The following is a 56,628-nucleotide window of genomic DNA, read 5'->3' on the forward strand; positions in this document are numbered from 1 at the left end:
CCGCCGGGTCGCCAGTTCGACCAGCTCGTCGATCAGGTGGGTCAGTTCACGGGCTTCGCCGTCGACGTCGTCGAGCAGCCGGGCCCGGTCGCCGGGGGCGAGCTCGGCGAAGCGGCGCAGGACGCTGGCGTTGGTGCGCAGGCTGGTCAGCGGCGTGCGTAGCTCGTGCGCGGCGTCCTGGACGAGGCGTTCCTGGTCGGCGCGGGCGTCGGCGAGGCGGCCGAGCATCCGGTCGAACGACGTCGCGAGCCGGCCGACCTCGTCGCGGCCGCCGCTCGGGACCGCGACGTCGGCGAGGCGGCCGTCGCTGACCTGCTCGGTGGCCTGGGTCAGCCGGACCAGCCGGCGGGTGATCTGCCGGGCGAGCAGCCAGCCGGCGAGCGCCGCCGCGACGAGGACGAGGGCGCTGACGCCGGTGATGCGGGTGGCCAGCTCGCTGAGCACGTGCCGGGACTCGTCGACGTCGATACCGAGCTGGAGCGCCCCGCGGCCGCCGCCGAGGGCCACGGTGATGACCCGGTAGTCGTCCGGCGGGACGGTGAAGTCCTGGTAGCGGCGGTCGCCGAAGGTGCCGGTCGCGGCCAGCGCCCGGTCTTCGTCGTCGACGTCGAGCCGGACGGGACGGCCGCCGACGGGCCGGACGGCGCCGTCCGGGGCGATCGCCTGAGCCACCATCGGCTGGGCTTCGTCGTGGTCGTCGTCATCGGGACCGCGGGTGACCGGGCTGGGCGCGAGGACCTGCGTCGCCCCGGCCGCCACCTCGGCCGACGTCGTCAGCAGGGAGCGGTCGAGTTCGGCGCTGATGCGCTGCGAGGCGGCCTGGTAGCTGAAGACGCCGACCAGGATGGCCGCCGCGGCCCCGACCCCGGCGAAGGCGATCGCGAGCTTGCTGCGCAGGTTCATGCCGGGCGCACCGAGTAACCGACACCGCGCACGGTGTGGATCAGTTCGGTCGCGCCGGCCAGCTCGAGTTTGCGGCGCAGGTAGCCGATGTAGACGGCGAGGTTCTTGGACTCGGAGCCGAATTCGTAGCCCCAGATCCGCTGGTAGATCGTGGTGCGGTCGAGGACGATCCCGGCGTTGCGCACCAGCAGTTCCAGCAGGTCGAACTCGGTCTTGGACAGGGTGATCTCGGTACTGCGCCACCAGACGCGCCGTGCGGCCGGGTCGACGGCGAGTTCGCCGAGGCGCAGCGTCCGCAGGGGTGCGGCCCCCGCGTCGGCGGAGGTGCGGCGCAGAAGGGCGCGCAGGCGGGCGAGGAGTTCGTCGAGTTCGAAGGGCTTGGGCAGGTAGTCGTCGGCGCCGGCGTCGAGCCCGGCGACCCGGTCGGCGGTTTCGACGCGGGCGGTGAGCATGAGGATCGGTGTCTGGTCGCCTTCGGCGCGTAGGACGCGGCAGACGCCGAGGCCGTCGACGCCGGGCATCATGACGTCGAGGATCAGCACGTCGAAGTCGTCTTTCCGGGCTGTGGCCAGCGCGGAGACGCCGTCCGTCACCTCGGTGACGTGGTAGCCCTCGAGGTCGAGGGCGCGCACGAGGGACTCCCGGATGGCGCGGTCGTCGTCGGCGAGCAGGACACGGTGCGGCATGGCGCCATCATGCCTGTGCGTGACGACCACGGCGTGCCAGGTTCCTGAGGTGCAGCACGATCGTCAGGATCACCAGGGGGACGTGGATGGCCGGCAGGTTCCTGGCGAGCCAGGGCGGTAGGTAGATGTCGGTGACCGAGCCGTGGTCGTCGCCCAGCGACTCGGCGACGTCGGTCAGGGGGCAGCGCAGCCCGTTGGCGACGAAGACCGTGCATTCGGTGACGACCACGGCTCCGGCGATCGCGGCGCGCCGGTCGCTGCGCTTCGCGAATCCCGCGTACAGCAGGTAGGCCACGCACGACTCGACGGACAGCCAGACGAGGGTGTGGACGACCTTGATCGCGATGAGTGCTCCGCTGGTCCGTGCGGGGCCGGTACGCCTCGGGTGTTCCCGGTTCCAGGTTGCCGGCATCGTTTCCCCTCGCCCGTGGTCGTCGTCGAGCGTGCGTGTCAGTGGCCGAGGGATTCGGCCTCGTGGAGGACATCGCGGACGCCCAGCGAGTCGTCGAGGACGAGCACGTCGGCTCGGTCGCCGGGGCGTAGGAGACCGATGCCGCGGTCGGGCACGAGCCCGGCGGGGGTCAGGGTCGCCGCGTTGACGGCGGTTTCCCAGCCAATCCCGGCGGCGCAGGCGGTGCGGACGGCTTCGATGAGGGTGATCGTCGTGCCCGCCAGGGTGCCGTCGCCGCGGCGGGCGACACCGCCGGTCACCGTGAACTCGACCGAGCCCATCCGGTAGGTCCCGTCCGGGCGCCCACCGGCGGCCAGGTCGTCGGTGACGAGGACGACCCGGCCACGTGCCGCCCGGAAGGCGAGCCGGATCGCCTCGGGCGAGAGGTGACTGGAATCGGCGATCACCCCGACCGCGACGTCGTCGCGGGTCAGTGCCGCGCCCACGATTCCCGGGTCGCGGTGGGTGAACGGCCGCATCGCGTCGAAGAGGTGGGTGACCAGCCGGGCGCCGCGGTCGAACGCGGCGTCCGCCTCGGCGGCCGTCGCGTCGCTGTGCCCGCAGGAGACGCGGACGCCGCTTCGCACCAGGAACACGACCAGCTCCAGCGCCCCGGGCAGCTCCGGCGCGAGCGTCACCTGAGTGACCGGTCCGGAAGCCAGGAGCCGGGTGGTCAACTCGATATCCGGCTTTCGCAGTAGTTCCACGGGGTGGGTTCCGGCGCGCTCGGGTGAGAGGAACGGCCCCTCCAGGTGGACGCCCAGGATCCGTGCGCCGCCCGGACACGACCGGGCCAGGTCCGCCGTCGCGATCGCGGCGACGGTCTGGTCCGGTTCACTCGTGATCAAGGTGGGCTGGTAGGCCACCACACCGGTGCGGGCGAGTGCGGCACCGGCGTGGCGGTAGGCGTCGACGTCCGCGGTGAGGAAGTCGACGCCGGCGAACCCGTTGACCTGCATGTCGATCAGGCCGGGCACAGCCAGCCCGGTTCCGGTGGCCGCGACCCCGATCGCGCTCACCCGCCCGGTTTCCCGGTCCACCTCGACGTCGCCCTTCCGGTACTCGCCACCGACCAGCGCACCCGCGACACCCAACCGCATGACATGTCCCCTTTCGAGAGTGTTCAGGTCGCGGTGCTGTGCGCGCGGTGGCCGGTCCAGACGAAGTCCATCCGGTTGCGGACGTCCACGACGCCGGCGACCGCGCGGGTCATGCGTTCCGCGGTCGCCACGTCGGCCTCGTACTCGAGCCGGCCGGTCAGCAGGACCACGCCGTGCTCGACGCTCGCGCGCACGTTGTTCCGGTCGGCGTGCAGGGCTTCGTCGAACACGGTGCGGTCGACGTCGGACCGCAGGTCGTCGTCGGTGCGCAGGAAGCTTCGGAGCACGTCGCGCCGAGCGATGACGCCGACCAGCTTTTCGTCCTGCAGCACGAACAACCGGCGGACGCCGCTCTGCGTGAGCAGCCGGGCGACCGCCGGCAAGGTGGCGGCGGGCGAGGTGATGTCGGATGCCGTGGACATCAGTGTCGCCGCGGTCTGACCGGCGGCCTTGCGCCAGTCCTCTTTGGTCAGATGACCGGCGAAGTGCGGGCAGCCGGCACCGGGTACGTCGTCTTCGTGTGCTTGACGGCAGAGCAGGTCCGCCTCGGTCACCACGCCGATCACGGCGCCGTCCGGGGTCACCACCGGCACGGCGCTGACGCCGTGGGTGACGATCACCTGGACGAGGTCCTTGAACGGCAGTTCCGGCGCGACGGTGATCACCTCGCGGGTCATCACGTCGCCGACCGTTGTCATGGCTTGCACGGTGTTCTCCTATGGTGTCGCGGTGTCCTTTGTGGATGAAACGGGTCGTGCTCAGCGGAGCCAGGGGGTGCGGCGGACGAGGTCGAGCCTTGCCCAGCGGCGGCCGAGGCCCCAGGTGTCACCCGCGGCGAAGGCGGCCAAGACGATGAGCACGACGAGGTACACGAGGTGGTAGTCGATCAGCGGGTTGGTCGACGACGTGGCCGTCCCGGCCGAGGTGGACTGGGCGAGCGGCCATTCGGCGATCCACATGAGCGCGAGCAGGACGGTGCCCGCGACGGCGGCCGGGCGCAGGGCCACGCCGAGCAGGACGGCGATGCCGAGGCCGAGCAGGGCCAGCATGAACAGCCAGTCGGCCCAGCCGGCGCCGGCCCAGCCGCGCAGCATCGACTGCATCGGGCCGACCTGGACGTGGCCGAGGAATCCCTTGGTCGGGGAGCCGCCGCTGATCCAGGCCTGCGCCGAGCTCGTGGAGTAGCCCAGCCCGAACAGCTTGTCGAGGAAGGCCCAGAGGAACGTCAGGCCCATCACGATGCGCAGGACGGCCAGTGCCGAGCCGCGGGCGGCGGAGCCCGGCTGGGGCCGCTCGGCTGTCCGCGCTGTCTGGCTGGGGATGAAGGGGGTGGTCAGGGACGGGCCGCGGTCCTGGACGGACATCGTGGGCTCCTTTTCGGTTGTGACCGGAGCATGGGCCGTCGGCCGGGCCGGGCACTGGTGCCGAAATCCCCGGATCTCGGTGACTTTGGTGCACAGCCCGGCCGGTCGCGCGCCGGAAAGCAGGGAAGAAAGTCACCGGGAGACGCGGTGGAATCCTCTAGTGCTCAGCTTTCCCGGAGGAACAGGCTCGGGTTCCACCAGTTCGCGACACTCGAGGAGTTCCTCTCATGGCCGACAACACAACCAGGCAGCAGATCATCGTCGGCGTGGACGGATCGGCTTCGGCGCTGCAAGCCGCGCGCTGGGCGGGAGACGAGGCCGCGCGCCGGCATCTGCCGGTGCGGGTCGTGCACGCCGTGTCGATGCCCGCGCTGTCCTACGGCGCCGGTGTCCGCCCACCGGACGGATTCTCCGAGGTACTGGAAACGCAGGGCCGCAAGTGGCTCGCCGACGCCGAGGCCGTCATCCGGTCGGCCCATCCCGACCTGGAGATCCACGCCGACCTGGCGACGGGCAGCCCGGTGACCGAACTGCTCGAGGCCTCGGCCGACGCGCACCTGGTCGCGCTCGGCTCCCGGGGGCTGGGCGGGTTCAGCGGCATGCTGACCGGCTCCACGGTGGTGGCGATGGTCGCACGAGGCCGGTGCCCGATCGTGGTGGTCCGCGGCGGCGGCCGTGAGAACGGCCCGGTGGTGCTCGGCATGGACGGCTCCCCGGCGAACGAGCCCGCGATCGCGGCGGCCTTCGACGAGGCGTCGTCGCGAGGAGCGGACCTGGTCGCCGTGCACAGCTGGCTGTCGGTCTCCGCGGGCACCGCGCACACCCTCGGCCAGCAGCTGCTCGACGACTTCGACGCCCTCGAAGCGAACGAACGCGAACTCCTGGCGGAACGGCTCGCCGGCTGGCAGGAGAAGTACCCGGACGTCACGGTTCGGCGCGTCGTCGCGCGGGACCACCCGGTGCGCTGCCTGCTCGACCACTCCGCCGACGCCCAGCTGCTCGTGGTCGGGAGCCGAGGTCTCGGTGGCTTCTCCGGCATGCTGACGGGGTCGACGAGCCAGGCGCTGATCCACCACGCCACCTGCCCGCTTCTGGTCGTCCAGTCACCTACGCCGTGAGCTGAGCGGACCTCGGCCGCCGCTCACCGCGTCGCCGCCGGAACCAGGGGTTCCGGCCGGCCGGCACGGTGGCGGCGGCCGGGGCGCCAGAGGAACTTGTCGAGCTCGGCGACCAGGAACGTGGTGACGGCGAGGCCGAGCACCAGCAGCCAGCCGCCGACGGTCAGCGGCGCGGTGTGGAACAGCTCGTTCATCAGCGGGAGGTAGAGGATCGACGCCTGCAGCGCGATCATGACGGCGACGCCGCCGAGCACCCAGGGGTTCCAGCCCGTCGGCCGGAACCGGTCGAGGGACCGGCAGCTGAACAGGTACGCGATCTGCGCGAACACGAACACGGTGATCGTGACCGACCGCGCGTCGGTGACGGACGCGCCGGCGCCCAGCTGCCAGGTGAACACCGCGAACGAACCCGCGACGAGGATGATCGACACGAGCGAGATCCGCCGGAGCAGGTCGGTGGTCATCAGCGCCTGCCCCGGTGGGCGGGGCCGGCGAGCCATGATGCCCGTTTCCTTCGGTTCGAAGGCCAGCGAGAGGCCGAGGAAGACCGCGGTGGTCATGTTGATCCACAGCACCTGGACCGGGAGCATCGGCAGCTGGGCGCCGAGCACGATCGCGACCAGGATGACCAGTCCTTCGGCGATGTTGGTCGGCAGCGTCCAGGCCATGAACTTGCGGATGTTGTCGAACACGGCCCGGCCTTCTTCGACGGCGGCCTCGATGGTCGCGAAGTCGTCGTTCGCCAGCACCATGTCGGCGGCTTCCTTCGCGACCTCGGTTCCGCTGCGCCCCATCGCGATCCCGATGTCGGCCTTGCGCAGCGCGGGCGCGTCGTTGACCCCGTCGCCGGTCATCGCGACCACGTTGCCGCGCTCCTGCAGCAGGGTGACCAGCCGCAGTTTCTGTTCCGGGGAAACGCGGGCGAACACGTCCACGCCGGCGAGGGCGTCGTCCGGTGTCCCGGCGATTTCCGCGCCGGTGAGCACCGCCGGCTCCCCGTCGGCCAGCGCGAAGGTCCGGGCGATCGCCCGGGCGGTTTCGCCGTGGTCGCCGGTGATCATCTTGACCGTGATCCCGGCTCCGCGGCACGCCGCCACGGCGGCCACCGCGGCCGGGCGCGGCGGGTCGTGCATGGCCTGGAAACCGACGAGGGTCAGCCCTTCCGGCGACGCCGCGCCGGGAAAGGCGTCGACGCGCGCGGGGGTGAACGTCGCGAAGGCCAGTACCCGCAAACCTCGGCGGGCGAGGGTTTCCGCGGTCTCGCGTTGCGCGCTCGTCGCCAGCGGCTCGGCGATCCCGTCTTCCCGCAGCTGATCGTGGCACAGTGCGAGGACTGTTTCGGGAGCCCCCTTCAGATATCCGGTCAACCGGCCGTCGGCAGTTCGGTGCACCGTCGCCATGAGGTTCCGCCCGGACTCGAAGGGCAGCACGTCGACGCGCGGCCGGGCGGACCGCTCGGCACCGACGTCCAGCCCGGCTTCCCGCGCCGCGGTGAGCAGGGCGGTTTCGGTCGGATCGCCGATGGCCGCGGCGGTGCCGTCGGCCGGTTGCGCCTCGTTGCACAGCACCCCGGTGAGCAGGCACTCCCGCAACACCGGTGGGAGCGGGTCGCCGCCGGCCCACTCGTGGGTGCGGCCGCCGGCGACCACGGTGGTCACGGTCATCCGGTTGGTGGTGAGGGTGCCGGTCTTGTCGGTGCAGATGACGGTGGTGCCGCCCAGCGTCTCCACCGAAGGCAGCCGCCGGACGATCGCGCCGCGCCGGGCCATCCGGACGACGCCGATCGCCAGCACGATGGACACCGCGGCCGGCAGGCCTTCCGGGATCGCGCCGACCGCCATCGTCACCGCCGCGGTGAACATCTCCCCGGCTCGGTAGCCCCGCAGCAGCCCGATGACGAACAGGAGGACCGCCAGCGCCACGATGCCGGCCGAGAGCCGGCGGCTGAACCCGGACAGCTTGCGCGTCAACGGCGTGGTCGGCACGCCGGTGGCGGTCATCAGCTGGTTGATCAGCCCCAGCTCGGTGGCCGCACCGATCGCCACGACGACGGCCGTGCCCTCGCCCCGCGTGACCACGGTGCCCGCGTGCGCGATGTTCCGCCGATCGGCGAGCGCGGTGGCTTCGGGCCGCGCGCCGGGCGTCTTCGTGACGGGCGCGGCCTCGCCGGTCAGCGCGGATTCGTCGATCTGCAGCTCGTGTGCCGACAGCAGCAGGTAGTCGGCCGCGACCTTGTCCCCGGGCGCGGAGGTGGACGAGATCTCCGGCGGCCAGCTGTTCGGCTCGTATCCGGATGGGGACACCATCGCGCACCACCCGGACTTCGGTGGTCACCATGCCGGCCAGCGCGGCGAGGGCGTGCTCGGCCCGCGATTCCTGGAGGAGTCCGACGACCGCGTTGAGCAGCACGACGGCGAAGATCACGCTCGAGTCGACGAACTGGCCGAGACTCAGGGTCACGCCGGCCGAGACGAGCAGGACGTAGACGAGCGGATCGTTGAACTGGCGGAAGAACCGGCCGAGCGCGCTGGTGGCCCGGCCGGTCGGGAGCACGTTCAGTCCGTTGTGGACATTCCGGGCGACGGCCTCGGCTTCGGTCAGGCCGGTTCGTCCGTCCGTCCCGAGGAGGGCGACCGTCTCGGCCGCCTCGAGCGCGTAGGCCGGTGTCCGGAGACTGGTGTCGGTCACTGCTCACCCGGACGGACCGGAGCCGGCACTCGCATGATCGTGTCCCATCGACGGCGTGGCGGACAATTCATCCCGATTGTCCGGGGCGCCGGGTTGCCGGGCACAGGGCCGAACTGCTCCGCAGCCGAGGACCGAAGACCTCGCGTTCCTCCTCCCACGCAGGAAAGGACCGGGAGACCCGCTCCCGAGGGACCAAGGACTCTTCAGGAAGCAGGGTGTGCGGTCGCAGAGTTCGGTTATGACACTCGCCGAACGCCGGGGTACCCGGACCGGCACGTCGCACGGGCCGGTCCTGCTCCACCCCGCCCGCGCGGCCTACCTCTGCTCCGGTGCGCTCGCCGTCGTGGCCACGACGGTCGCCGTGCTGAGCTTGACGTTGCCTTCGCTGCTGTCGGGCGTCGAGGCCGCCAAAGGGAGCCTGCGGGGCACGGCGTTGGTCATGGTCTGCGTCGCCGTCCCGGTGCTCGTCGTCGCGATGTCGCTGACCGCGCGGGGGTCCGCGCGCGGGCTCGTGGTCTGGCTCGGAGCGGCGGCCTACCTGCTCTACCAAGCGGTGCTCTTCTGCTTCGCGACCCCGCTGAACACCCTGTTCCTCCTCTACGTCGCTTACCTCGGGCTGGCTCTGTGGAGCCTGGTCACCGTGCTTCACGCCGCGGATCTGCCGGCGTTCGGCGCGCGGCTGGCGCCGTCGATGGCGGTGCGGTGGATCACGGGGTTCGCGCTCGTCCTGGTCTTGCTGAACGCCGGCGCGTGGCTCGTCCGGATCGTTCCCGCGGTCTTCAGCCGGAACCCGGCGTCCCTGCTCGAGGGCACAGGGCTGCTGACGAACCCCGTCTTCGTCCAGGACCTGGCGGTCTGGCTGCCGCTCCTAGCCGCGGCCGCGCTCGCCGGCCGTCGTCGTGCGAGCTGGGGCTTGCTGGTCACCGGCGCGATGCTGGCGATGTTCGTGCTGGAGGGGATCGGGGTCGCCACGGACCAGTGGTTCGGTTCGCGCGCCGATCCCGCGTCCGGAATCGCCTCGAGTTCGATGGTGCCCGTGTTCGCCGCGGTCGCGCTGATCGTCGCGGTGCCACTGGCCTGCTATCTGCGCAACGTCGACCGGGATCCGCACGCTGCCGAAGGAGACGACCGTGACGCGTCATCCTCACGATGACTCGGTGACGCCGAGGAACGCCCGGCTGTGGATGGCCGGCGCGTTCGGCGTGTTCGTCCTCGCGGCGGTCGCCGCGCGGAAGTGGCAGCTGCGCTGGGGCGCCGACCCTCGCGAAGTCACCGCGGACCTGGCCGGGGACGAGCTCATCACCGAGCCCGATCTCGTGGCGACCCGCGCCATCACGATCTCCGCACCCGCGTCGGAAGTGTGGCCGTGGCTCGCCCAGCTGGGCCAGGCGCGTGGCGGCTTCTACAGCTACGACGCCTGGGAAAACCTGGTGGGCTGCGATATCCACAGCGCCGACCGCGTCGTCGCGGAATGGCAGCACGTCGAGGTGGGCAACGAGGTGAAGCTCCATCCGGACGTCTCGATGGCCGTGGCCGGCCTCGACGAAGGCCGGGCCTTGGTGCTGCGCGGTGCTGTGCCAATGGGGAACGCGGCCGCACCCTACGACTGCACCTGGGCCTTCGTCCTGCGTGACCGGCCGGACGGGTCGACGCGGCTGGTGATGCGCGAACGGTACGGCTACACCCGTCGCTGGGCGGGCTTGCTGATCGAGCCGGTCGAGGCGGTCAGCTTCGTGATGAGCCGGAAGATGCTCATGGGGGTCCGGGACCGCGCCGAAGCCGGGCGCGCTCAGCACCGAACGACGAGAACAGGAGGCCGGCATGCGGGCACATGACGACGAGAGCTGGCGACGGAGCACCCTGATCACCCATCACATGGATCACCCGCCTCAGGTCAAGGCGCTCGTCGACGAGCTGTACGAGACGCTGGCCGCGTCTGGGCGCGGCGGTTACGAGGCCATGATCACGGGGGAGTACGCCGAGCCCGGCGAACAGGTCACCTACAGCCAGTGCGGTGGCGGCGTCCTCGCCACGATCGCCATGCCCGAGCGCGGGCGAAGGACGTTGCGCTTGACTCGTCTGGTCTACGGCGGCTGCACCACCCACGAGATCCGGCAGGACCTGGTGGCTCGTGGCTTGGGCTCGCTGGCCATCACCTGGGTGTACCCACCGGACGCGGTCATCGACGCCGAAGACCCCTCGTAACCGCCGGGTGCGGCGTCATCCGCCTGCGGTGAGGTAGCGCTGGGGGTCCCCGCCCGCGCGGGCACCACTGGCCGGCCAGCGGGCGAAGCCGTCGCGATTGCGAGCCTGGAGCTCGTCGAGGTACTCCTCGCGCCGTTGCACCACGCCGCGCCGCACGGTCTCGCTGTCGGCCTTCTGCAGTTGCCAGGCACAGCTCCGTGGTGGACATGCTCGCCGCAGCCGGCTGCAGTGCCGGTGTCGAGACGGGCCACGGGACCGTTCGAACGGCCGCCAGCCGGGTGACGGACGTGCGCTGAACGCGCGGGGACTTCGGTCCCTTGATCGAGGGCTCATGGTTCTTGCCGCAAGCGATGAACGGGGCTCACTGTGGCGACGTGGCGGAGAAGAAGCCACCGTTGACGCCCCGGCGCCCGGGCCGGATCGCGGTGCGGAATTGACCGGAGAAGCGGGGATCGTGTTCGGCTTCGCGGCCGCGCTGCTCGCGGCGGTCTTCGACGGCGTCGCAACGGTCCTGCAGGCGACCGCGGCGCAGCACACCGGGTCCTCGCTGCCGGTGCGGGCCGCGCTCTACGGCGCCGGGCTGCTCGTCGACGTTCTCGGCTGGGGACTCGCCGTCTTCGCGCTGCGGTTCTTGCCGGTGTTCGCCGTCCAGTCGATCGTCGCCGGGCAGACCGCGATCGCCGTCCTGCTGGCTCACGTGGTGCTGCGGTCGGCACTGCACGCAGTCGATCTGCTGTCCGTCGCCGCGGCCGGGATCGGACTCGGCCTGCTGGCCGCGGGCGCGGCCGGTACCACCGGCTGGACCGCACCGCAGCCGGTGGTTCTCGCCGTTCTGCTGGTTCTGTTCGTCGTGCTGCTGGTCGCCGGGTTGTCCGCCGTCCGGCGCGGGACGGTCGCTCGCTCGGTCGTCGCCGGATGCGCTTATGGGGGCTCTGTCCTCGCGGTCCGTGCGCTGCTGCTGCAGCCGGGTGCCACCTCGAGCATCGACGCGCTCCTGGCTCATCCGCTCACCTACGTGACGATCGGGTTCGCCGCCCTCGGCATCCCGCTGTACGCCGCGGCACTGCGCCGGAGCACCCCGACCGTGCCCAGCGCGATCGTCACCATGACCGAGGTCGTGCTCCCCGGATCGCTGGCCATGATCCTGCTCGGCGACCGGATCCGGCCCGGCTGGTGGTGGGTGTCCGGCATCGGCCTGATCGTCGCCGCACTCGGGGTGACCGCCCTGGTCGTCCGGGACGCCCACGCCGGTGGGGACACCCGGCAACCCGGTCGTCACAGTCGCGTTCCCTTACCTGGAGGAACGGCGTAGGTTGAGGACGTGGCCGGTCCACCGGCCCACCGGTCCCCACAGTGCTGGTGACGTCGGTCCGGACCCTGCTGACGCCAGATCATCAACGGGATGCGAGCAGGACATGACCGAGATTCCGCGCGCCGGTCCGCAGAACGGTCAGCGGCTCGACGACTTCGGCCCGCTGGCGTTGCCGTTCCCGGATCTGCCGCGGCTGGAGCTGGAGAAGCTCCTCGGCGATGTCGCGGCTCGCGCGCAGGACGTGCTCGCCACCCAGGGGAGGCTGCGCGCGTTGCTGCGCGCCCACGCCATGGTGGCCGGCGATCTGAGCTTGCAGGTCGTGCTGCAGCACATCGTGACCGCGGCCAGGGACCTGGTGAACTCCCGCTACGCGGCGCTGGGCGTGCTCGGTGAGCACGGGCTGCTCGACGAGTTCGTCCACACCGGGATGGACGCCGACCTGATCGAACGCATCGGTGATCTGCCCCGGGGCCGGGGGATCCTCGGCCTGCTGACCCACCGGCCGACGCCGATCCGGTTGACCGATCTGAACAGCCATCCCGATGCGGCGGGATTCCCGCCGAACCACCCGCCGATGGACAGCTTCCTTGGCGTGCCGGTCCGGATCCGCGATCGGATCTTCGGCAACCTCTACCTCACCGGCAGCATGAACGGGGAGTTCAGCGAAGAGGACGAGCAGCTGGCCGTCGCGCTGGCGGCCACCGCTGGCGTCGCGATCGACAACGCGCGGCGCTTCGACGAATCCGAGCGACGGCGCCGGTGGCTGACCGCCTCCACCGAAATCACCCAGCGGCTGTTCGCCGGTGCCGACGACCACCCGCTCGAGCTGGTCCTGCGTCATGCCCAGCAAGGCGCGTCCGCCGACTTCGCGACGCTCGCCCTGCTCACGGACACCGGACGGCTGGAGGTCACCGCGGCCCTCGGCGTGCTGGCCGAGCACGTGCTCGGCATGACGGTGGACCTGGAAGGCAGCCTCGCCGGACAGGTCGTGCGCTCCGGTTTGCCCAGCCTGACCGACGACTACGCCGCCGCGGGCTTCGCCGAACTTCCCGTGCCGATCGGGTCCGTCGTCGTGGTCCCGCTGGTCGCCGGCGACCGGGCCATCGGCGCGCTGAGCGTGGGGCGGCTGGCCGGGCAGCGGCGGTTCACCCAGGCGGACATGGGTCATCTCGCCGGGTTCGCCAGCCACGCCGGGGTCGCGATCGAGCTCGGCCGGGCCCGTGCCGACCAGCAGGCGCTGCGCATCCTCGACGAGCACGACCGGATCGGATCGTCGCTGCACGAGCACGTGACCGGAAAGCTGTTCGCCGTAGCCACCGGCCTGCAGGGCCTGGCCAGCGCGAGCACCCGTCCCGAGGTGCGTGACCGCCTCAAGTCCTACATCGCCGTCCTCGACGACACGATCGGTCGCATCCAGTCGACCGTTTACAACCTGGATCCCCGCCCGCAGGCGATCCCGAATCTGCGTGAACGCCTCCTGACCGTGCTGGACACGGCGGCTCCGGCGCTCGGGTTCGCCGTGCAGACCAGCTTCACCGGGAACCTGGCGCCGTCGGTCCCGGCCGATATCGCCGATGACGCGGTGGCGACCGTCGAGAACGCCCTGTCCGTGATCACCCGGCAGGAGTGCGCCACCACCGTCGAGATCCAGATCAGCATGTTGCCGGACCTGCTCACCGTCGAGGTCATCGACAACGGCGCGGCGATGACGTCCCCCGGCGGCGGGGCCGCACCCGCGCCGAGCCGGCGTCAGGCCGGCGTCGGTGCCGTCGCGCACAGCACGAGCACGGACGGCAGCACCCACCTGACCTGGACCGCTTCTCTGATGCCCCGCGTTTGACCAGGTGGATCCCGTCGCCGCCGGAGTGGCCGAGGTCCTCGTCAACGGTCGCCGACCCACAAGCGGCCCGCGCCGGTCCGGCGGCAAGATCGTCTGGGCCGTGCTCGCCACCGGTCGGCGCCATCCGTGATTGGGCCGAAGGCGGTACACGGCCGTTCGGCCGGGATAGCGTCGGCCCATGATCGACACTCGACGACCTGGTGGTCCGCCTCCCGGCGGGACGGCGATCACCGCGCTGGTACTCGCCCTGGTGTGTGTTCTGTGGACGGTGTGGGGGATCGGGCAGAACCTGTACCTGCTCGTCGCCGTGCCCGACCGCACGTTCGACTGGGCACTGGTCGTGTACGCGATGTTCTGCGCCATCGAATTGGCCGTGCTGGGGCTGGGTGCCGGGTTGCTGGTGGCGCGCCGGGGTGCGGGGCGGTGGCTGGTCCTGGTCGGCGGGGTGCTGATCGCCGTCCAGGCGGCGGTCAGCGTGCTGATCTTCTTCATGCTCAACGGCGGCTTCGACTGGGACGCGCGGGGTGCGGTCACTTTTCTCGTTTTCGGGCCGGTGATGGTGGTCCCGGCGGTGGCCGCCGCGGTGTTCGCGGCGCTGCCGGGCACGGGCCGGTGGTGCGCGAGCCGTTCCCTCCCGGTCACGGCGCCGCCGCAGCGGGTGTGGTGACCCGCGGGTCGTGTCGCGATGGTGACAACGATCGCCGAACCGGCGTCAGCCGGTCTTGTGAGTCCTTTCCCGATCGGGCCGGCGGTGCGACGGTCCTGCTGAGGCGGGTGGAAGACGTCCCTGTCGCTCAGGCGCACCGCTTCGCGCGTGTTGTTTCCGACGCGCACCGGCTGCCCGGAAAGCTGGTGCTCACCGCGTCACTCCAGGACTCCGCACCGCGGTGAAGTCGGTGCTCGACGACCTCACGCCGGTCGAGCGCATCCAGCGGCCGGCACACCGTGTCGCCGGCGGCGTCGGCCGGACGCGACGCCGTCGTCAAAGCCCTGGATACCGCCAAGGGCAACAAGTCCGTGGCCGCGGCACTGCTCGGTATCGGCCGCACGACGCGGTACCGGCGGCTGCGGGAGTTCGGGCTCGACGACGACGAAAGCTCACTCTGAGCCGCGCAGCGCCAGCAGCTCGTCCAAGACCGCTCGCAACGCGGGACTGCGGTCGTCGCGCCGCCAGGCCGCTCGCAAGTCGACGTTCTGAGGTGGGGCGTCGAGCGGGACGAACACGACGTGCGGATCGGTGACGTTGCGGGCCACGGAGGCCAGGGTGAGATGGCAGCCGACCTGGGCGCTCACGAGAGCGAGCGCGGTCTGGGTGTCCGGCGCGACCTGCACCACGTTCGCGACGAAACCCGCGGCGTGGGCCAGGCGCCGCAGCCGGTCGGGCAGGACGGCGCCTTCGTGGGGTGGCAGCGACACGAAGCCGTCCCCGGCCAGCTGGTCGAGCTTCAGCTTGCGGGCCCCGGCGAGCGCGTGGGTGTCGGGGACGGCGAGTGCGAGCTCGTCGGCCATGACGATCTCGGCGGCCACCTCGCCGGGGATGACGTCCCAGCGGCCGAGCGCGATGTCGGTGTCGCCCTGGGCGAGCTTCTTCATGGCCGGCTGAGCGAAGTTCTGGCTCGACAGCTCCAGCTGGATGCCCGGCCGCCTCGCTCGCACCGCGCGGGCGAGCCGGGCGACCAGCGAGTGGGTCGAGACGCCGGCGAACGCGATCCGGACCAGCCCGGCCTCGCCGTCGCCCGCCGATCGCACGGTGTCTTCGGCGCGGCGCAACGCCTCGAGGACTTCCTTGGCCGGGGCGATGAGGGCCTGGCCGCCGACGGTCAGGCGCACCGACCGGGTGTTGCGCTCGAACAGCTGGGTCCCCAGCTCGTGTTCCAGCTGCTTGATGGTGCGGCTCAGCGGCGGCTGGGCGAGGTGCAGCCGCTTGGCGGCCCGGCCGAAGTGCAGTTCTTCGGCGACCGCGAGGAACGCGCGGATCTGCTGGACGTCCATAATTATCAGAATAGTATCACTGGCTGCTGGATTAGGTATTGGACAGAACCTAATCGGCGTTCGATAGTGAGGGTCATGTACACCGGCAACCCCGAGGTCCCCGACGACGTCTTCGCGGACGTCCTGGCCCAGATCAACGACTTCGTGCGCACCCGCGTCATGCCTCGCGAGCTGGAGATCATGACCACGGACGCCATCCCCGCCGACCTGCGCGCGCAGGCCGCCGAGATGGGGTTGTTCGGGTACGCGATCCCCCAGGACTGGGGCGGGCTCGGCCTCGACCTCGTCCAGGACGTCGAGGTCGCCATGGCCCTGGGCTACACGTCGCTGTCGCTGCGGTCGATGTTCGGCACGAACAACGGCATCGCCGGGCAGGTCCTGGTCGGCTTCGGCACCGAGGAACAGCGGTCCCGGTGGCTGCCCGGCATCGCCTCCGGTGAGGTCGTCGCGTCGTTCGCGCTCACCGAACCGGGTGCCGGTTCCAACCCGGCGGGCCTGCGGACCAGCGCGAAACCGGACGGCGAGGGCTGGGTCATCGACGGCGGCAAGCAGTTCATCACCAACGCCACCGAGGCCGGGTTGTTCGTGGTGTTCGCCCGCACCCGGCCCGCGTCGGAATCCGGCACCGGCATCGCGGTGTTCCTCGTCCCGGCGGACGCGCCGGGCATCACGGTCGGCGCCAAGGACGCCAAGATGGGCCAGGAAGGCTCCCGCACCGCCGACGTCACCTTCTCCCAGGTCCGCGTCGGGCCGGAGGCGCTGGTCGGCGGCGACGGCGAAGTCGGCTACAAGGCCGCGATGACGTCGCTGGCCCGCGGCCGGATCCACATGGCAGGGCTGGCTGTGGGCGCGGCGCAGCGGGCGCTGGACGAGTCGGTCTCCTACGCCGCCACGGCAACGCAGGGCGGCACGCCGATCGGGGATTTCCAGCTGGTGCAGGCGATGCTCGCCGACCAGCAGACCGGCGTGCTCGCCGGGCGTGCGCTGGCCCGCGAGGCCGCGCGGCTGTACGTGACGGGGGAGGACCGGCGGATCGCGCCGTCGGCGGCGAAGCTGTTCTGCACGGAGATGGCCGGCAAGGCCGCCGACCTCGCGGTCCAGGTCCACGGTGGGTCCGGTTACATCCGCGAGGTCCCGGTCGAGCGCATCTACCGCGACGTCCGCCTGATGCGGCTTTACGAAGGCACCAGCGAGATCCAGCGCCTGATCATCGGTGGCGGGCTCGTGCGGGCCGAAAAGAAGAAGCAGTCGTGACGCGCCCGCTCGAGGGGGTCACCGTCGTCGCCGTCGAGCAGGCCGTCGCCGCGCCCCTGGCCACCCGCAACCTCGCCGACCTCGGCGCCCGGGTGATCAAGGTCGAGCGCGTCGAGGGTGGCGACTTCGCCCGCGGCTATGACCACGTCGTGCACGGCACGGGTGCGCACTTCGTCTGGCTCAACCGCGGCAAGGAATCTCTGGCTGTCGACCTCAAGACCGCCGAGGGCCGCGATGTCGTGCGCCGGCTGATCGCTCGCGCGGACGTCTTCCTGCAGAACCTCGCGCCCGGCGCTGCCGACCGCCTCGGTCTCGGCAACCTCCGCGCCGAGCACCCGGAGCTGGTGGAGGTGAACCTGTCCGGGTTCGGTGCGGGCGGGCCGATGGAACAGCGCAAGGCCTACGACATGCTGATCCAAGCCGAGGCCGGGCTGATCGCCATCACCGGCAGTGCCGAAGCGCCGGCGAAGACCGGCATCCCGACGGCCGATATCGCGTCCGGCATGTACTGCGCGCAGGCGATCCTGGCGGCGCTGCTGCGGCGCTGGCGGACCGGTGAGGGCGCGACGATCGAGGTCTCGATGCTGGAAGCCACGGTCGAGTGGATGGGCTACGCGCTCTACACGCAGATGTACGCCGGGACCCAGCCCGCGCGGATGGGGCTGAGCCACAGCTCGATCGCCCCGTACGACGCGTTCCCGACCCGCGACGGGCAGCTGCTGATCGGCGTCCAGAACGACACGGGCTGGCGCACGCTCGTTACCTCCGTGCTCGAAGCACCCGCTCTCGCCGACGATCCGCGGTTCACCACCAACGTGGCCCGGGTTGCCCATCGCGCGGAGTGCGACGCCGAGGTCGCGGCCCGCACGTCCCGCTGGTCCAACGCCGAACTCGACGCCCGCCTCGCCGCGGCCGGTGTCCCCGCGGCCCAGCTGAAGGAGGTCGACCAGGTCGTCGACCACCCCCAGCTGCGGGCCCGGGACCGCTGGCGCACGGTCGGCACCGAGCACGCCCAGGTCGACGCGCTCTTGCCGCCGGCGACGTTCGCCGACGTCGAAGCTGTCATGGGTGACGTCCCCGCCCTCGGCCGGCACACCCGGGCCCTGCTCGTCGAGTCCGGAGTGGACGCCGACGACTTCCTCCGTCGCGGCATCGCCAGGGAGAGCGCGTGAAGACGGAGATGCCCGGGACCGTCGGGGTGATCGGTGGCGGCCGCATGGGCGCCGGGATCGCCCAGGTCTTCACCGCGGCGGGCGCGGAAGTCGCCGTGGTCGAGACCGGCGATGGGGCAGCAGCCCGGGCCCGGATCGCCGACGGCCTGGCCAAAGCGGCCGGACCTCAAGATCGACGTCCTGACCAACCAGCTCGCTGTCCGGTTCCGGCGTCGAAGCTGGTCGAGGTCGTCACCACCCCGGAGACGGCGCCCGAGGTCGTCGAGCAGGTCCGCGGCTGGGTCCGTGCCGCAAAACCGGCCAGGGCTTCCACCGCTGGGCCTGACCCCAGGCCATCGTGAGACAGCGCCGGCGCCGGGATCGTCCGGTCAGTCGGTGGTGACGTCGAGCCGGGGGTTGTGCCGCCGGGTGGCGACCACGCAGACGGCGGCCATGGCCGCGGCGGCGAGACCGAGCACGCCGATGGCCGGGCGCAGACCGCCGGCGCCGGCGCCGATCGCGGCGATCAGCAGCGGGCACAGGAACTCGCCGATGAACAGCGCGGCGGTCCACACGCCGGTACCCCGGCCGCGCTGCTCGAAGTCCAGCCCGTTGACCGCCCAGGTCAGCAGCGTGGGCAGGAGCATGCCGGTGCCGAACCCGGCGACGGCGGCACCGGCGGAGATCACCGGGATCGAACCGGTCGCGAACACGAGAGCGAAGCCGATCGCCGACAGCCCGAACTCCACCGGAAGCAGCGCTCGCGGTGTCCGGTGGGACAGCCGGGCGAACACGACGCACCCGGCGGCGGTGGCCACGGACATCAGGGCGCTGATGCCGCCGATCGCCGCCGTCGAGCCGAGTCCGGCTTCGGTGAGCACAAAGGACAGTTCCACGATCAGGGTGTAGAACACGATGCCGCCGATGAAGGTGACCAGGCACGGCGTCAGCAAGGCACGCCACGGCAGCGGCGCCAGACGCCGGCCCGCGGTGGCCTTCCCGTCCGGCTGCCAGATGAGTTTCGCGGTCAGCGGGACGAGCACGACCGCGACCGCGTACACCCAGAACGGCGTCCGCCAGCTGTGCGCGCCCAGCGCACCGCCCAAGGCCAGGAACACCGTCGCGGACAACGACGCGACGAGCGTCTGCAGGCTCAGGTAGCGGCTGCGGCGCGCCCCGGACCAGTAGTCACCGATCAGCGTCGTGGCACAGGTCATGATCGCCGCTTCGCACACGCCGACCAGGACGCGGCTGGCCAGGATGGCCGGCAGGGAAGGCAGATACAGTGGCGCGGTGCCGGTGATCGCGTAGCACACCAAGGCGATCAGCAGCAGCCGCTTGCGGTCGACCTTGTCGACGATCAGGCCCGCGAACGGCGCGGTGAGCCCGATCAGCAGCGCGGGAACCGTGAGCACCACCGGCGCGAGGACCTCGGCGCCGGGCACTCCGGCGAAAGCGTCCTGCAGCTGGGGCAGCACCGGCGCGATGAGCACGGCGCCGAGTACCGACAAACAGCTGGCGGACAACAGGATCAGCAGCTGAGCCGGTCCCGGCCGGCGGCCACCCGTCGAGGCCGTGGCCGGGCGGGAACTCGCGAGTTGATCGGACATGGCGCCTCCGGCCTGCGGGCGGCCGGTCTCCGCTGATCGGCAACGCTTGCGCAAAGTGTCGGGAACGCGGCGCCGGAGCGGAAATCACTTCTCCCGAAGGCCGGTATCAGCCGGGGTGATGCCGATCATCGCCGCGACGGCCCGCTGGACCACGTCGCGCAGGTACCGGTGCTCGGGGTCGTCGTCGTACATCGGGTGCCACCACATCGCCTCCACGAGCGGGGTCGCGTCGAAGGGACACGGCAGGGCCCGTACGCCGAGCTCGGCCGGGATCCCGTCCGCGAGCCGGCGTTGCACCAGCGCCACGCGACCGGAGCCCGCGACGAGTCCGGGAACGGTCAGGAACGTCTCGGTGACCACCTGGATGTGCGGCTCGATCCCGAGCATGCGCATCTGCCGCGCGGCCGGCGTCGACGCCGTCGGCCCGTGGTAGGTCACGACCCACGGCATGGTCTCCAGCTGCCGGACGGTCAGGGCGTCCCCGACGGCGGTGTTGCCCGCGGCCACCAGGCACACCCATTCGTCGCGGTAGAGGTCCTGGTGCGGCAGGTCGTCGACGAACCCGTGCGGGATCACCAGCAGGTCGGTGTGGACCAGCTCCTGAGCTGCCGCGTCGACCATCCGAGGTGTGTTGGCGGGGAACCGCAGCCGGGTGCCCGGGGCCTCGTCGGCGAGGCGGCCCGCGATGCCGGGGCCGAGCATGGCCACCCCGTAGTCGCTCATGAGCATCGAGAACTCGCGCGCCGAGGAGGCCGGGTCGAAGTCGGGCTCCGCGGCGAACACCCGCTCGGCTCCGGAGAGGGCCACGCGCACGCGTTCCTTGAGCTGCACGGCCAGCGGGGTGAGCCGGTACTGGTTCCCCGACCGGGTGAGCAGGTCGTCGTGGAAGTGCCGGCGCAGCCGGGCCAGCTGGGCCGACACCGCGGGCTGGCCGAGGCCCATTCGCGCCGCCGCGCGCGTCACGCTGCGCTCCTGCAGCAGCGCATCGAGGGCCACCAGCAGGTTCAGGTCCAGCCGAGCCAGGTTCACAGCGAGTCACGGTATCAACGCTGTCGATACTCTGCATCACCGATCTGCTCTTCCCTGATATCCCGTCCGGCCCGACAGTGAGGGGGTGGACCGAATCGATCCCGAAGGCGCGATCGCAGCAGCCGCCCGGCGCTGCTCCAACTGGGGCCGCTGGGGCGACGACGACGTACTGGGCACGCTGAACTTCCTCGACGACGCCAAGCGCCGGGAAGGCGCCGCGCTCGTCCGGCGCGGGGCCGGCTTCTCGCTGGCGCAGCGCTTCGACGCGGAAGGCCCGCAGAAGGGCTGGCGACGCCGCACCAACCCGATCCACACGATGCTCGACACCGGCCTCGACGCCGAGCGCGGGCAGGGTTTCCCGCACGGGCTCGGCGGCGCCGACGACGTCGTCTTCATGCCCCTGCAGGCCTCGACGCAGTGGGACGGCCTCGGCCACATCTTCGACCACGGCATCGCCTGGAACGGCCGGCGCGCCGGAGACGTCGTGACCAGCGAAGGCGACCAGGTCACCGGAATCGAGACCGTGGCCGGTCGGATCGCCGGCCGCGGCGTGCTTCTCGACGTCGGCCGGGTGATCGGCGACGACGGCGAACTGCCCGACGGGTTCGCGATCACCGTCGACCACCTCGAGGCCACGATCGCCGCCCACGGCGACACCGCGCGCGTCGGCCGCGGTGACCTCCTGCTGGTGCGGACCGGCCGGCTCGCCCGCGCCCGCCGCGAAGGCTGGGGCGACTACGCGGGCGGCCCGGCCCCGGGCCTGTCGTTCACCACGGCGGACTGGCTGCACCGCAGCGAAATCGCCGCCATCGCCACCGACACTTGGGGCTTCGAAGTCCGGCCCAACGAGTTCGACGACGCCTTCCAGCCGTTGCACCAGGTCGCCATTCCGCACCTCGGGCTGTTCCTCGGTGAGATGTGGGACCTCGACGCCCTCGCGGCCGACTGCGCCGCCGACGGGACGTACGAGTTCTGGCTGACCGCCGACCCGCTGCCCGTGACCGGCGCCGTCGGCGCCCCGGTCGCCCCGATCGCCGTCAAGTGAGGACCGCCATGCCCGCCGTCACCACCGTCCTCGTCGTCGGCAGCGGTCTCGCCGGCACGGCCACCGCGATCCACCTCGCCAAGGCCGGAGTCGCCGTCGACCTCGTCGAAGCCGAGCCCGGCGTCGCCGCCATCGGCTCCGGGATCACCTTGCAGGGCAACGCCTTGCGCGAGCTGCGCGCCCTCGGCGTCTGGGAGGAGGTCCGGGCGAAGGGGTACGGGTTCGACAGCCTGGGGCTGCGTGCGCCCGATCCCGCCGGAACCCTCCTGGTCGAGCTGCCGGACGCCCGCACCGGCGGCCCGGACCTGCCCGCCGCCCTGGGCATGCCGCGTCCCGACCTCGCCCGGATCCTGCACGACCGCGCGGCCGCGACCGGCGCGAAGATCCGGTTCGGGCTCACCGTCGCCGCACTGGCTCAGCAGGCCGATCACGTCGAAGTCGCCTTCTCCGACGGCACCGCTGCCCGCTACGACCTGGTCGTCGGCGCCGACGGGATCCGCTCGGCGATCCGGCGGATGCTCGGCATCGACCTGACGACCCGTGCGACCGGCATGGGTATCTGGCGCGCCTTCGGCCCTCGGCCGGCGTCGGTGACCCGCACGGACCTCTTCTACGGAGGTCCCTGCTACATCGCGGGGTACTGCCCGACCGGGGAGAACTCGCTCTACGCCTACGTCGTCGAGGACGCGCGGGACCGCAGTTCCCTGACCCCGCACCAGCGGCTCGCGACCATGCGCGAACTCGCCTCGGCCTACCACGGGCCGTGGGACGACATCCTCGCCACGCTGGACGATCCCTCCCACGTCAACTACACCTGGTTCGAGACCCACGTGCTGCCCGCGCCGTGGCACCGCGGCCGCGTGGTGCTGATCGGCGACGCCGTCCACGCCTGCCCGCCGACCCTGGCCCAGGGCGGCGCTCAGGCGCTCGAGGACGCGACCGTCCTCAGTGAACTCCTGCTCGGCGCCGAAACCCTCGACGACAGGGTGTGGAGTGCTTTCACCGAACGGCGCGTCGCCCGGGCGACGGCCGTCGTCGAGGCGTCGAACCAGCTCGGCCAGTGGCTCCTCGACCGCGAACCGGGCGACGTCCCCGGCCTGATGGGCGCCGTCGCCGCCCTCGTCGCCCAGCCCGCCTGACCCTTCCGGAGGAACGCCATGACCGACGGCCTGATCACCCACCTGCGGCACGTCGACCTCGCCGTGCCCGACCTCGCCCGCCAGCAGGACTTCTACACCGGCGCGTGGGGGCTGACCACCGAGCACACCGACACCGGGATCGCCTTCCTCGCCGCGGAAGGCTCGCCCGAGCAATACATCGTGCGGCTGCGCCAGGCAACGGACAAGCGCATCGACCTGATCGCGTTCGGCGTGGCCACCGCGGCCGACGTCGACACCCTGGCCGCCCGCCTGGCGACCGCCGGCGTCACGCTGGTCCACGAACCCCGCACCCTGCGGACTCCCGGCGGGGGATACGGGTTCCGGTTCTTCGACAACGAAGGCCGCACCATCGAGATCAGCGCCGACGTCGCGGTCCGCGCCCACCGGAAGATCGAAGCGGGCGAGGCGATCCCGGTCCGGCTGTCCCACGCGGTGATCAACTCCGCCGACCCCGAAGGCACCCGGCGGTTCTACGAGCGGCACCTCGGGTTCAAGCTGTCCGACACCCTGACGCACCCGCGGATGGGCGGGATGATGTGGTTCCTGCGCATCAACGCCTGGCACCACAGCCTGGCCATCGCCCGCGGCCCGCACCCGTCACTGCACCACGCGTCCTTCGAGATGCGCGGGATCGACGAGTACATGCGGGGGACCGGGCGGCTGTTGCGGGCCGGCGTCGAGAAGATCTGGGGCCCCGGACGGCACCTGGCCGGCAACAACACCTTCAGCTACTTCCTCGACCCGCACGGCAACACCGTCGAGTACACCACGGAGCTGGAGCTGATCGACGAGGACGCCTGGCACCCGCACCTCTACGACTTCACCCGGCCCGAGGTGTCCGACCAGTGGGGCACGGCCAACGCGATGAACGAGTTCGTCGCCGCCCGCTCCTTCAACGACCCCGACAAGGGCCTGTTCGTGGCCCCGCCGGTCTGATGCGCCTCGCCACCTACGAGTACGGCGGAACCGTGCACACGGGCGTGGTCTCGGGCGCCGGCGTCCACGCGTTCGCGGCCGGGGTCACCTTTCTCGACCTGGTCCGCCGAGGCCTGCCCGCCGCCCTCGAAGCCGGGGCGGCCGCGCTCGGCGGGCCGGCCGTGGCCCTGGCCGAGGTGCGGCTGCTACCGCCGCTCGAGCCACCGAGCGTCCGCGACTTCGTCGCCTTCGAAGAGCACGTCGAGGGCATGGTCGCGCCGGGGTCCGTGCCGCCGGAGTGGTACGAGGCGCCGACGTTCTACTTCACCAACCCCGCCGCCCTGGTCGGCGCGCACGACGACGTGCCGGTCCCGCCGGGCTCGCGGTCGTTCGACTTCGAGCTGGAGGTCGCCGCCGTGCTGGGGCCGGACGCGATCTTCGGCTACACGATCATGAACGACTGGTCGGCCCGCGACCTGCAACGCCGCGAGATGCGGGTCAACCTCGGCCCGGCCAAGGGCAAGGACTCCGCCACCACGCTGGGGCCGTGGCTCGTGACCGCCGACGAACTGGAGCCGTACCGGGACGCGGACGGCTTCCTCGCGCTGGGCATGCGCGTCACGGTCAACGGCGTCGAAGTGGGCCAGGACCTGCTGTCCAACATGGGCTGGCCGTTCGAGGAACTCGTCGCCTACGCCGGTCGCGGCACCCGGGTGCGGGCCGGGGACGTCCTGGGCTCGGGCACGTGCGGCAACGGCGGCTGCCTGGCCGAGCTGTGGGGCCGGCGCGGCGAACAGCAGCCACCGCCGCTGAAGCCCGGCGACGTCGTCGAGATGACCGTCGAAGGCATCGGGACCATCCGCAACACCGTCGTGCCCGGGCTGGTGCTGCCGCCGGTGCGTCCGGCGCGGCGACGGCCCCGGAACCGGCTCCACCCCGAAAGGATCTGACCTTGTTCGAGTACTTCCCCGGAAACTACGTCTGGAACCTCGGCGTGGTCGCCGCGCTCAACTCCGGCGGTCTGATCGACGAGATCGACCGCGCTTGCCGCCCGATCCGCGAGGCCGCCGCGCGGGGCTCCGACGCCGGCACCCCGGATTTCCTGCGCGCCTGGACCGCTTTGACCGACCAGCTCGTCGCCCAGGCCGAAGCAGCGGAGAAAGCCGGGCACGAGCGCACCGCCGGTCAGCTGTACTTCCGCGCCACCAACTATCTGTGCCAGGCCGAGCGCATGCTCGCGCACTCGAACCCCGACCGGCTGCCCACCTATCGCCGTGTCCTGGCCCTGGCGCGGAAGGCGTTCGACCTGCGCGACCCGCGCGTGTCCCGGGTGGCGATCCCGTACGAGGGGACGACCCTGCCCGCCTACTTCAGCGCGGCACCGGCCACGAGCGACGGTCCGGCGCCGGTGGTGATCCTGGTCAACGGGCTGGACTCGACCAAGGAGCACATGTACGGGTCGGCGCACTGGGAGGAGCTGGCCGCCCGCGGCATCTCGTGCCTCATGCTCGACCAGCCCGGCACCGGCGAAGCGTTGCGGCTACAGGGAATCACGGCCCGGATCGACAGCGAGGTGTGGGCCGGCGCCGCCGTGGACTGGCTCGAACAGCGCGACGACGTCGACCCGGCGCGGATCGGGATCGTCGGCTGGTCGCTCGGCGGCTACTTCGCCCCCAGGGCCGCGGCCTTCGAGAAGCGGTTCGCGCTGTGCGTCGCGTGGGGCGCCAACCACAACTGGGGCGCGGTGCAGCGCCGCCGCCTCGAACGTGAGGGCGAGCGTCCGGTACCGCACTACTGGGAGCACGTGCTGTGGGTGTGGGGCCACGACGACCTCGACACGTTCATCACCTTCGCCGACGACGTCCACCTCGACGGTGTCGTCGAGAAGATCACCGTGCCGTTCCTCATCGCCCACGGCGAGAAGGACCGCCAGATCCCCCTCGAGTACGCCCACCGCTCCTACTCGCAGGCGGTCAACTCACCACGGCGCGAACTGCGCGTGTTCACCCCGGAAGAGGGCGCGACCGAGCACATCGGACTCGACCACCTCCCGCACGTGAGTGCCTATGTCGCCGACTGGGTGGCCGACACTTTCGCCACGATCCGCAGGTGAAGTTGGCGCCGTGATACCCACCAGAACGGTGGTACTGAAACACGAGTACCGGACGTCGTCCTGAAGTGACCTCGGTAGTGTTGCGAAGCCGGTGCCGTAGGCGCCTGAATTCGCGCCGGTTCAGCCGCGGCGGTGTGCGCGTTGCGCCGGTTCCACAGTGGATTCTTGGTACCTCGTGATCGTGGCGCTGATCCGCCAGGAGTTCCGGAGCTACTGGCGCACGCAGCCTTTCGTCGCCGCCGGCCTCGGATTCCGGCCGTACCGGTAGAGCGGGTTCCGTAGGTCGTGGCCAGCGAGACGCTCGCATCGATCTTCACCCGGCTGTCCGCCCGCCCCGCGTCCGTGCCGCACTCGCCGCCGCGGTAGGTCACGACGAGCGCGTCCGCCGAGACGGGTCGCGCTGCGGTGAGCGTCGTTGTCTCCCGGCGACGAGGAGGCTTGCGCCATCACTATTCAGTGATACTATCTACCGGTAGTCAGCATCACTGAGTAGGTGAAGGGTGGCCCATGGGCAAGCAGGTGACGGAGATGCTCAAGGGAACGCTGGAGGGCATCGTTCTCGCGATCCTGTTCGGGCGGTCCGCCTACGGCTACGAGATCACCGCGTGGCTGCGGGACCAGGGCTTCACCGACATCGCCGAGGGCACCGTCTACGCCCTGCTCGTGCGGATCGAGCAGCGCGGGTTCGTCGACGTCGAAAAGGTCCCGTCCGAGAAGGGGCCGCCGCGCAAGGTGTATTCGCTCAACGATCGGGGACGGGAACACCTCGACGAGTTCTGGAGGACGTGGAGCTTCCTCTCGGAACGGCTGGAACAGCTTCGCAAGGGAGGAAATCGACCGTGAAGATTTCGGATATCACCACCAAGGTGATCGGCGACAAGCGCAGGTGGCGGGCGTACAAGGCGCGCACCCGGCAGCTTCCCGCGAACTACCGCGCGGCGGTCGAGGCGCTGGAACGGTACTTGATGTTCTTCGGCGGAGCGGACGGTGACACCGCGGCGTCGATGTTCGAGGACCTGATCGACCTGTTCGAGCAGGCCGCGGCGGACGGAACGCCCATCCGTGAGATCGTCGGAGCGGATCCCGTGGACTTCGTCGATGCCTTCATCCAGAACTACACGAAGGGCGGCTGGGTCACCCGTGAACGCGAACGGCTGACCAACGGCATCGAACGCGCCGAAGGACTGGACGAGGAGAAACGCTCGTGACGGCGCCGACGGCAGCCGCGCCCGAGATCCGCGTGCAGGGCCTGGAGAAGGCGTACAAGGACCTGACGGTCCTGCGCGGTGTGGACTTCGACGTGGCGCGGGGCAGCATCTTCGCCCTGCTCGGCTCGAACGGCGCGGGTAAGACCACGGTCGTGAAAATCCTGTCCACCCTGCTGAAAGCCGACAGGGGATCCGCGAGCGTCCACGGCTTCGACGTCGCCACGCAAGCGGACAACGTGCGAGAGTCCTTCAGCCTCACCGGGCAGTTCGCGGCCGTCGACGAAATCCTCAGCGGGCGCGAGAACCTCGTGCTGGTCGCCCGGCTGAGGCACCTCAAGGGCGCGGCCAAGATCGCCGACGACCTGCTCCGGCGCTTCTCGCTGACCGACGCGGCCGAGCGAAAGGTGGCGACGTACTCGGGTGGCATGCGCCGCCGTCTCGACATCGCAATGAGCCTCATCGGGGACCCGCCGGTCGTCTTCCTCGACGAACCGACGACCGGGCTCGACCCCCAGGCGCGCCTCGAGGTCTGGCGCGCGGTCAAGGAACTCGCCGAGCACGGCACGACGGTGCTGCTCACGACGCAGTACCTGGACGAAGCCGAACACCTCGCCGACCGGATCGCGATCCTGCACGAGGGCCGGATCATCGTGAACGGCACCCTCGCCGAGCTCAAGCGGCTCCTGCCGCCGGCCAAGGTCGAATACGTCGAGAAGCAGCCGACTCTCGAAGACGTCTTCCTCACCCTCGTCGGCACCGACGCGAGTGAGGAACAGTCATGACCAAGCACTTCCTCGGCGACACCGCCGTCCTGTTGGGACGGTCCCTGCGGCACGTCACGCGCAGCGCGGACACCATCATCACGACCGCGATCATGCCGATCGCCATGCTGCTGCTGTTCGTCTACGTGTTCGGCGGCGCGATCAAAGCGGGTTCGGATTCGTACGTGAACTACCTGCTGCCGGGCATCCTGCTCATCACCGTCGCCTCGGGCATCTCCTACACCGCGTTCCGGCTCTTCCTGGACATGAAGAACGGCATCTTCGAACGGTTCCAGTCCATGCCGATCGCGCGCTCGGCCGTGCTGTGGGCGCACGTGCTCACCTCGCTGGTCGCCAACCTGATCTCGCTCGTGGTCGTCGTGGGTGTCGCCCTGCTCATGGGCTTCCGCTCGGGGGCGGGCGTGTCGGCGTGGCTCGCGGTGCTGGGCGTGCTGCTTCTGTTCACCTTGGCGTTGACGTGGCTCGCCGTCATCCCGGGCCTCACGGCGAAGTCGGTCGACGGTGCGAGCGCGTTCTCCTACCCGCTGATCTTCCTGCCGTTCCTCAGCTCGGCGTTCGTGCCCACCGGCACCATGCCCGGCCCGGTGCGCGCCTTCGCCGAGCACCAGCCGGTGACCTCCATCGTCAACGCCCTGCGCAGCCTGTTCACCGAGCAGCCGGTCGGTTCCGACATCTGGATCGCGCTCGCCTGGTGCGTCGGCATCCTCGTCGTCGCGTACTTCTTCGCCACGCTCACCTACCGCCGGAAGATCTCGTGAGCTTCCGGCGGGCCGGGGCGCTGCTGTCGGCCGTCGCGCTGCTGACCGGCGTGACCGTGCCGACGGCCGCCGCGGAGCCGGGACGACCGGAGCTGCGGCGAACGATCCAGGCGATCGTCGACTCCGGGTTCACCGGGGTGCAGCTGCGCGTGCACGACCAGCGGGGTGACTGGACCGGCAGCGCCGGGGTCCGCGAGCTGGGCGAGGCCGGGACGCCGCCGACGGACGGGCGGTTCCGGATCGGCAGCACCACCAAGACGTTCACCGCGACCGTGGTGCTGCAGCTGGTGGCCGAGGGCCGAGTCGCGCTGGACACTCCGGTGGCCGGCTACCTGCCCGGGTACGGCTTCGACCCGCGGATCACCCCACGGATGCTGCTGCAGCACACCAGCGGGCTGTTCAACTACACCGGCGAGTACTACGACGACGGGACGGTCGTCCCGGGTATCCCGTGGTCGGGCGGGGAATGGGTGGACAACCGGTTCCACACCTACCGGCCGGCGGACCTGGTGCGGTACGCGTTGTCCAAGCCGGCGCGGTTCGCCCCGGGCACGGGCTGGAGCTACGCCAACACCAACTACGTCGTGGCCAGGCTGCTGATCGAGAAGGTCACCGGCCGCTCGTACGCCGATCAGGTGCAGCGGCGGATCCTGTGGCCGCTCGGGCTGCGCGACACCTTCGCCCCGGGTACTTCGCCGGACGTCCCCGGGCCGCACGCCCACGCCTACTACCGGTACCAGGACACCGCCGGGCAACCGAAGACGGTCGACGTCACCCGGCAGAACCCGTCGTGGATCTCCAGTGCCGGCGAGCTGATTTCGACGACGAAGGACCTCGGCACGTTCTATTCCGCGCTACTGGGCGGAAAACTGCTCCCGGCCCCGCTGCTGGCCGAGATGGTGAAGCCGCACCCGACGCCCGACCCGACGAGCGACTACGGCCTCGGGCTGTTCGAGCTGCACGCCGACGCGAACTGCAGCGGCGGTGTGCTCGTCAACCACAACGGCGGCGTGCAGGGCTACGGGACGTTGGCGTACAGCACCTTGGACGGCAGCAAGACTCTGGAGGCCTCGATCACCTACGTCGACACCGGTGTCGCTCCCGCCGCGGCTTACCAGCGGGCAGTGCGGAGCCTCATCCAGAACGTCTTCTGCGTCAGGAAGAAGTGATCGCATGACGAAGAACGCAACGTCCACGACCACCACGAAATGGACCGGCATGGTGCCGGTCGACGACACGGCCCTGGCCGTCACCGACACCCGTGGTCCCGGCGTTCCCGTGATCTACTGCAACGGCCAGTTCGCCACCCAGGGATACTGGCGGCGAGTCCTCGCCGAACTCGGCGTCGGCTTCCGGCAGGTCCTACGGGGCGTTCGTCGCCGCGCACTGGGCCGGCCGGAATCCCGAGCGTGCTCTCGGCGCGGTTTTCGTCGAGGGCGCCGAACCCTACGACTGGCTCGACGAGGCCATGGAGCGGCGGATCCGGAAGCTGTTCAAGCGGATGGGCTGGTTCCTGCCGCTGCTGCGCCCGACGGGGCTGGCGCCGCGGATGGCTGCCGGGCAGCAGGCCGACAGCAACATCGAACTCGGCAGGATCTCCCGTGAGCGCGAGCTCGGCCCGGTGCTGGACGCCATCGAGGTCCCGGCGCGGTACGTGCTGGGTTCCGGGACGTCGTTCGGAAGCAAGGGTGACGAGCAGGACCGGGTCCGAGCCGCTGTCGGCGCGGTGATCGCCCGGAACCCGAACATCGAGGTGAGCGCGAAGGTCGCGAGCAACCACGGCGCGATCCTGCGCAAGGACTTCCGCGCCGTCGCCGATGCGGTGCGCGAGGTCGCCGGCACACCTCGCTGAGGGACTGCTCAGAGCCAGTCTTTGCGCTTGAACAACACGTAGAGCCCGGCGGAGAACACGACGATGGCCGCCGTGGACACCCAGAAGCCCCACGGCTGGTCGACACCCGGGTAAGGGATGTTCTGGCCGTAGAAACCGGTGATCGCCGTGGGCACCGCGATGATCGCCGCCCAGCCGGTCACCTTCTTCATGATCGTGTTGAGGCGGTTCGCCTGCAGGTTCAGCTGGGTTTCGCGGATCGTGGTGACGAGATCGCGCAGGGACTCCGTCCATTCCGACGCGCGCAGCACGTGGTCGTAGACGTCCTGGTAGTACGGCATCAGCTCGCTGTCGCAGACGTGGTGATCGCGGCGCATGAGCGAGTTGACGACCTCACGCATCGGCAGCACGACCCGCCGGAGCCGGACCAGGCTCTTGCGCAAGTGCAGGGAGCGGCGGTGCATCTCGCGGTGGTCGACGTCGTCGTCGAAGACGAGGTCTTCGAGGGCCTCGATCTGTTCGTCGAGGGATTGCACGGCCTCGAAGTGGCTGTCGACGACGTAGTCGAGCAGCCCGTGCAGTAGGTAGCCGACGCCGCTCTTGGCGAGCTCCGCCGTTTCGTCCCACCGGCTGAGGACCTCGCCGATGTCGAAGTGGTCGTTCTCCCGGACGGTCACGAGGGCGCGTTCGGTGATGAACGCGTCCATCTCGATCGCGTCGAGGGTGCCGCTCTCGACGTCGAGGCGCACCGCGTAGGCGGTGAGGAAGGAGTGGGTGTCGTAGCGGTCCAGTTTCGGCCGTTGGTGGTCCTGTACGACGTCCTCGACGGCGAGCTTGTGCAGGCTCAGCTCCTCGCTGATCGTGGCGAGGTCTTCTTCGGTGGGGGAGCACAGGTCGAGCCAGACGGTGGCGCCCGGGTCGGCCAGGTGGTCGGAGACGTCCGCGGCGGGGAAGTCCTCGGCGACGAGGACGCCGTCGCGGTAGAGGCGGGTGCGGGCCATGCCGTGGAGACTAACGGCGCCGGGTGGTGACACCGCGGCGGATGTCACCGGGGAGCGGGCGGACGCGCTGGAGGTCGCGGCGGCTGGTGGAGTGCAGCTGCCAGGGGACGCTCGTGACCATGACGCCGGGTTCGAACAGCAGCCGTCCCTTCAGCCGCAGTGAGCTCTGGTTGTGGAGCACGTTCTCCCACCAATGACCGACGACGTACTCGGGGATGTAGATGCAGACGACGTCCCGCGGGCTGCTGCGCCGCAGGTTCTTGACGTACTGCACGACCGGACGGGTGATCTCGCGGTACGGGGACTCGATGACCTTCAGCGGGATCTTCATCCCCCGTCGTTCCCACGTGCGCCGCAGCTCCTGGGTGTCGGCGTCGTCGACGTTGACGGTGATGGCGGCGAGGGAGTCGGGACGGGTGGCGCGGGCGAACGCGATCGCGCGCTGGCTCGGTTTGTGCAACGTGGACACCAGCACGATCGCGTGGACCCGGCTGGGGAGCAGCTCGCTCTCGTCGTCCGGTTCGAGCTCTTCGCGGACGTGCGTGTAGTGCCGGTGGATCGAGCGCATGAAGACGTACAGCAACGGGATGGCGATGACGACCAGGTACGCGCCGTGGGTGAACTTCGTGATCAGCACGACGACGAGCACGACCGCGGTCAGGACCGCGCCGAGGGCGTTGATCAGCCGGGACCGCTGGGCGGACCGTCGTTCCCGGGGGTCGGTGGTGTCGGCGAGGATCCGGTTCCAGTGCCGGACCATCCCGGCCTGGCACAGCGTGAACGAGGTGAACACGCCGAGGATGTAGAGCTGGATGAGCCGGGTCGTGGAGCCGTCGAAGGCGAAGATCAGGATCGCGGCGACGACCGACAGCGCGATGATCCCGTTGGAGAACGCCAGCCGGTCGCCGCGGGTGTGCAGCTGCCGGGGCAGGAACCGGTCCTGCGCCAGGATCGAGGCCAGCAACGGGAAGCCGTTGAACGCGGTGTTCGCCGCCAGGATCAGGATGAGGGCCGTGGCGGCCTGCAGGACGTAGAACAGCACGGCGTGGTCGCCGCCGAACACGGCCGCGCCGATCTGGCTGATGACGGTGCGCTGGGGATCGGTCGCGCAGTTGCCGGCGAACCCGGCGAGGTCGCACGTGTTTTCGGCGATGTGCACCCGGGTGATCAGCGCGAGGGCCGTGATGCCGCCGAACATGACGACCGCGACGGCGCCCATGGCGGTCATCGTGCGGGCGGCGTTGAGTGCCTTGGGCTTCCGGAACGCCGGGACGCCGTTCGAGATGGCTTCGACGCCCGTGAGCGCCGTGCAGCCCGAGGAGAACGACCGCAGCAGCAGGAACACCAGCGCGAGGCCGGTCAGCCCGACCTGCTCGGGGTGCACCTCGTAGCCCGCGCTTTCGGAGACCGGCGGGTGCCCGGTGAGGACGCGCGCGAAGCCGACCACGATCATCAGCACGACGGTGGCGATGAACAGGTAGGTCGGCGCGGCGAAGGTGCGTCCCGACTCCCGGATGCCGCGCAGGTTCATCGCCATGAGCACGACGATGAATCCGACGTCCAGCAGGATCCGCTCGTCGTTGAGCTGCGGGACCGCGGAGATGATGTTGTCCACGCCGGAGGAGACGGACACGGCCACCGTCATGATGTAGTCGACCATCAGCGCGCCGGCGACCACCAGGCCCGCGCGGCTCCCGAGGTTGCGGGAGGCGACCTCGTACGAGCCGCCGCCGCTGGGGTAGGCGCGCACCACCTGCCGGTAGGAGATCACCACGACGGTGAGCAGCACGGCGACGGCCAAGCCGATCCACGGCGCCAGGCTGAAGTAGGCGAGACCGCCGATCGACAGGATCAGCAGGATCTCCTGGGTCGCGTAGGCGACCGACGACAGCGGGTCGCTCGCGAAGATCGGGAGCGCGAGCCACTTGGGCAGCAGGGTGTCGCCGAGGGTGTCGCTGCGGAACGGCCGGCCGACGACCAGCCGTTTGAGTGATGACGTGGGTGCCGGCACGTAGGGAGCGTGCCTTCCGCGCCGGGCGGCCGGCGTAGGGAAAGTATCAAGATTCGGGTGTCGGCGTAGAGATCGCGTAAACGTCTTCCGGCTGCTCGTCAGAGTCTCGTCAACGGCCGTGGCCGGCTCCGGCCGCGTGCCTACGGTGCCCGGGCACGTCGTTCCCGGGAGTTGCCATGACCGAAGCCGTCCTGACGCGCGTGATCTCCTGCCCCGGTGCGGCAGAGCTGCTCGACGAACTCGCCTCCGGCGGCCGGGTGTTCGCCGACCTTCGTCGGCGCTTCCCGCGTCGTGTCCTGGATCCCGCGTTGCGGGTGCTGGCGGCCGAGGGAGCGCTCCGGCGGTCGGAAGCGGGTACCTGGGACGAGAAATCCGGCCGCGACGTGGTGCTGTCCCTCACCGGCACCGGGCAGCGGATCGTCGAAGACTTGTCCGATTTGGACGTTTGGGTCGCGGTGTACGAACGCTACCTCAACGGGTAGCGGGTCCCAGGTCGAACAGGGCCTGGGCGGCATGGATGCATTCGAGGATGTCGCGCGCCAGCTGCGCCGCCGGGCGCGTGGTCGCGGTGTCGGCCAGCTGCAGGTCGCGCACCTGGCCGTCGAGCGTCACGATCACCGAGATCGCGCCGTCGTGGCTGCTGTGGCTCGCCTGGACGGTGCTCCGGCGGGGAACGGACGTGCGGAGATCGGGGTCGGCTGCCAAGGGGACTCCCGGGGAGTGAGATCCGGTTCGGGCTGCTGTGGCCGTGATCGTTCAAGACTGGCCCCGAACTCCCGCCGAGGCGAGCCGTTCACACCGCCGAGGCCGAGTTGTGACCAAGTCCGGAATGGACACACGGAGTGTGTCGTGGCGCCGGTCGATTCCTGACCGATTACCCCGATCGAGTGGTGATCATTTCGCTGCGTAGTCATCCGCGTCAAGAACGCGTCAACGCGGCTCGAAGCCGCGTCAAGACTCTGTCAGGTGACATCCGGTCAGGAACTCCGGGAGGCACGCTTCCGCCAGCCGGGTCACCATTCGGTCGACCCCAGCCCGATGTGCGTGAGAAGGGAGCAGTCGTATGGCCGATCTGGCCTATGTGCTGCTGGCGATCGTCGTGTTCGCCGTGCTGGCCTTGACCCTGCGTGGAATGGAGCGGTTGTGAGCGGCACCGGCGTGTTCGCCAACGTCGTCGGCGGCGTGCTGGCGCTGGCCCTGATCGTCTACCTGTTCATCGCGCTGATCAAACCGGAGAAGTTCTGATGTCCTCGACGTGGGCCGGCCTTGGACAGGTCGGCCTCCTCCTGCTCGCCCTGGCGGTGGTGTACCGGCCACTGGGCGACTACATGTACCGCGTGTTCACGAGCACGAAGCACTGGCGGCTCGAAAAGGCCGTCTACAAGGTCGTGCGCGCGGACCCGGAGTCCGAGCAGCACTGGAAGACCTACGCCTCGGGCGTGCTGGCCTTCTCGTTCGTTTCGGTGCTGTTCCTCTACCTGCTGCAGCGGATCCAGCCGCTGCTGCCGCTGAACTTCGGCCGCACGGTCGACCCCGGGGTCGCGTTCAACACCGCGATCAGCTTCGTGACCAACACGAACTGGCAGTCCTACATCCCCGAGAGCGTCATGGGCCACGTGGTCCAGATGGCCGGCCTGACCGTGCAGAACTTCGTCTCCGCCGGTGTCGGTCTTGCTGTGGCGATCGCGCTCACCCGCGCGTTCGTCCGCTCGAAGTCCGATCGGCTGGGCAACTTCTGGGTCGACCTGACCCGCGGCACGATCCGCGTGCTGCTGCCGATCTCGTTCGTGTTCGCGATCGTGCTGGTCGCGCTCGGCGTCGTGCAGAGCCTCAAGTCCGGCGTCTCGGTGCTCAACCCGGACGGCTCGGGCAGCACGATCGCGCTGGCACCGGCGGCGAGCCAGGAGGCCATCAAGGAACTGGGGACCAACGGCGGCGGCATCTACAACGCCAACTCCGCCCACCCGTTCGAGAACCCGAACTCCTGGTCCAACCTGATCGAGATCTTCCTGCTCCTGGTCATTCCGGTCAGCCTGACCCGGACGTTCGGCAAGCTCGTCGGCAACACCAAGCAGGGTTACGTCCTGCTCAGCGTCATGGGCGTGCTGTGGGCCGGGATGCTCACGGTCATCTGGTGGGGCGAGACGCACGCGAACGGCGCGGCCGCCCGGCTGGCGGGTGCGGCCATGGAAGGCAAGGAGACCCGGTTCGGGCTCGCGGCGTCGGCGTTGTTCGCCGACTCGACGACCGGCACGTCCACCGGCGCGGTGAACTCGATGCACGACAGCTACTCCGGCCTCGGCGGGTTCGGCACGCTGATCAACATGATGTTCGGCGAGCTCTCTCCCGGCGGCGTCGGCACCGGGCTCTACAGCATCCTGGTGATGGCGATCATCGCGATGTTCCTGGCCGGCCTGATGGTCGGGCGGACGCCGGAGTACCTGGGCAAGAAGCTCGGCAAACGCGAGGTCACTTGCGCCTCGATCGCCATGCTCGCGATGCCCGCCGTCGTGCTGATCGGCGCGGGTGCGGCGCTGCTGATCCCCGGGAACACCGACGCGTTCAACAATCCGGGCGCGCACGGCTTTTCCGAACTGCTCTACGCCTACACCTCGGCCAGCAACAACAACGGCAGTGCGTTCGCCGGCATCACGGTGACCAACGACTGGTACCAGGCGACGCTCGGCGTCTGCATGGCGCTGGGCCGGTTCATCCCGATCCTGGCCGTGCTCTGCCTGGCCGGTTCGCTGGCGGCGCAGAAGAAGACGCCGGAAACCGCGGGCACGTTGCCGACCACCAGCCCGCTGTTCGCCACCATGCTCGGCGGCACCGTGGTGCTGGTCGCCGCCCTGACCTTCATCCCCGCCCTCGCTCTCGGTCCCATCGCGGAGGCCCTCGCATGACCATCACCACCCAGCGTTCCCCCGAGGAAACCACCGAGCACCACGCCGAAAACGTGGGCCGGATCGGGGCGGGCGTCTTCAACCCCCGTCAGCTCTGGACGTCCCTGCCGGACGCCTTCCGCAAGTTCAGCCCGCGCCACCAGCTGCGCAACCCCGTCATGTTCGTGGTGTGGGTCGGCTCCGTGCTGGTCACCGTCTTCGCGATCACCGACCCCGGCGTGTTCAACATCGGCGTCGCGCTGTGGCTGTGGTTCACGGTGCTGTTCGCCAACCTCGCCGAAGCCGTCGCCGAAGGCCGCGGCAAGGCCCAGGCGGAAAGCCTGCGGCGGACCAAGAAGGAAACCGTCGCCCGCCGGCTGCGGGCCGACGGCAGTGAAGAAAGCGTGCCGGGTGTCGAGCTGAAGATCGGCGACCGGGTCGTGGTCGAGGCCGGCGAGGTGATCCCCGGCGACGGCGACGTCGTCGAGGGCATCGCGACCGTCGACGAGTCGGCCATCACCGGCGAGTCCGCCCCGGTCATCCGCGAGTCCGGCGGCGACCGCTCGGCCGTCACGGGCGGCACGACGGTGCTGAGCGACCGGATCGTCGTGGAGATCAGGACCAAGCCGGGTGAGTCCTTTGTGGACCGCATGATCGCTCTCGTGGAAGGCGCGTCGCGGCAGAAGACGCCGAACGAGATCGCGCTGACCATCCTGCTCGCGGTGCTGACGATCATCTTCGTGCTGGCCGTCGTCGCCCTGCAGCCGATGGCCGGCTATTCGGGTGGGCTCGTGTCGGTGATCGTGCTGACCGCGCTGCTGGTCTGCCTGATCCCGACGACGATCGGCGCGCTCCTGTCCGCGATCGGTATCGCGGGCATGGACCGCCTGGTCCAGCGCAACGTGCTCGCCACGTCGGGGCGCGCGGTGGAGGCCGCCGGCGACGTCTCGACGCTGCTGCTCGACAAGACCGGCACCATCACCTTCGGCAACCGGCAGGCGACCGAGCTGCTGCACGTCGGGTCGTCGTCCATCGACGACCTGGCGATCGCGGCCCGGCTGTCCAGCCTCGCCGACGGCACACCGGAGGGGCGCAGCATCATCGACCTGTGCACCCGCGAGCACGTCCTGCCGACCGAGGCGAGCGAGGCCGAGAAGTCCGGCGAGTTCGTCCCGTTCACCGCCCAGACCCGGATGAGCGGCATCGACCTGAACGGCCGGGTCGTCCGCAAGGGCGCCGCCAGCGCGGTGCGCGCCTGGGTCGCCGAACACGGCGGCACTATTCCGGACCAAGTGCACAGCGTCGTCGACACGATCAGCGCCGAAGGCGGCACGCCGCTCGTCGTCGCCGAGCAGGTCGAGGGCGTCGCGATCGTGCGAGGCGTGATCCGGCTGTCCGACGTCGTCAAGCCGGGCATGCGGGAGCGGTTCGCCGAGCTGCGCGCGATGGGCATCAAGACGGTGATGATCACCGGCGACAACCCGCTCACCGCCAAGGCGATCGCCGACGAGTCCGGGGTGGACGACTTCCTCGCCGAAGCCAAGCCCGAAGACAAGATGGCGCTGATCAAGAAGGAGCAGGAAGGCGGCCGGCTGGTCGCGATGACCGGTGACGGCACCAACGACGCTCCCGCCCTGGCGCAGGCGGACGTCGGGGTGGCGATGAACACCGGGACCATGGCGGCCAAGGAGGCCGGCAACATGGTCGACCTCGACTCGAACCCGACGAAGCTCATCGAGATCGTGGAGATCGGCAAGCAGCTGCTCATCACGCGCGGCGCGCTGACGACGTTCTCCATCGCCAACGACCTGGCGAAGTACTTCGCGATCCTGCCCGCCATGTTCGCCGCGATCTACCCGCAGCTGGGCGGGCTCAACATCATGGGCCTGCACTCGCCGAACTCGGCGATCATGTCCGCGGTGATCTTCAACGCGCTGATCATCGTGGCGCTGATCCCGCTCGCCCTGCGCGGCGTCCGGTACCGGCCCTCGAGCGCGAAGTCGCTGCTGCGGCGCAACCTGCTGATCTACGGACTCGGCGGCATCGTGACGCCGTTCGCCGGGATCTGGCTGATCGACCTGCTCGTCCGACTGATTCCGGGAATGTGACCATGAAGGTGCTGTACAAGCAGAGCATCGCCGGCCTCAAGATGCTGCTGGTGCTGACCGTGTTGCTCGGTGTCGTCTACCCCCTCGCCGTGTGGGCGGTGGCGCGGATCCCGGGCCTGTCGGACAACGCCGAGGGCTCGATCGTCACGCAGAACGGGCAGGCCGTCGGGTCGTCGCTGATCGGGGTCGACCCGGTGGCGAAGGATCCGGCGCACGACCCGTTCTTCCACAACCGGCCCTCGGCCGGGTCGAAGGACCCGCTCGGGCCGGGTGACCCGTCGACGTCGGGTGCCTCGAACAAGGGCACCGCCAACGAGGATCTCCTGGCCACGGTGAAACAGCGGCAGGACCTGATCGCCAAGCGTGAAGGTGTCGACGCCTCGAAGGTGCCGGCGGACGCGGTCACCGCGTCGGCGTCCGGGCTCGACCCGCAGATCAGCCCGGCCTTCGCCGAGCTGCAGGTGCCGCGGGTCGCGCGGGAGACCGGGCTGAGCGAGGACGCGGTCCGCACGATCGTCGCGGACAACACGACCGGCCGCGGCATCGGGGTGCTCGGTGACCCGGCGGTCGACGTCCTGGGGATGAACCTGGCGGTCGCGGCGGCCAGGCACTGACCGTGACGACGGAAGACGCGAGACCGCCCGGCGGCGACCACAAACGCCGCCGCGGCGAGCTGCGGATCTACCTCGGGGCCGCCCCGGGCGTGGGGAAGACCTTCGCCATGCTCGGGGAGGCCCGCCGCCGGCTCGACCGCGGCACCGACGTCGTGGTCGGCCTGGTGGAGACCCACGGCCGGCTCAAGACCGCCGAGCTCTTGGACGGCCTGGAGGTCGTGCCGCGCAAGCGCGTGGACTACCGCGGCCACGCCTTCGAGGAGATGGACGTCGACGCCATCCTCGCCCGGGCCCCGGAAGTCGCGGTCATCGACGAGCTCGCGCACACCAACGTCGAAGGTTCGCGCAACGCCAAGCGCTGGGAGGACATCGACGAGCTGCTGGACGCCGGGATCGACGTGCTCTCCACCGTGAACGTCCAGCACCTGGAGAGCCTCAACGACGTCGTCGAGCGGATCACCGGCATCGTGCAGCAGGAGACCGTGCCCGACGAGGTCGTCCGCCGCGCCGCGCAGCTGGAGCTGGTGGACATCACCCCCGAGGCGCTGCGACGGCGCCTGGCCCACGGCAACGTCTACCCGGCGGAGCGGATCGACGCGGCGCTCGGCAACTACTTCCGGCCCGGCAACCTCACCGCGCTGCGCGAGCTGGCGCTGCTGTGGGTGGCCGACGAAGTCGACGTCGCGCTGCAGCGCTACCGCACCGAACGCGACATCACCGACACCTGGGAGGCCCGGGAACGGGTGGTCGTCTCGATCAGCGGCGGCCGGGAAAGCGAGACGCTGATCCGGCGGGCGCGGCGGGTCGCCAAGCGGGCCGGCGCCGAGCTCCTCGTGGTGCAGGTCCTGCGCGGCGACGGCCTGGCCGGGGTCTCGCCGCAGGCGATCGCCGAGTACCGCAAGCTCGCCGACGACCTCGGCGCCACCTTCCACACCGTCGTCGGCGACGACGTACCGGACGCGCTGCTCGACTTCGCCCGCGGCGTCAACGCCACCCAGCTCGTGATCGGCACCTCGCGCCGCTCCCGCGTGGCGCGGCTGTTCGACGAGGGCATCGGCGCCACCGTGGTGCAGGAGTCCGGGCCGATCGACGTGCACATGGTCACCCATGCCGAATCCGGCGGGCGCCTGCGCGCGAAGCTCTTCCCCCGCAGCTCGCTGGCCCGGCGGCGGCAGATCGCCGGCTGGGCCCTCGCGCTCGCGCTACCCGCCGTCGCGACGCTGATCGGGGTGCTGCTGCGGCAGACGCTGATCCTGTCGACCAACGTCATCGACTACTTCCTCGCGACGATCATCGTGGCGCTGGTCGGCGGCCTCGGGCCCGCGCTGTTCGCCTCGATCGCGAGCGCGCTGCTGCTGAACTTCTTCTTCACGCCGCCGCTGTACACCCTGACCGTCGACGCCCAGCAGAACGTCATCACGCTCGTCGCGATGGTCGTCGTCGCGGTGGCGTTCGCGCTCGTGGTGGACCGCGCCTCACGGCGGGCGGACGCCGCGGCCCAAGCGCGGACCGAGGCCGCGTTGCTGGCGTCCTACGCCCGGACCGTGCTCGGCCACGACCAGCCGCTGCAGCGGCTGCTGGAGAAGGTCCGCGAGAACTTCGCGCTGGAATCCGTGGCATTGCTGGAGAAGCAGGGCGATGCGTGGGTGCGCGTGGCCTGCACCGGCGATCGGCCATGCGACGACCCCGACGAAGCCGACGCCGACGTCCCGGTGACCGACGACGTCCACTTGGCGCTGCGCGGGCGGACGCTGCCGGCGCACGATCAACGGGTCCTCGAAGCCGCGGCGGGCCAGGCGCTGCTGGCCCTGCGTCAGCAGCGGATGACCGTCCAGACGCAGGAAGCGCAACGGCGAGCGGAGACCACCGAGCTGCGCACGGCCTTGCTCTCGGCCGTCGGGCACGACCTGCGCACCCCCCTGACCTCGATCAAAGCCGTCTTCGGCGGATTGCGCGCCCACGACATCGACCTGTCGGAGGAGGACGTCGAAGAGCTGCTCGCCGCCGGCGAAGAGTCCGCCGACCGGCTCGCCGGCCTCGTCGACAACCTGCTCGACTCCTCCAGGCTGGCCACCGGCGCGGTGCGGCCGATCCTGCGCCCGGTCGGGTACGACGAAGTCGTCACGACCGCGCTCGCCGCGGTGGACGGCGGTGGGAAGGTCGTGGTCGACGTCGACGTCCGGCTGCCCGCGGTCACGGCCGACGCCGGGCTGCTGGAACGCGCCGTCGCCAACGTGATCGACAACGCGTTGCGCCACGGCGGTGGCGAGGTCGCCGTCCGCGCCAGCGCGTACGCCGGCCGGGTCGAGCTGCGGGTCGTCGACCACGGTCGCGGCCTGCCGAAGGGCAGCGCCGAATCCGCGTTCGCGCCGTTCCAGCGGCTCGGCGACCGCAACACCACCACCGGCGTCGGCCTGGGCCTGTCGGTCGCGAAGGGGTTCGTCGAGGCGATGGCCGGGACCGTCCGCGCCGAGGACACTCCGGGCGGCGGGCTGACCGTCGTCCTGTCCCTCCCGGCGGCCGATGCGGGAGCGCGATGACGTCCGTGCTGGTGGTCGACGACGAGACCGCGCTCGTGCGCGCCCTGCGGATCAACCTCACCGCCCGCGGCTACGAGGTCATCACGGCCGCAGACGGCGCCTCCGCGCTGCTCTCCGCCGCGACCGCCCGGCCGGACCTGGTCCTGCTCGACCTCGGACTGCCCGACATCGACGGCATCGAGGTGATCCGGCAGCTGCGGAGCTGGAGCGCGATGCCGATCATCGTGCTGTCCGCCCGGCACGAGCCCGCAGACAAGATCCAGGCCCTCGACACCGGCGCCGACAACTACGTCACGAAGCCCTTCGGCATGGACGAGCTGTTCGCGTGCCTGCGCGCCGCGGAGCGCAGGTTGGCGCTCGCCGCGCCGCCCGCGCCCAACTTCGTCGTCGAGACCGCGGCGTTCACCGTGGACGTCGCGGCCAAGATCGTCCGCCGGGGTGACACCGCGGTGCACCTGACCCGGACCGAATGGGCCGTTCTCGAGCAGCTGGTCCGCAACCCCGACTCGCTGATCAGCAGCCGGCATCTGCTGACCACCGTCTGGGGCCCGGAGTGCGCGGAGCGCGGGCACTATCTGCGCGTCTACATGGCACAGCTGCGGCGGAAGCTCGAGCCCGAACCGTCGCACCCGCGGTACCTGGTCACCGAAACGGGCATCGGGTACCGCTTCGTCCCGGAGGAAACACCATGACGGACCCGGTTCAAGCGATCGAGCTGGCCACCGAGCGGGAGGACCTCGAGGAGCTCCGCCGCCTCGCCGCGGAGGCAGTCGTACCGCGGCCGAGGTGCTGTTTCTTCACGCCGCGACGGCCGACGCTGACGGCGTCTTGACCAGTTCCGTTCACCGGCGTCGAATTCCCGTCAAAATGCTGGACGCGTCTGTCCTGGTTGGACAGTGTGGAGGCATGCGCAGCCCCTCCTCCCACGAATCCGCCGCCGACGACCTGGTGCGGCTGACCCGGGCGACCGCGGCCGCGATGGAGCGCGCGACCGTTGCCCTGGAAGAGGCCGATGTCGCGCTGGCGGACGACATCGTGGCCGACTCGGTCCGGCTCGACCGCGAGCGCGAGGAGCTGGCCCGGCAGGTGCACACGGTCTTGGCGCTGCGAGCGCCGGCGGTGACGGTGCTCGCGGCGATCCACGCGCTGACCGAGCTGGAGCGGCTGAGCGGGCTCGTCCTCCAGGTCGCGCGGGCCGTCCAGCGCGCCTACCCGCACCCGGTGGTGCCGCACGCGCTGACACCGGACTTCGTCGAGCTGGGCCGCATCACCGTATGGCTGGTGGAACTGGCCACCGACGACGACGCGCACGCCCGCGCGTCGATCAGGGTCGAGGACGACCTCGCCGACCTGCGCCGGATCCTGGCCGCCCTGCGCGAGCCGGCGGACATCGCCGCACTGAGCCGCGTCTACGAGCGGTTCGCCGACCACGCGGTCGTTCTCGGCCGCCTGATGAAGTCCGCGGTCCCCGTGAGCAGCCAGGCAACGGGGACGGCGGCCTGAGCGGGTCCGCGGACCGCGGACCCGCTCAGCTCTACGATCCTCAACGCAGCTGTGCGTACCCGGATGATTCCGGCCAACCCGTGCAGCAGCGGCACGAGAGACTGGCGGGAAAGTCTACAAAGGAGGCTGGAAGAGTGATGATCATCACTCGGAAGGCCGCCAACGTCCGCCGACCCGCCGGGGGAACTCTCGGCCCAAAGGGTCGGACGAAACCCCTGCAGGGAATCGGTTCGTAGCCCGGCCGCCCGGAATCGCGGTTCTCTACCAGGAGATGATGGACAGCCAGCGCGACCCGTACGTCCTTTCCACGCCGGAGGGCCATCCGTGGCGGCGGTCGATCTCCCGGATCCGGTTCTGGCGCCCGGCGTGGAACGGCGTCGAACTGGACGACGCCGGGCCGGGGGAGCGGCGTCCGCCGATTCTGTCGACGTTCACGTTCCGCGAAGGGCCGGCACACGCACGCCACGTGGCTGGCCGACGACGGGATCCTGGAGGTCGCCCAACGGGCGCGGCTTGGCCCCGGTCCCAGTGATCCTCAGTGGCGCGCCCGAATGCGGTCCCCGCAGCCGACCGTCTTGCAAGCGTCGCCTCCCGGCGACTCAGAATGTCCGCCAGCCCATCACCGTGTGGCTTTCGCGGCTCAGCCGGTAGGCGGCGTCGGCGTACGGGCGGTCGAGGCGGTACACCGTCCGCATCGGAGTGGCCGGTTCGGTGTCGAGCCGGGTGTACAGCCTGGTGATCGTCGAGACGCGGTTCTGCGCGCCGAGGATCCCGCCGACTTCCGGGCTCCACGAACCGCCCGCGGTGGCGCTGTGCTCGCTGCCGTCCGGACCGAACCCGAACCCGACGGCGTAGGAGACCGGCGCCACGACGCCGTTCGCGATGACCGGCTGGCCCTGGCAGGGGTAGAGCCAGTTCAGCTGCCAGTCGACGAGCGTGTGCCCGTCGCGCGGCAGGAAGTCGCCGACCGGGACGACGTCGCGCACCGTGGGCATCGCGAACGACAGCCAATCCCGCGTCACCTTCGCGGTCAGCCGGAAGGCCGTGGTGCCCGCGGGGAGGGCCGTGCCGTCGCTGATCGCCACGTCCCGCCAGGACAGGCTGTCCTCCGGCGCGGCGAAGTCCGAGCGGGCGACCACGCGGTACCCGCCGTCGGACGCGTTCGCGAACTCGGCGGTGAGGGTGTTGCCCGCACCGGTCACGCCGCTCACGGTCGTCATGAGCTGCTTGTCCGCCGACAGGTCGGCGGACAGCCGCAACCACGGCGTGGTCATGGTGGCCGGGCCAGCGGTCAGGCTGCCGTAGACCTCGGCCGTCGCGGGGCCCGGCTCGGGCGGGCTGCCCGGCGCCCGGACGTCGCGGTCGAAGCCGTCGGTGGCCGGCGCGCCCGCCAGCACCGCGACCGGACGCGCGGAGCCCGGGTCGGCGGCTCGCAGCACCCGCGCCTCCCCGCAGCGGCGGGCGAGCGGGTCCGCGACGGCGTCCGCCCACGGCGACCACGAATCCCGGGTCCGCACCGTGGCGAGCGCGAACCCGCCGACGAGGAAAGTCAGCTCTCCCACCAGGAAGCAGACGGCGATCGCCCGGGCGAGGTGGATCGCGGTGAAGGCGTCCCGGCGCGGGACGAGCGTGACGACGAGGGCTCCGGCGAGCACCACGGCCGGCGCCACTGCACCCGGCAGCGGCTCGCCGGCCAGGGGGACGCCGGGTAGCACGTCGTCGGCCCAGGTGTTGCGGCCCTGGGCGGCCAGCCAGATCCAGCCGCCCGACCCGGCCAGGAGCAGGGAGCCGACCACGAAGGTCAGGCGGCGGGTGCCGAGGTAGCGCCGGGCCAAGTCCGGCGCCGACAGGGCCAGATGGCTGAGGAAGATCGTCGCGACGCCGGCGAACGCCCCGAAGTGCCACGGCCACTTCGACGGGGTGCACACCAGCAGCGCGAGCCCCAGCGTGCAGGTCCAGCCGGTCAGCCACAGCGGCCGGGGCAACGGCCGTCGGCGCTGCCGGGCGCGGACGCACAGCAGCACGAAGAACGGCACGATCAGCAGGAGCAGCAGCGCCGGTGCGCGCAGCGCGAAGTTGCCGGTGGACTGGTCGCCCAGCAGTAGCCGGTACCGGTCCAGCTCGTCGCCGAGCGGGTCCGGGGGACCGGTGTCGAGGCCGCCGCCGAAGGACGAGCTGCCGCGCAGGAAGTCGTTCAGCGAGCCGTCGGCGAACCCCGCGACGGCGGCGATCGCCGCGCACGACACCACGCACAGCACCGCGGCGACCGCGTCCGTCGTCGAACGCGCGGTCCCGCGGATCAGCTGCGCCGCCGATTTCGCCCCGAGCGCCAGGGGGAGCAGCACGAGGATGCCGGCGGTGTGCGCGATGAGCCCGAGGGACGCCGCGCCGACGGCGAGGCCGAGGTACCCGACCCGTTGCCGGCGGCGGGCGAGCAGCACGGCGCAGACGGTGATCGTCAGGCAGGCCGAGACCGAAGCCTCCTGGCGGGTGCCGAGGCCGAAAGGCAGCCACCAGACGAGGAACAGCAGCGCCGGGACCAGCAGGCGCTTCCGCACGGCGACCGGGCCGACTGCGCCGCGGACCCCCAGCCACGTGATGATCGCGAAGAACAGCGACGGCACCCGCTGGAGCACGGGAGCCGTGCCGAGTTCGGACCACCACGCGTAGAGCTGCAACAGCCACGTGAACGGGACGTAGGAATTGTTGTGGTACATGTAGTAATTGCCGAAATAGCCCGCGTGTTCCCGGTTGAGCGCCATCGCGTACATCCAGCCGTCGTCGCTCGTCCGCGGCGCGAGGAACAGCCACGCGAGCAGCGTGACGCCGACGACGACGTCCGCGGCGCGGGGGTGGAAGCGCTTCCGCCGGCCGGGCCGCCGGTACAGCACGATCAGGCAGCCCGCGCACACCAGCAGCCCGGCCACCACGGCCGCCAGGAGCACGAGCTTCACCGGCGTCGGCGCGGATGCGAACCGGTCGTCGACCCGCACGGTGACGTCGAGGTCCCGGCCGGGCAGCGTGGTGATCGCCGTGATCAACGCGTCCACGTCCGGCAGCGCCGACGTGCCCAGTGTCCGCCCGTCCTTGGTGTAGAACAGCTTCTGGTCCTCGGTGCGGATCCGGTACTGGCAGGGTTGCGCCGTGATCGGTTCGCGGAAGACGACGGCCGGGCCGAGGAACGCCGTGAGGGAGCCATTTTCGGCGGTCACCCGCAGCCCCTCGGCGGCCGTGGGCTGGTCGGGATCGGTGGTGGCGAGCAGGACGTGCGACGCCCGATCGGCGTCGGCGGCGGCCGCTGCGTCTACGGTGGCGCAGGAGAAACCGGCCGTCAGCCCGAGCGGCTTGCCGGCTTCGAGCGCGAGCAGAGTGGACTGCGGCGCGGCGGGATCCACCGGCCAGGACACCGAAGGATCGTCGACCGCGACGGGCGCCAGCGGCAGTGCGAGCGCACACAGGATGGTCAGGATTCCGGCGCCTGCCGCCAGCGCTCTCAGCCGGCGCCGCGGTGGCCGGGTGGGCGGCTCCGCCATCGGTGTTGTCGTACGCGGTTCGAGAACTGCGGGCGAGTGAACGATGACGTCTCCTCGGCTGCATCAAGGGATACTCACCCACGATGCAGGCCCGGGGACTGGGAAAACCCCAGACAGTCAGGTAGCCAGGTAGCCAGGCCGGCGCTGATCAGCCGGATGTGTTCACAGGTCGCCGCGGCCGCGTGCAGTTTTCAGGAGACTCCTGCGACGCGTGGTAGAAGGTCCGCTCGATCATCCAGCAGAGCGCACGGGCCAGCGCCGGTGCCTGGTCCGGTCCGGGCCCGGCCGGCACACCGGCCCGTTCCAGGACGGCCGTGATGGCCGCGCTGAACAAGCCGGCGGTGGCTCTCGGAGTTGCACGAGGACTACGCCGAGTCGTCGGTGTCCTCGTACTTCGCACTGTTCTCCACGATCCTGAACGGCGCCGTCCGGGCCCGGATGATCCCGGCCAATCCGTGCAACGGCGTCCGGGTGACCAACAGCGAGTTCGATACCGAGCGGCTGGTGGCTACTCCGGCTCAGGCGTTGCGTGCCGCGATGCGGCTCTACGAGCTGGGTCTGGGGATGTCGGGCTTCGTGCTGTGCTTGATGGATGTCTGTACCGGCGCCCGATGGGGTGAACTTGTCGGGCAGCAGCGGCACGAGTACGACTCCGAGCGGCGCGGCATCGAGATCCGGACACCGCTGAAGGAGGTCGGCGGGAAGGTCTACAAAGGAGTCCGGAAGGGTGATGATCATCGCTCGGATGGCCGCCGGCGTCCGCCGGCGCGGCGCGGGAACTCCCGGCCGAAGAAGGGTCGGACGAAAACTCCTGCGGGGACTCGGTTCGTGGCGCTCCCGCCGGGGATCGCGGTGCTGTACGAGGAGCTGATGGACAGCCACCGCGATCCGTTCGTGCTGTCGACGCCGGAAGGTCATCCGTGGCGGCGGTCGAACTTCCGGATCCGGTTCTGGCGCCCGGCGTGGGACGGCGTCGAGCTGGATGATGAAGGGCATCGCGCGGGTCTACGACCACGTGACGCCGGCGATGGTGAATCAGATCCTGGATGTCCTGGAGGAACGCTGGCTGCGGTCGCTGGCGTCCCTGTACCCGGGCGAGCGGGCGAAGCTGGTTTCCTGGTTCCCGCACCTGCGATCCAGGCGGACCCTCCTGGCGCGGGATGCCGTCGCCATTTCGTCGCCATCTGACGACAGAAGCCCTGTCTCTCCGGGGAGGGACAGGGCTTCTGACCTGCTGTTTAAGGTGGTGCGCGATACTGGGATTGAACCAGTGACCTCTTCCGTGTCAGGGAAGTGCGGCGGCTGGGTCGACTAGGAGAAACAGGCACTACCGCAGGTCTTCGGCTCGGGTTGCTTCCCGGAGGGCTGCTTTCGGCGTCATTGGCTCGGGTCGCCGTCGCCGAATGATCGCCAGACGTGTTCGGCGCGGTGAAGCCCGTTCTTGTGGTCGATCCGCTGCAATGCGCGGCGACGGATGAGGTGACGGCGCGGTCGGTGAGACTCGGCGGCGGGTGCGCGCGGCAAGGTCCGGCCCATTCGCCGCGAGCGCCAGCAGGCGGGCGAGGACGTCGGCCACCGCCTCTCCGGTCACACGAAACTCACTCATATGGGTGAGATTGAGCTGAGATGTGCACTGCTCACGAGTTCAGCAGCTGGAAGCCCTAGGCGAAGACGCTGTGGTGCCTTGACGTGTCTGTCCGAGCGCCTGGACGAATACCTCCTTCGCCTGTTGGTCAGACGCGCCCGGGTCAAGCTCGACTGCGACCCGGGTGCTCTGTGTCCGGATTTGGACACGCGTTGGCTGCCTACGAGGACGCAGCCTAGCCACGACCGCCATGGCCAGAGACCCCAGAGCGGTCAGGGCGCTGACTGACATGGCCACGACGGCCCACACCAATGCATTCATCTCATGCCGCCGTTCCTACCGCGATGGTGGTCCCCACTACTGTCGCCGAAAAGAAGATCAAAGACAAGCCGGTCATAGCTGAGTGTGACGGTCCGACAGCGATGAGATACAAAATCGTGTCAGCTGCGAAGGCGGCAATGACGGCAAACCCGGCGAATATCCACATCAGGTTGGCTACTATCCCGTCGGTGGACCTCCGTCGGCTGGAGGCAAAGAGTTCCCCCGTCGCGCCTGCGGCGATGACCGCTCCGACAATCAGAAGCTCACCACTTCCCAGCATCTTGTCGAGGTTGAGTCCTTCGGGTGATACCGAGTCCCTGAACGCTGCGATGATCACCGGCAGGAGGCCGAAGATGACTCCGAAGAGCACCCAGACCACGACGCGGACCAGCTTCACCTTCCACGCCGGCACTTCCTCCATCTCGAGCTCCTCAGCTGTGTTGACTCCCGTCTGCTTGCGTGGTCCTATATCGCCGTCTCGCGACCCCGTGTTGCAACTTCCCTCCTGCGAATTTCGGTTTTAGAGCAACTTCGTCCTAAGGTCACAAGCTCGCGACGGATTCGGAAGGATCTTCTTCTGCGTGTAACGGTGTAGCCGACGAGGTTGGGCATGACGTCAACTGCGGCTATCGATCGACCAGGCTTCACTCTCGGTGAAAGCGTCCACCGAGTGGACGAATCTGGTTTAGTGGACAAAAACAGGACACCACGAAAGCCTGTGCTCACCTATGGGTGCTGACCAGCCGGTTCACGGTCAGTGTCGGTGACCTACTTTTGGAACCCAACAGGTCTACTCGATCCAAATCTGCTGAGTCCCACGCGACGCCCGGTCATGACCGTCGTGCGCACAGAGAAGGTATCAGTCCTTCAACTTCGACAGGATCAGTGCTCTCACCTCGGGTGGGCAGTCTTGCCGCTCCTTTAACCGTAGTGCGCGGCCGCCTGCGGCTGACTGCTGGTCACGGACCAGGAAAGTTTCGGCGATGGCCAGTTTGACGCTCAAACTCAGCTCAGGCTCACCGAACATGGCCTCCAGCCAATCGACGGCCGTCGGGTCGTGGACGACGAAGCCGCGAAGCAACTCGGCTAAGGATTCTGAGTCGATCTTCTTACCCATCGTGCCGGGATCGACTGATCTCAGCACCGCTTCGGTCCGGCTGCGAGTCTCCGCGCGGTGCAGCCGTTTCGCCATCAGTGAACCGGTCAGCTCAGTAAAGTCGCGGAAGGCCGCGGAGTGGTCATTGTGCCGGTCGCCGCCGGGCTGGTTCAGCGGGAGCCTGGAACATACGATCCGGTACACCTCACGAACGTCGTCGCGGGTCAGGTGATGCTGCTTGTCGATCGCGGTCGCCAGCTTCAGCAGCGCGCGAGAGCAGTCGCTGTCCTCCCCGGCCGTCGCGGCGGTGGCAAGTCGCGTCAGGACCACCGGCAGCAGCTCGTCGGCGATTTTGCCGAGGACAGGGGGTGTTCGGTCATGACTCAGGAAGACCGCAAGACGGGCGGTGGCGTCGGTGTGCTTGGTCGGCAGTAGGGATCCGAGCCACCGGGCGAGCGGAATCGTGACAGGCTCCATGTTGTCGGCCATCGATTTCGCCGCCGCGCCGGCGACCGTTTTGCTGGGCCGGTCGAACAGTGCCGTGCGGACCCATTCCCGAGCGGCTTCGTCAGTGTCGGCGACGCGGCCTTCGAGGATAGCGCGGGTCTTTACCAGGTCGCCGGTGACGTTTTCGGTCAAGGCCCGCAGCTGTGGCAGCAACGCGTCGAGGACTGCTCGCGGTGAGTTGACGTACCAGGCGTAAATGAGGTTCTCCCGGACCGCGTCCGGGAGTTCGGTGTTCTCGACTTCGTCGAGCAGGGCGCGGTGCACAGCCACGTCGTCGGTGGCGAGGAGTACGGCTCTAGGCCAGACGGAACGGGGCGCGTGCGCACGGGCCGGCCGCAGCCACTGCACCAGCTTGGCCCGGTCCTCCGGCTCCAACGTGGCGACGAAGACTGGCACGCACTTGGTGATGGCGTTCAGCGCCAGGGTGCGCGTCGGCAGGGGATTGGCGAGCAGTCGGTGCACAGTGGGGCCCGGCCGTCGTTCGGCGACTTGATGGAACACGTTAACCCACGTCTTTTGAGCCCGTTGGTGGCCTTGGAGCAGGCCGTCGACCACAGCGTTGGCGACGGCCGGGTCGGCGGTCGCGAGTTCCACCGCGAATTTGATCTGGCCGTTGTTCCACCCCTTAGGCAGGTGATCGGCCACCACGTCTGCCCAGGTCGACCACTTCCGTGCGGTTCGCACGCCCGGTGAGCGCCACAGCACCGCAAACAAGGCGGCCGCCTCTGCATCCGGCAGCGGTGGGCACCGCCCGGCGAACGCGGCCTCGGCGAGGTTCACAACTTCGCCGTCGCCGAGGTCCTCCGCTCGGGACAGGTGCAGCCGCAGGACCGCTCGTCGGCCCACCGGGCCCAGTTGCCGGTATCGCGCCAACGCGGTCGACCGGATCTGCTCCGTCGGCGAGGAGCTCATGAGGAAGCTCTCGGCGTAGCTGTCCCACGCGCTCTCGTCCACGTTCTTGCGCACTGCGATCACCGCGTCGAGGGCTGTCTCGAGCGGCTCGGCCGAGCGGGCCCGGGCCAGCAACGACCGGAGGCTCTTGACCGCGATGTCCAGCACCGCGTCCGGGTCGCTTTTCAAGGCTGTCGAGACCGCGGCGACGGCTCGTGAAAGGTGTCGTTCCGGGGCCTCGCCCAAGGCCGGTATGGCGACGCTGAGCAGGTCCGCCTTCCCGTCCAGATCGGCCAAGACGCGATTGAGTGGCTCCTCCGATTCGCGGTGCAGAGCTCCGAGGATGCGGCTTCGCGCCCCATCCATCGTGGTAGCGGGCAGCAGCGCGGTCAGCTGCCGGTAATCCTCGTCGTGATCGGCTTGGAGCAGCAGCGAAGTGGCGATTGGCCAAAGCGTGCCGCGCCCGACTCGCACGCGACGGGTGAATTCTCGCACCGGCGCCGAGCGGATTCCCTGGTTGTTCAGCCAGCGGGCGTGGCCGTACTCGGCGAAAGTCTGGTGGAAGAACTCCCAGCTGTTACCGCGGTCGTAGAGCACTCCTTCGCTCTTGAGCATTGCGAGCCCATCGGTGTCCACCCCACCGAGCGATCCCTTCGGCACTCGCAGCTCGATCGCGCCTGAACCGTCCACCACCTGTGCCGCGACGTCCAGCGCGGCGCGTTCCTTGCGGTCGCCGAGCCCATCGGGGTTGCGCCCGACGCGCAGATCCCAGTAGGCGTTGTAGAGGCCCGTGACAGTGAGGTCTTCCGGCACGTGCCGGTTCTGCTGGAACGTCTCGCAGGTCAGCGCGAGACGCACGGGCAGGGCGCACACCTGTCTGAGGGAACCGCTGGACCGCAGCCCGCCTTCCAACGACTCCAGGAACGCCACCTGATCGGCGGTGGGGATGTCGAGGCGCGCGATGTGGCCGTCAGCCCACTTGATCATCTGCCGCACATTCAGCGGGGGTACCGCTTCGTCCACGAGCCTGCCTGTCAGCCGCGGAGCGTTCGTCCTGGCGTTGCTCAGGTATTTGCCGAATTCGACCGTGCGGCAGGTCAGCACCACGTCTCCAATAGCCAGCGCACGAGCGAGGATGGAGGCGAGCGGGACGACGGTCGTCTGGTCGAGCAGCAGATCCAGCGTGTCCATTAGCAGGTGCACCGAGCCGTGTGTCTCGCGCATGCGGGTAAGCAGGGCGAGTAGCCCATCGGCACCCCAGTCGTCGTGTGCGGCTTGGCCGAGGAGCCGGTCCAGTTGATCCGGCGTGTGCCGTGGAGCGCCGGGCGGCACGCTCGTGGCGGCGACGAGCACCACGGCCGGGATTTCCGGATCGGCAACGAGCCGATCGAGCAGCTGGCCTAGCAGCACGCTCTTACCGATGCCGCCCTCACCGGTCAGTACCAGAGCGCGGCGCGGCTCGTCGGCGCGGTAGCCTCGACGCTCGAGAGCCGTGTCGAGCAGGGCCGGCCGTGGGACCGCGGTGGAAAAAGTCGTGGGTTGCAGCGACTGACGGTCTTCCGCGACCACTCGTGGCAGACCGATGGCCTGCCGTGCACCCAGCGCCGGCTTGAGGTGCTTCGGCTTCCCGGCGATGACTCGGCGCAGTCCCTCGACGCCAGCAAGCGTGATCTCCGAGATCTGGTGGCATCCGGACGAGACCGGGCGGACGAAATCCGGCAGATCGTCCGGCCGGCCGCCGGGCAAGACCACTGGAAGCACCTTTGGCAGCCATTGCGGGGCGTCGCCGAGCAGGCGTTCTTTCAGCATGACAATCTGCGCGGCCTCGGCGGTGTCCGCCCTGTCGGACAGGGCGCGGTATCTCCGTGAGCCGACCACGATGATGTAGTCCGCCGCCGCCAGTTGTTCGGTGAACCACTCCGCCCGGTCGCGACGAACGTGTTCGTCCCACTGATCCAGCACGGTGTCGATACCGGCCTGGTGCTGTAGCAACCTGGCCAGCTCCCGCACCTGATCGGCATGCCGCTGATCATCTTTGACATATGAGATGACCACCCGGGGTGTGACGTCATCCGTCAACGGCGTACCTCACAGCCGGTTCACCAAGACTTCGGCGGAAGCGCAGGTGGGGTACCCCGGACGGGGCGCAGGTGTTTCGGTTTGCCGAACAACACGCGGAGAAGACGTTCCGCGCCAGTCTCGGTGAACTCCGGAATCGAGTAGTGGTCCGCTCCTCGGGGCTGCAGGATCAGGGGAATCTCGTCGACGGTGTGTCCGTCGAGGACGACGGGCAGGACCTTGGGCAGCCACGTCGCCCGGTCGGAGTACAGGAGCTCACGCAGCAGAGCCGCTTCGGCCTGAGTGCCATGCCTCTTCCCTGCGGGCGGCGAGCCGTCGAACACGTCACGGTACTGCTTGGACGCGATCGTGAGCACATAGTCGGCGCTGGTGATCTCGCCGACGATCCACGTGTACCAATCCTTTCGCTCAGCCGTGGTCCAGCGGTCGAGCGTGGTTGCCACGCCCTGACTCTCGAGGAACCGAGCGAAGTCCAACACCAGATCCTTGTGCGCGTCCGGGGCGTGTACGTAGGAAACGAATACCTTCGGAGACAGGTGGCTGCTCCTTTCCGATCGTTCTCGCTGCACAGCGTATCGGTCGCTGGTCATGCTCCCCAATGGACGAAGGGACACCACGCGCTGGGCATCTGCGGTGTCCGTGCCCGCGCGGCCCGGACGGCGTGGTGCAGTGCCTCGGCGGCCCGCTCGTCCCGGAACTCGCCGTCTCGGCGCAGGAAGCGATAGAAGTCGGCGGCGAGCTGGGCGGACACGTCGTCCGGGACCGACCACAGCGTGCCGATCACGTGTTGCCAGCCGGCGAAGCGCAGAGCCGCGGTCAGCGTGACGATCTCGTCCGGCACGCGGAGCCCACCGGTGGCGGTGTGGCAGGCCAGCAGCACGGCCAGGACGGCCTCGTGCCGTACGGCGGCGGCCAGATCGGCGATCGTCAACCGGCTGTCGTGCAGGTGCAGCCGGGCCCGTGCCGGCGACAGGAGGTCCTGCGTGCCGTGGCAGCCGAAGTGGACTCGGCAGTGCCGCTTCAGCTCACGCAGCACAACATCCCGGACGGCTCGTTCTTCGGGCAACGCCGTGAGTTCGTCGCCCAGAAGGCTGCGCAATGTCCGGAGATCGGTGGCGGCGCTGCGTAGCGGGGGCAGGTCCGGTGCCTGGCCGACCGTCACGGCCAGCAACGATCGGGCAGACTTGGCCGAGCCGGGTTCGCGACGATCTTGGAGGGCGGCCACTGAGGGTGTGTATGACGACACGACCCGATCGAGCGCGGCGCCGCCGGTGTCACCGGCGGCGTGCAGCGGCAGCAGGCTCAAGGCTCCGGTGGGGCACCACCAGATTCTTGGCCACGCGGCAGCATCGGTCGGCTGTCCGTGGTGCCGGAGCGCTGTTTCCACGACTGGACCGACCACGTCACGCCACAGCCAGCCGAGCGTTTCGCGGATAGTGCGCTCTGCGGCGACCAATTTTGCGTAGGTGACGTCGTCACCCTCACGGATTCGCAGTGCGAGCAGAAACTCCGCAGCCTTCTTCACTGCGTCGGTACGCCTGAGGCCAGGCAGCGGATACGCCTTGCTGCCCGAGTGCGTGATCACCAGCGCGTCGCATCGCCAGCGGCTGACGTTGAGCACCGCCACGGCGTGGTCCTGGGCCAAGGTGAGCGTCGCCGGAGCCGGCGTGCTCCCGATCGCCTCCTCGGCCTGCGCGACCAGCTGGTCCCACCGCTGTGCCAAGGCCAGCCGGTCGTCGGTGCCGGGCAGCGCCGGGGCGGCCGGCGAGTCGTCCAGCAGCAGCGAGCTGCTCAGGCGCAGCCGGAGGGCCGCCATTTCGCCGGCCAGCTCCGGCGCGACATCGCTCAGCGCATCCGGGTTCCGACGCAGTCGCACCAGGTGCGACCACAGGACGGCACGGCCCTCTTCCAGAACGGCGAGCGCTTCGTCGGCCGGTCGCCGGGCGGCGACGATGCAGGCAGCCGCGTCGGATGCCAGACCGGCCCAGCCGGCCAGCGCATCCTCGTTGTCCGTGCGCGCAGCTCCGAGCCAGGCCAGCACCGGCAGCAATCGAACCGCCTCGGTGTACGCGTCGGCGGCAGTCGTCCAGTCCTGCCGCCCGGCGGCGGATTGCGCGAGGGCGTTCCAGGCGACGATCCGGGCATAACCCGGAGCCGAGGCCGACGCGCCCGCGTCCACCCAGTGCCGTTCGGCCGAGGTGACGTCGTGCTCGCTGTCGTCTCGCTCGCCTCGTGCGGCCAAGGCGCTGCCGAGGTTGATCAACGACTTGCACCGGTTCGGGTCGGCCGGTGACGCCTGGTGCACGGCGGTCTCGCATTCGGTGACCGCCTGGTACAGGTCAGCCGGCTCGCGGAGGTGTTCATACCGGGACAGCAGCGCCAAACCGAGGTTCGATCGTCGGCCGGCCAGGGAAACGGCGGCCGCCCCGGTGTTGGCGAGTGCTCGGCGGTTGACGGCGATCGCCTCGTCCAGATCGGCAAGCTGTCGTGCCCGGCGGTACCGCAGCTGGAGGGCGATGCCCAGGTTCGTGAGTCGTCCGGGCAGGTCGGGACTGTCCTCCGGAGTGGCTTCGACCGCCGCCCGGCCGCCGGCGACGGCGGCTTCCAGCGCATCGTCGTCCTCCGTCCGGACGAACAGGGTGACCTGCTGGGCCGCCAGGTTGGTCAGCAGGCGGACTCGGTCTACGTGGCCGGTCGGCAGGATGTCCACCGCCTCCGCGATCCTCGTTATCCCGTCGGTGAGGTCTTCCAGCGCCCCTGTCTGCTCGAACCGCGCGGTCAGCACAACGCCGAGGGTGGCGAGGCACCGAGCCCGGTCCGGGGTCGGCGCGGAACCGGCCGAGACCGCTTGCCGCGCGACGTCCACGGCCTCGCGGAGATCTTCGGCCTTCCCGGTCCGCTCGAACCGGGTACACAGGGTCCCCGCAAGATTGGACAGGTAGCGGGCGCGGTGGCGATCGGCCAGCTTGCTTTCCTCGATCGCTTGCCGGTGCTGCTCTATGGCGGTGTCCAGATCGGCCTGCGCGCCGGACCGTTCGTAGCGGTGCCGCAGCATTCCACCCAGGTTGGACCGGTACCTCGGTAACCCGGCGCTGCCCGGAGCGGCCGACTCGACCGCTGCCCACGCGGTGTCCACAGCTTCGTCGAGGTCCTCGTCGCGACCGTGGCGTTCGAACTGGGTTCGCATCGTGTTGGCGGCGTTGACTAGGATCGCAGCGTGGTCCGGCCGCCCCGCGACGGCCGCGGCGACCGCGGAACGGTGGACCTTCAGTGCTTGTGCGAGGTAGGTGTCATCGGCCGTTTCCTCGTAGAAGGTACGCAGTACTGTGCCTAGATTCGACAGGTGGCGGGCCCGTCCGGCGGTTCCGGGCGGTGTCCGCCGTACCGATTCGGCCGCCGCCGCGACAGCCTGGTCGAGGTCGTCCCGGGCGCCTAGTCGTTC

50 protein-coding genes and 2 pseudogenes (2 of these 52 running past the window's edge) are annotated in these 56,628 nt (G+C 70.1%); 32 read left to right on the forward strand and 20 right to left on the reverse strand.

Annotation, left to right across the window (positions count from 1 at the left end):
• The 6 genes in view from ACLJQZ_RS28375 to ACLJQZ_RS28400 are tightly spaced (at most 60 nt apart) and all read right to left on the reverse strand, a layout consistent with a single transcriptional unit that may run on beyond the window.
• Nucleotides 1–903, reverse strand: the 5' portion of a protein-coding gene (locus ACLJQZ_RS28375) for an ATP-binding protein (protein ID WP_410622923.1). 477 nt of this gene lie to the left of the window's left edge; only the first 903 of its 1,380 coding nucleotides appear in the window; its start codon is at nucleotides 901–903; the stop codon falls past the left edge of the window.
• Nucleotides 900–1,589: a response regulator transcription factor gene (locus ACLJQZ_RS28380; RefSeq protein WP_410622924.1), complete on the reverse strand. Its 690-nt coding sequence runs from the start codon at nucleotides 1,587–1,589 to the stop codon at nucleotides 900–902. Before ACLJQZ_RS28380 ends, ACLJQZ_RS28375 begins: the two co-directional genes overlap by 4 nt.
• A 7-nt stretch (nucleotides 1,590–1,596) precedes the next feature.
• The gene (locus tag ACLJQZ_RS28385; RefSeq protein WP_410622925.1) at nucleotides 1,597–2,001 is read right to left on the reverse strand and encodes a hypothetical protein; all 405 of its coding nucleotides are present in this window, start codon (nucleotides 1,999–2,001) and stop codon (nucleotides 1,597–1,599) included.
• Between the two features lie 38 nt (nucleotides 2,002–2,039).
• Entirely contained in the window at nucleotides 2,040–3,140 is a 1,101-nt protein-coding gene (gene nagA, locus ACLJQZ_RS28390) for an N-acetylglucosamine-6-phosphate deacetylase (protein WP_410622926.1), read from the reverse strand.
• A 23-nt stretch (nucleotides 3,141–3,163) separates the two neighbouring features.
• Nucleotides 3,164–3,838 carry a CBS domain-containing protein gene (locus ACLJQZ_RS28395; RefSeq protein WP_410622927.1) on the reverse strand — a complete coding sequence of 225 codons (675 nt, stop codon included), beginning with the start codon at nucleotides 3,836–3,838 and terminating at the stop codon, nucleotides 3,164–3,166.
• Nucleotides 3,839–3,898: 60 nt separating this feature from the next.
• Nucleotides 3,899–4,504: a DoxX family membrane protein gene (locus tag ACLJQZ_RS28400; protein ID WP_410622928.1), complete on the reverse strand. Its 606-nt coding sequence runs from the start codon at nucleotides 4,502–4,504 to the stop codon at nucleotides 3,899–3,901.
• Nucleotides 4,505–4,731: 227 nt separating this feature from the next.
• Between ACLJQZ_RS28400 and ACLJQZ_RS28405 the strand changes: the two genes are divergently transcribed.
• On the forward strand, nucleotides 4,732–5,622 hold the full coding sequence (locus tag ACLJQZ_RS28405; protein ID WP_410622929.1) for a universal stress protein: 891 nt from the start codon (nucleotides 4,732–4,734) through the stop codon (nucleotides 5,620–5,622).
• Nucleotides 5,623–5,645: 23 nt separating this feature from the next.
• Here ACLJQZ_RS28405 and ACLJQZ_RS28410 read toward each other — a convergent pair whose 3' ends face one another.
• Nucleotides 5,646–7,925, reverse strand: a complete 2,280-nt coding sequence (locus ACLJQZ_RS28410) for a cation-translocating P-type ATPase (protein WP_410622930.1) — start codon at nucleotides 7,923–7,925, stop codon at nucleotides 5,646–5,648.
• 214 nt (nucleotides 7,926–8,139) lie between these two features.
• Nucleotides 8,140–8,310, reverse strand: a pseudogene (locus ACLJQZ_RS28415) (cation-transporting P-type ATPase); the annotation flags it as partial.
• 238 nt (nucleotides 8,311–8,548) lie between these two features.
• Between ACLJQZ_RS28415 and ACLJQZ_RS28420 the strand changes: the two are divergent.
• The 7 genes and pseudogenes from ACLJQZ_RS28420 to ACLJQZ_RS28450 form a co-directional block, all read left to right on the forward strand.
• Entirely contained in the window at nucleotides 8,549–9,463 is a 915-nt protein-coding gene (locus ACLJQZ_RS28420) for a hypothetical protein (RefSeq protein WP_410622931.1), read from the forward strand.
• A 4-nt stretch (nucleotides 9,464–9,467) separates the two neighbouring features.
• Nucleotides 9,468–10,145, forward strand: a complete 678-nt coding sequence (locus ACLJQZ_RS28425; protein WP_410622932.1) for an SRPBCC family protein — start codon at nucleotides 9,468–9,470, stop codon at nucleotides 10,143–10,145.
• Entirely contained in the window at nucleotides 10,132–10,515 is a 384-nt protein-coding gene (locus ACLJQZ_RS28430) for a hypothetical protein (RefSeq protein ID WP_410622933.1), read from the forward strand. Before ACLJQZ_RS28425 ends, ACLJQZ_RS28430 begins: the two co-directional genes overlap by 14 nt.
• Nucleotides 10,516–10,948: 433 nt before the next feature.
• A complete protein-coding gene (locus tag ACLJQZ_RS28435; protein WP_410622934.1) occupies nucleotides 10,949–11,827 on the forward strand; it encodes a hypothetical protein in 879 nt (292 codons plus the stop codon).
• A gap of 103 nt (nucleotides 11,828–11,930) precedes the next feature.
• Nucleotides 11,931–13,667, forward strand: coding sequence for a GAF domain-containing protein (locus ACLJQZ_RS28440; RefSeq protein WP_410622935.1), 1,737 nt, complete (start codon nucleotides 11,931–11,933; stop codon nucleotides 13,665–13,667).
• Nucleotides 13,668–13,845: 178 nt separating this feature from the next.
• Nucleotides 13,846–14,334 (forward strand): hypothetical protein, encoded by a 489-nt coding sequence (locus tag ACLJQZ_RS28445; RefSeq protein ID WP_410622936.1) that lies wholly within the window; start codon nucleotides 13,846–13,848, stop codon nucleotides 14,332–14,334.
• Nucleotides 14,335–14,654: 320 nt separating this feature from the next.
• Nucleotides 14,655–14,774, forward strand: a pseudogene (locus tag ACLJQZ_RS28450) (helix-turn-helix domain-containing protein); the annotation flags it as partial.
• Here the strand turns inward: ACLJQZ_RS28450 and ACLJQZ_RS28455 are convergent.
• Complete coding sequence (locus ACLJQZ_RS28455) at nucleotides 14,766–15,659, reverse strand: LysR substrate-binding domain-containing protein (protein WP_410622937.1); 894 nt, start codon at nucleotides 15,657–15,659, stop codon at nucleotides 14,766–14,768. The pseudogene ACLJQZ_RS28450 and the gene ACLJQZ_RS28455 sit on opposite strands and share 9 nt — an antisense overlap.
• A gap of 75 nt (nucleotides 15,660–15,734) precedes the next feature.
• Between ACLJQZ_RS28455 and ACLJQZ_RS28460 the strand changes: the two genes are divergently transcribed.
• From ACLJQZ_RS28460 to ACLJQZ_RS28470, 3 genes are read left to right on the forward strand one after another with little or no spacing between them, the layout of a single operon-like run.
• Nucleotides 15,735–16,913, forward strand: a complete 1,179-nt coding sequence (locus ACLJQZ_RS28460; protein WP_410622938.1) for an acyl-CoA dehydrogenase family protein — start codon at nucleotides 15,735–15,737, stop codon at nucleotides 16,911–16,913.
• Nucleotides 16,910–18,085 carry a CaiB/BaiF CoA transferase family protein gene (locus ACLJQZ_RS28465; RefSeq protein ID WP_410622939.1) on the forward strand — a complete coding sequence of 392 codons (1,176 nt, stop codon included), beginning with the start codon at nucleotides 16,910–16,912 and terminating at the stop codon, nucleotides 18,083–18,085. Before ACLJQZ_RS28460 ends, ACLJQZ_RS28465 begins: the two co-directional genes overlap by 4 nt.
• Nucleotides 18,082–18,426 (forward strand): 3-hydroxyacyl-CoA dehydrogenase NAD-binding domain-containing protein, encoded by a 345-nt coding sequence (locus ACLJQZ_RS28470; protein ID WP_410622940.1) that lies wholly within the window; start codon nucleotides 18,082–18,084, stop codon nucleotides 18,424–18,426. Before ACLJQZ_RS28465 ends, ACLJQZ_RS28470 begins: the two co-directional genes overlap by 4 nt.
• A gap of 27 nt (nucleotides 18,427–18,453) precedes the next feature.
• On the opposite strand, the gene ACLJQZ_RS28475 is transcribed toward ACLJQZ_RS28470, so the two are convergent.
• On the reverse strand, nucleotides 18,454–19,674 hold the full coding sequence (locus tag ACLJQZ_RS28475; RefSeq protein WP_410622941.1) for an MFS transporter: 1,221 nt from the start codon (nucleotides 19,672–19,674) through the stop codon (nucleotides 18,454–18,456).
• 84 nt (nucleotides 19,675–19,758) lie between these two features.
• Entirely contained in the window at nucleotides 19,759–20,703 is a 945-nt protein-coding gene (locus ACLJQZ_RS28480) for a LysR family transcriptional regulator (RefSeq protein ID WP_410622942.1), read from the reverse strand.
• A gap of 85 nt (nucleotides 20,704–20,788) precedes the next feature.
• Between ACLJQZ_RS28480 and ACLJQZ_RS28485 the strand changes: the two genes are divergently transcribed.
• The 11 genes from ACLJQZ_RS28485 (at nucleotide 20,789) to ACLJQZ_RS28535 (ending at nucleotide 30,536) form a co-directional block, all read left to right on the forward strand.
• A complete protein-coding gene (locus tag ACLJQZ_RS28485) occupies nucleotides 20,789–21,748 on the forward strand; it encodes a cyclase family protein (RefSeq protein ID WP_410622943.1) in 960 nt (319 codons plus the stop codon).
• An 8-nt stretch (nucleotides 21,749–21,756) separates the two neighbouring features.
• The gene (locus ACLJQZ_RS28490; protein ID WP_410622944.1) at nucleotides 21,757–22,887 is read left to right on the forward strand and encodes an FAD-dependent oxidoreductase; all 1,131 of its coding nucleotides are present in this window, start codon (nucleotides 21,757–21,759) and stop codon (nucleotides 22,885–22,887) included.
• Between the two features lie 18 nt (nucleotides 22,888–22,905).
• A complete protein-coding gene (locus ACLJQZ_RS28495; RefSeq protein ID WP_410622945.1) occupies nucleotides 22,906–23,844 on the forward strand; it encodes a VOC family protein in 939 nt (312 codons plus the stop codon).
• Entirely contained in the window at nucleotides 23,844–24,773 is a 930-nt protein-coding gene (locus ACLJQZ_RS28500) for a fumarylacetoacetate hydrolase family protein (protein WP_410622946.1), read from the forward strand. Before ACLJQZ_RS28495 ends, ACLJQZ_RS28500 begins: the two co-directional genes overlap by 1 nt.
• Nucleotides 24,774–24,775: 2 nt before the next feature.
• Nucleotides 24,776–25,936 carry an alpha/beta hydrolase family protein gene (locus tag ACLJQZ_RS28505; RefSeq protein ID WP_410622947.1) on the forward strand — a complete coding sequence of 387 codons (1,161 nt, stop codon included), beginning with the start codon at nucleotides 24,776–24,778 and terminating at the stop codon, nucleotides 25,934–25,936.
• Nucleotides 25,937–26,443: 507 nt separating this feature from the next.
• The gene (locus ACLJQZ_RS28510; RefSeq protein WP_410622948.1) at nucleotides 26,444–26,779 is read left to right on the forward strand and encodes a PadR family transcriptional regulator; all 336 of its coding nucleotides are present in this window, start codon (nucleotides 26,444–26,446) and stop codon (nucleotides 26,777–26,779) included.
• Nucleotides 26,776–27,144 (forward strand): DUF1048 domain-containing protein, encoded by a 369-nt coding sequence (locus ACLJQZ_RS28515; protein WP_410622949.1) that lies wholly within the window; start codon nucleotides 26,776–26,778, stop codon nucleotides 27,142–27,144. The genes ACLJQZ_RS28510 and ACLJQZ_RS28515 overlap by 4 nt, the downstream gene beginning before the upstream one ends.
• Nucleotides 27,141–27,926: an ABC transporter ATP-binding protein gene (locus ACLJQZ_RS28520; RefSeq protein ID WP_410622950.1), complete on the forward strand. Its 786-nt coding sequence runs from the start codon at nucleotides 27,141–27,143 to the stop codon at nucleotides 27,924–27,926. The genes ACLJQZ_RS28515 and ACLJQZ_RS28520 overlap by 4 nt, the downstream gene beginning before the upstream one ends.
• Complete coding sequence (locus tag ACLJQZ_RS28525) at nucleotides 27,923–28,684, forward strand: ABC transporter permease (protein ID WP_410622951.1); 762 nt, start codon at nucleotides 27,923–27,925, stop codon at nucleotides 28,682–28,684. Before ACLJQZ_RS28520 ends, ACLJQZ_RS28525 begins: the two co-directional genes overlap by 4 nt.
• A complete protein-coding gene (locus tag ACLJQZ_RS28530) occupies nucleotides 28,681–29,853 on the forward strand; it encodes a serine hydrolase domain-containing protein (protein ID WP_410622952.1) in 1,173 nt (390 codons plus the stop codon). The genes ACLJQZ_RS28525 and ACLJQZ_RS28530 overlap by 4 nt, the downstream gene beginning before the upstream one ends.
• Nucleotides 29,854–30,152: 299 nt before the next feature.
• Entirely contained in the window at nucleotides 30,153–30,536 is a 384-nt protein-coding gene (locus ACLJQZ_RS28535) for a hypothetical protein (RefSeq protein ID WP_410622953.1), read from the forward strand.
• A gap of 8 nt (nucleotides 30,537–30,544) precedes the next feature.
• Here ACLJQZ_RS28535 and ACLJQZ_RS28540 read toward each other — a convergent pair whose 3' ends face one another.
• Together ACLJQZ_RS28540 and ACLJQZ_RS28545 are read right to left on the reverse strand one after the other, a co-directional pair.
• Nucleotides 30,545–31,516: a magnesium transporter CorA family protein gene (locus ACLJQZ_RS28540; RefSeq protein WP_410622954.1), complete on the reverse strand. Its 972-nt coding sequence runs from the start codon at nucleotides 31,514–31,516 to the stop codon at nucleotides 30,545–30,547.
• Nucleotides 31,517–31,526: 10 nt separating this feature from the next.
• Nucleotides 31,527–33,527, reverse strand: a complete 2,001-nt coding sequence (locus tag ACLJQZ_RS28545; protein WP_410622955.1) for an APC family permease — start codon at nucleotides 33,525–33,527, stop codon at nucleotides 31,527–31,529.
• Nucleotides 33,528–33,703: 176 nt separating this feature from the next.
• On the opposite strand from ACLJQZ_RS28545, the gene ACLJQZ_RS28550 reads away from it, so the two are divergent.
• Entirely contained in the window at nucleotides 33,704–34,009 is a 306-nt protein-coding gene (locus ACLJQZ_RS28550) for a hypothetical protein (RefSeq protein ID WP_410622956.1), read from the forward strand.
• Here the strand turns inward: ACLJQZ_RS28550 and ACLJQZ_RS28555 are convergent.
• A complete protein-coding gene (locus tag ACLJQZ_RS28555; RefSeq protein ID WP_410622957.1) occupies nucleotides 33,999–34,232 on the reverse strand; it encodes a hypothetical protein in 234 nt (77 codons plus the stop codon). The two genes, ACLJQZ_RS28550 and ACLJQZ_RS28555, sit on opposite strands and share 11 nt — an antisense overlap.
• A 438-nt stretch (nucleotides 34,233–34,670) precedes the next feature.
• On the opposite strand from ACLJQZ_RS28555, the gene kdpF reads away from it, so the two are divergent.
• The 8 genes from kdpF to ACLJQZ_RS28595 all read left to right on the forward strand — a co-directional run bounded on the left by kdpF (nucleotide 34,671) and on the right by ACLJQZ_RS28595 (nucleotide 43,174).
• Nucleotides 34,671–34,772 carry a K(+)-transporting ATPase subunit F gene (gene kdpF / locus ACLJQZ_RS28560; RefSeq protein ID WP_284740395.1) on the forward strand — a complete coding sequence of 34 codons (102 nt, stop codon included), beginning with the start codon at nucleotides 34,671–34,673 and terminating at the stop codon, nucleotides 34,770–34,772.
• Nucleotides 34,772–36,430 (forward strand): potassium-transporting ATPase subunit KdpA, encoded by a 1,659-nt coding sequence (gene kdpA / locus ACLJQZ_RS28565; RefSeq protein ID WP_410622958.1) that lies wholly within the window; start codon nucleotides 34,772–34,774, stop codon nucleotides 36,428–36,430. Before kdpF ends, kdpA begins: the two co-directional genes overlap by 1 nt.
• On the forward strand, nucleotides 36,427–38,517 hold the full coding sequence (gene kdpB, locus ACLJQZ_RS28570; RefSeq protein ID WP_410622959.1) for a potassium-transporting ATPase subunit KdpB: 2,091 nt from the start codon (nucleotides 36,427–36,429) through the stop codon (nucleotides 38,515–38,517). Before kdpA ends, kdpB begins: the two co-directional genes overlap by 4 nt.
• 2 nt (nucleotides 38,518–38,519) lie before the next feature.
• Nucleotides 38,520–39,131, forward strand: coding sequence for a potassium-transporting ATPase subunit C (locus ACLJQZ_RS28575; protein ID WP_410622960.1), 612 nt, complete (start codon nucleotides 38,520–38,522; stop codon nucleotides 39,129–39,131).
• Between the two features lie 2 nt (nucleotides 39,132–39,133).
• On the forward strand, nucleotides 39,134–41,671 hold the full coding sequence (locus tag ACLJQZ_RS28580; RefSeq protein WP_410622961.1) for a DUF4118 domain-containing protein: 2,538 nt from the start codon (nucleotides 39,134–39,136) through the stop codon (nucleotides 41,669–41,671).
• On the forward strand, nucleotides 41,668–42,363 hold the full coding sequence (locus tag ACLJQZ_RS28585) for a response regulator (RefSeq protein WP_410622962.1): 696 nt from the start codon (nucleotides 41,668–41,670) through the stop codon (nucleotides 42,361–42,363). Before ACLJQZ_RS28580 ends, ACLJQZ_RS28585 begins: the two co-directional genes overlap by 4 nt.
• The gene (locus ACLJQZ_RS28590) at nucleotides 42,360–42,503 is read left to right on the forward strand and encodes a hypothetical protein (RefSeq protein ID WP_410622963.1); all 144 of its coding nucleotides are present in this window, start codon (nucleotides 42,360–42,362) and stop codon (nucleotides 42,501–42,503) included. Before ACLJQZ_RS28585 ends, ACLJQZ_RS28590 begins: the two co-directional genes overlap by 4 nt.
• Nucleotides 42,504–42,577: 74 nt before the next feature.
• Nucleotides 42,578–43,174: a phosphate signaling complex PhoU family protein gene (locus tag ACLJQZ_RS28595; RefSeq protein WP_410622964.1), complete on the forward strand. Its 597-nt coding sequence runs from the start codon at nucleotides 42,578–42,580 to the stop codon at nucleotides 43,172–43,174.
• Between the two features lie 599 nt (nucleotides 43,175–43,773).
• On the opposite strand, the gene ACLJQZ_RS28600 is transcribed toward ACLJQZ_RS28595, so the two are convergent.
• A complete protein-coding gene (locus tag ACLJQZ_RS28600) occupies nucleotides 43,774–46,707 on the reverse strand; it encodes an arabinosyltransferase domain-containing protein (RefSeq protein ID WP_410622965.1) in 2,934 nt (977 codons plus the stop codon).
• 354 nt (nucleotides 46,708–47,061) lie between these two features.
• Here ACLJQZ_RS28600 and ACLJQZ_RS28605 point away from each other — a divergent pair, with 354 nt between their 5' ends.
• Entirely contained in the window at nucleotides 47,062–47,895 is an 834-nt protein-coding gene (locus ACLJQZ_RS28605) for a hypothetical protein (RefSeq protein WP_410622966.1), read from the forward strand.
• A gap of 457 nt (nucleotides 47,896–48,352) precedes the next feature.
• Here ACLJQZ_RS28605 and ACLJQZ_RS28610 read toward each other — a convergent pair whose 3' ends face one another.
• The 5 genes from ACLJQZ_RS28610 to ACLJQZ_RS28630 form a co-directional block, all read right to left on the reverse strand.
• Nucleotides 48,353–48,613 (reverse strand): effector-associated constant component EACC1, encoded by a 261-nt coding sequence (locus ACLJQZ_RS28610; RefSeq protein ID WP_410622967.1) that lies wholly within the window; start codon nucleotides 48,611–48,613, stop codon nucleotides 48,353–48,355.
• 1 nt (nucleotide 48,614) lies between these two features.
• Nucleotides 48,615–49,034 carry a hypothetical protein gene (locus ACLJQZ_RS28615; RefSeq protein ID WP_410622968.1) on the reverse strand — a complete coding sequence of 140 codons (420 nt, stop codon included), beginning with the start codon at nucleotides 49,032–49,034 and terminating at the stop codon, nucleotides 48,615–48,617.
• A 438-nt stretch (nucleotides 49,035–49,472) separates the two neighbouring features.
• Nucleotides 49,473–53,186 (reverse strand): SEFIR domain-containing protein, encoded by a 3,714-nt coding sequence (locus ACLJQZ_RS28620; RefSeq protein ID WP_410622969.1) that lies wholly within the window; start codon nucleotides 53,184–53,186, stop codon nucleotides 49,473–49,475.
• Between the two features lie 20 nt (nucleotides 53,187–53,206).
• Nucleotides 53,207–53,776 (reverse strand): toll/interleukin-1 receptor domain-containing protein, encoded by a 570-nt coding sequence (locus tag ACLJQZ_RS28625; RefSeq protein WP_410622970.1) that lies wholly within the window; start codon nucleotides 53,774–53,776, stop codon nucleotides 53,207–53,209.
• A protein-coding gene (locus ACLJQZ_RS28630) for a CHAT domain-containing protein (protein WP_410622971.1) crosses the window boundary here: on the reverse strand, nucleotides 53,773–56,628 show its 3' portion. 1,185 nt of this gene lie beyond the right edge of the window; 2,856 of the gene's 4,041 nt are visible here — the last part of the coding sequence; its start codon lies off the right edge, out of view — the gene reads right to left on this strand; the stop codon is at nucleotides 53,773–53,775. The genes ACLJQZ_RS28625 and ACLJQZ_RS28630 overlap by 4 nt, the downstream gene beginning before the upstream one ends.

The sequence above is a fragment of the Amycolatopsis sp. cmx-8-4 genome (assembly GCF_046548675.1).
GTDB lineage: Bacteria > Actinomycetota > Actinomycetes > Mycobacteriales > Pseudonocardiaceae > Amycolatopsis.

What these genes read in the sequence shown, in the direction of transcription:
- ACLJQZ_RS28380 (WP_410622924.1), bottom strand. Translation starts at nt 1,589, where the DNA reads ATGCCGCACCGTGTCCTGCTCGCCGACGACGACCGCGCCATCCGGGAG.
- ACLJQZ_RS28385 (WP_410622925.1), bottom strand. Translation starts at nt 2,001, where the DNA reads ATGCCGGCAACCTGGAACCGGGAACACCCGAGGCGTACCGGCCCCGCA.
- nagA (WP_410622926.1), bottom strand. Translation starts at nt 3,140, where the DNA reads ATGCGGTTGGGTGTCGCGGGTGCGCTGGTCGGTGGCGAGTACCGGAAG.
- ACLJQZ_RS28395 (WP_410622927.1), bottom strand. Translation starts at nt 3,838, where the DNA reads ATGACAACGGTCGGCGACGTGATGACCCGCGAGGTGATCACCGTCGCG.
- ACLJQZ_RS28400 (WP_410622928.1), bottom strand. Translation starts at nt 4,504, where the DNA reads ATGTCCGTCCAGGACCGCGGCCCGTCCCTGACCACCCCCTTCATCCCC.
- ACLJQZ_RS28405 (WP_410622929.1), top strand. Translation starts at nt 4,732, where the DNA reads ATGGCCGACAACACAACCAGGCAGCAGATCATCGTCGGCGTGGACGGA.
- ACLJQZ_RS28420 (WP_410622931.1), top strand. Translation starts at nt 8,549, where the DNA reads ATGACACTCGCCGAACGCCGGGGTACCCGGACCGGCACGTCGCACGGG.
- ACLJQZ_RS28430 (WP_410622933.1), top strand. Translation starts at nt 10,132, where the DNA reads ATGCGGGCACATGACGACGAGAGCTGGCGACGGAGCACCCTGATCACC.
- ACLJQZ_RS28440 (WP_410622935.1), top strand. Translation starts at nt 11,931, where the DNA reads ATGACCGAGATTCCGCGCGCCGGTCCGCAGAACGGTCAGCGGCTCGAC.
- ACLJQZ_RS28445 (WP_410622936.1), top strand. Translation starts at nt 13,846, where the DNA reads ATGATCGACACTCGACGACCTGGTGGTCCGCCTCCCGGCGGGACGGCG.
- ACLJQZ_RS28455 (WP_410622937.1), bottom strand. Translation starts at nt 15,659, where the DNA reads ATGGACGTCCAGCAGATCCGCGCGTTCCTCGCGGTCGCCGAAGAACTG.
- ACLJQZ_RS28460 (WP_410622938.1), top strand. Translation starts at nt 15,735, where the DNA reads ATGTACACCGGCAACCCCGAGGTCCCCGACGACGTCTTCGCGGACGTC.
- ACLJQZ_RS28475 (WP_410622941.1), bottom strand. Translation starts at nt 19,674, where the DNA reads ATGTCCGATCAACTCGCGAGTTCCCGCCCGGCCACGGCCTCGACGGGT.
- ACLJQZ_RS28490 (WP_410622944.1), top strand. Translation starts at nt 21,757, where the DNA reads ATGCCCGCCGTCACCACCGTCCTCGTCGTCGGCAGCGGTCTCGCCGGC.
- ACLJQZ_RS28495 (WP_410622945.1), top strand. Translation starts at nt 22,906, where the DNA reads ATGACCGACGGCCTGATCACCCACCTGCGGCACGTCGACCTCGCCGTG.
- ACLJQZ_RS28500 (WP_410622946.1), top strand. Translation starts at nt 23,844, where the DNA reads ATGCGCCTCGCCACCTACGAGTACGGCGGAACCGTGCACACGGGCGTG.
- ACLJQZ_RS28510 (WP_410622948.1), top strand. Translation starts at nt 26,444, where the DNA reads ATGGGCAAGCAGGTGACGGAGATGCTCAAGGGAACGCTGGAGGGCATC.
- ACLJQZ_RS28525 (WP_410622951.1), top strand. Translation starts at nt 27,923, where the DNA reads ATGACCAAGCACTTCCTCGGCGACACCGCCGTCCTGTTGGGACGGTCC.
- ACLJQZ_RS28535 (WP_410622953.1), top strand. Translation starts at nt 30,153, where the DNA reads ATGGAGCGGCGGATCCGGAAGCTGTTCAAGCGGATGGGCTGGTTCCTG.
- ACLJQZ_RS28540 (WP_410622954.1), bottom strand. Translation starts at nt 31,516, where the DNA reads ATGGCCCGCACCCGCCTCTACCGCGACGGCGTCCTCGTCGCCGAGGAC.
- ACLJQZ_RS28550 (WP_410622956.1), top strand. Translation starts at nt 33,704, where the DNA reads ATGACCGAAGCCGTCCTGACGCGCGTGATCTCCTGCCCCGGTGCGGCA.
- kdpA (WP_410622958.1), top strand. Translation starts at nt 34,772, where the DNA reads ATGTCCTCGACGTGGGCCGGCCTTGGACAGGTCGGCCTCCTCCTGCTC.
- kdpB (WP_410622959.1), top strand. Translation starts at nt 36,427, where the DNA reads ATGACCATCACCACCCAGCGTTCCCCCGAGGAAACCACCGAGCACCAC.
- ACLJQZ_RS28575 (WP_410622960.1), top strand. Translation starts at nt 38,520, where the DNA reads ATGAAGGTGCTGTACAAGCAGAGCATCGCCGGCCTCAAGATGCTGCTG.
- ACLJQZ_RS28585 (WP_410622962.1), top strand. Translation starts at nt 41,668, where the DNA reads ATGACGTCCGTGCTGGTGGTCGACGACGAGACCGCGCTCGTGCGCGCC.
- ACLJQZ_RS28590 (WP_410622963.1), top strand. Translation starts at nt 42,360, where the DNA reads ATGACGGACCCGGTTCAAGCGATCGAGCTGGCCACCGAGCGGGAGGAC.
- ACLJQZ_RS28595 (WP_410622964.1), top strand. Translation starts at nt 42,578, where the DNA reads ATGCGCAGCCCCTCCTCCCACGAATCCGCCGCCGACGACCTGGTGCGG.
- ACLJQZ_RS28600 (WP_410622965.1), bottom strand. Translation starts at nt 46,707, where the DNA reads ATGGCGGAGCCGCCCACCCGGCCACCGCGGCGCCGGCTGAGAGCGCTG.
- ACLJQZ_RS28610 (WP_410622967.1), bottom strand. Translation starts at nt 48,613, where the DNA reads ATGAATGCATTGGTGTGGGCCGTCGTGGCCATGTCAGTCAGCGCCCTG.
- ACLJQZ_RS28615 (WP_410622968.1), bottom strand. Translation starts at nt 49,034, where the DNA reads ATGGAGGAAGTGCCGGCGTGGAAGGTGAAGCTGGTCCGCGTCGTGGTC.
- ACLJQZ_RS28625 (WP_410622970.1), bottom strand. Translation starts at nt 53,776, where the DNA reads ATGACCAGCGACCGATACGCTGTGCAGCGAGAACGATCGGAAAGGAGC.